Genomic DNA, 57671 nt, shown 5'->3' with positions numbered 1-57671 from the left:
TCGCCTATGCGCCGGGCGCCTTCGCTACGGCGCTCGGCGCCGAGTCCTGGGCCAGCGGCGCCAACAGCACCGCGATCGGCTACTACAGCACCGCGCTCGCCGCCGACAGCGTGGCGCTGGGTTCCAACTCGGTCGCGCGCCGCGCCAACACGGTGTCGGTCGGCGATGTGGGCAGCGAACGGCAGATCGCCAACGTCGCCGCCGGCAGCCAGGCCACCGACGCGGTCAATGTGGCGCAGCTGGACGCGGTGAAGCAGACCGCCGAGACCACCGCCAAGTTCTTCACCAGCAGCGGCAGCGGCACGGTCGGCGCCTACGCCGATGGCGAGGGCGCCGTCGCGGCAGGCGATGCGGCCAACGCCTACGGCAACGGCGCGGCCGCGTACGGCAGCGGCGCCGCCGCGATCGGCAGCGATGCAGTCGCGCTCGGCAACGGCAGCACCGCCGGCGGCGCCGGCAGCACCGCCATTGGCGGCCAGGGCCAGGCGTTCGACCAGTACAACCAGCCGATCACCGATGCCGACGGCAATGCGCAACTGATCGGCGCCAACGCCGGCGAGAACGCCACCGCCATCGGTGCCGGCGCACAGGCCACCGGCGCGCTGGCGACCGCCACAGGTTATGGCGCGCAGGCCACCGGCGACCACAGCACCGCCGGCGGCTACAAGGCGCGTGCGACCGGCAGCTACAGCCTGGCGCAGGGCGACAACGCCTGGGCCAGCGGCGACGACGCCACTGCCAGCGGCGCCTACGCCTGGGCCACCGCCGACGGCGCCTCGGCGTTCGGCGCCTCGGCCTGGGCGACCGGCACCAATGCCTCGGCATTCGGTACCGGTGCGTGGGCCAGCGGCAGCGGCGCCACCTCGATCGGCTTCAACAGCTGGGCACCGGGCCTCAGCGCCACCGCGGTGGGCCGCGGTGCGTTCGGCTACGGCAACTACAGCGTGGCGATGGGCTTCCAGGCGCTGGGCAACCAGGTCAACACCATCGCCCTGGGCACCAACAGCCTGGCCGATGCGGAAAGCGCAGTGGCGATCGGCGCGGGCAGCGAGGCGACCGCCTCCAACGCCGTGGCGCTGGGTGCGGGTTCGGTCGCAGACCGCGCCTACAGCGTGTCGGTGGGCAGCGCCGGCAACGAGCGCCAGATCACCAACGTCGCCGCCGGCACCGACGCCACCGACGCGGTCAACGTCGCCCAGCTCGATGCGGTCAAGCAGGCGGCGGAAACCACCAGCAAGTACTTCCAGGCCAGCAGTAGCGACGCCAGCGATGCTGGCGCCTATGTCGAAGGCGACAATGCGCTGGCCGCCGGCGAGGCGGCCAATGCGATCGGCGACGGCAGCACCGCGCTGGGCGGCGGCGCCAATGCGCTGGCCGCCGGCGCCACCGCGATCGGCTTCAACGCGGTGTCCAGCGGCAGCGATGCGGTCGCGCTCGGCAGCGACAGCCAGGCGCTGGGCCAGGACAGCATCGCCATCGGCAACGGTGCGCTGGCCAGCGAGATCGGCGCCACCGCCAGCGGTGCCGGCGCGCAGGCCAGCGGGACCTATTCCACCGCCACCGGCAGCGAAGCGGTGGCCTCGGACAACCAGGCCACCGCCACGGGCTTCCGCAGCAGCGCTTCCAACATCGGCGCCACTGCGCTCGGCGGCTACAGCGAAGCCAGCGGCTACCTGTCCTCGGCGCTGGGCTACGGCGCGCTCGCCAGCGGCGACTACGGCACCGCGGTCGGTGTCGGTGCGGCCGCCTCGGGCAGCGGCAGCGTGGCGCTGGGCGAGTCCAGCGTGGCGTCCGGCGAGGAAAGCGTCGCGGTCGGCGGCACCTCGTTCTTCGGGCTGATTCCGGCCGAGGCCTCAGGCGCCAACTCGTCGGCATTCGGCGCCGGCGCCGGCGCCACCGCCGACTTCAGCACCGCCATCGGCAGCCTGGCCTACGCCAGCGCCGAAGATTCCAGCGCCTTCGGCTACGGCGCCTATGCCTCCGCCAGCAACAGCGTGGCGCTGGGCGCAGGGTCCGAGGCCGATCGCGACAACACCGTGTCGGTGGGCAGCGTCGGCAGCGAGCGGCAGATCGCCAACGTCGCCGCCGGTACCGAAGACACCGATGCGGTCAACGTCGCGCAGCTGGATGCGGTCAAGCAGTCCGCCGATGCCACCGGCAAGCAGTTCAAGGCCAGCGGCGGCGCAGATCCGGCCGACGACGTCGGCAGCTATGTCGAGGGCAACTACGCCACCGCCGCCGGCGAGGCGTCCAACGCCTTCGGTACCGGCGCCTCGGCGTTCGGCAGCGGCGCGTTGGCCGGTGCGCAGTACGCCACCGCGTCCGGCTACAACGCCACCGCCACCGGCGAGTCCAGCACCGCGATCGGCGGCTCGCTGTACTACACCGACGACGCCGGCAACGTGCTGCTCGACGGCACCACCACCGCCAGCGAAGTCGGTGCCACCGCGCTCGGTGCGGGCGCGCAGGCCACCGCCGCGTTCAGCAGCGCCAGCGGCGCCGGCGCCACGGCCAGCGGCGTGCAGTCCACCGCCAACGGCTACAAGGCCGAAGCCACGACCGACTACAGCACCGCGGTCGGCGCGTTCAGCAGTGCCAGCGGCACACGCACCAGCGCGTTCGGCTACGGCGCCGAGGCGGCGGGCGACTACGCCTCGGCATTGGGCTGGGGCAGCACCGCGTCCGGCGCGTATGCCTCGGCGCTGGGCCACAGCGCCCGCGCCACCGGCGAGGATGCGACCGCGCTCGGCGCCTCGGCCTGGGCCACCGCGGCGCAGACCACCGCGGTGGGCCAGTTCGCCTGGGCCACGGCGCAGGGCGGCACCGCGATCGGCCAGGATGCCTACGCCTACAGCGGCATCAACGCCACCGCGCTGGGCACCAGCGCCTGGGCCAGCGGCAGCAATAGCGTCGCGCTCGGCGCCGGTTCGCGCGCCAGCGAAGCCAACGTGGTGTCGGTGGGCGGCGGCAACGGAGTCAGCGCGCCGGCCACGCGTCGCATCACCAACGTCGGCGCGGCGGTCAACGCCACCGATGCGGTGAACAAGACGCAGCTCGATGCGGTGGCGGCGGCCGCCGGCGAAACCAGCGCCGACTTCCAGAGCTCGGGCAGCGGCGTGGCCAGCGCCAGCGGCGTGAACAGCACCGCGGCCGGTGCCGGCGCCACGGCCAGCGGCCTGCGCAGCACCGCGCTGGGCGTGGACAGCCTCGCCAGCGGCGCCGGCGCGACCGCGTCGGGCGCCAGCAGTTCGGCCAGCGGCGCGCGCAGCACCGCCATCGGCCTGCAGACCAATGCGATCGGCGAGAACGGCGTGGCGCTGGGCTACAACAGCTTCGTCCGCAACAGCGGCAGCAACGGGGTGGCGATCGGCGCCAACGCCGGCGTGTCGGCCGACAATGCGGTCGCGCTCGGCGCCGGTTCGCGCGTCTACGAGGCCGACACGGTGTCGCTAGGCAGCGGCAACGGCCGCGGCGGCCCGGCCACGCGTCGCATCGTCAATCTGACCGCGGGCAGCATCGCCGCCGGCAGCACCGAGGCGATCAACGGCAGCCAGCTGTACCAGTCGCTAAGCAACATGGCCACGTTCCTCGGCGGCGGTGCCGGGCTCGGCGCGCAAGGCCTGTTCGTGGCGCCGACCTACGTGATCCAGGGCGCCAGCTACAGCAACGTCGGCGATGCGCTGGCGGCGCTGGATGGCAAGGTCAGCGAACTGGATGCGCGCAGCGGCGGCACTGCCAGTGTCTCCCGCAATGCGCGTGTCGCCAGCGTGGCCTCGGTGGCCGAGCCGGAGTCGAGCGTGGCCACCGCGCAGGCGGCGTCCGAGTCGGCGACGGTGTCCGGCACCGCGTCCACCGCGCAGGTCGGCGAGGCGGTCGTGGCCGATGCGGGGGCGAGCGCTACCGCGGTCGGCACCGCGGCGCGCGCCAACGACGTCACCGGCACCGCGATCGGCGGCAGCGCCTATGCGCATGGCCCCAACGACACCGCGATCGGCAGCAACGCCAAGGTCAACGCCGACGGCAGCACCGCGGTGGGCGCCAACAGCCACATCGCCGCGGTGGCGACCAATGCGGTGGCGATGGGCGAGGGCGCCAGCGTCACCGCCGCCTCGGGCACCGCGCTGGGCCAGGGCGCCAGCGCCACGGCGCAGGGAGCGGTCGCGCTGGGCCAGGGGTCGGTCGCCGACCGCGCCAACACGGTGTCGGTGGGCAGCGCCGGCAACGAGCGCCAGGTCGCCAACGTCGCCGCCGGCACCCAGGCCACCGATGCGGTCAACAAGGGCCAGCTCGACAGCGGCGTCGCCACCGCCAAGTCGTACACCGACACGCGCTTCAACACCATGGCCGACAGCTTCGACGTGCTGCGCGGCGACGTCGATGCGCGGTTGCGCGACCAGGACCGCCGCATCGACCGGCAGGGCGCGATGAGCGCGGCGATGCTCAATATGGCCACCAGCGCCGCGGGCATCCGCACCCAGAACCGGGTCGGTGCCGGCGTCGGTTTCCAGAACGGCGAGTCGGCGTTGTCGGTGGGCTACCAGCGTGCCTTCAGCGATCGCGCCACGCTGACCATCGGCGGCGCGTTCAGCGGCGACGACAGCTCGGTCGGCATCGGCGCCGGCTTCGGCTGGTGAGCCATCGCGGACGGCGGCGCGTGCCGCCGTCCGCCCACGCAATGGCCTGAGGGGGCAGACCTAAGGACCTTGGCTGGGCCGGCCAACGGATTCGGGAAAAAGGAGCTTTTTTACGGCCGCAACAGTCGCCTGATCCACGAAACTTTGAAGAGGACGTCAACGTGATCGACAAGCAAAATCTCCGTATCAATGCCATCGCCGCCGCCATGCTGGCGATGTCGCTTGGGGCCTCGAGCGCATTCGCGGCCGGTGCGTCGCTGCCGGTCAAGCAGCCGGCCAAGGCCGCGCCGGCCGACGCGCAGACTTCCAGCCGCATCGTGGTGCGCTACAACGCCGGCACCGCCGCCGCCAGCGACCGCAGCGCCAAGCTGTCGGCGGTGCAGTCGGCGGTGACCCGCGCCAGCCTGGGCGGCAGCAACGGCATCTCCCGTGCCGCGGCCGCCAGCGTGCGTGCCGAATACGTGCGCACCCTCGGCGTGGGCGCCGACCTGATCCGCCTGTCGGGCAAGTTGAGCAAGGCCGACGTGGACAAGGTGGTGGCGGAAATCGCCGCCGATCCGGCGGTCAAGTACGCGGTGAAGGATTTCAAGCTGCAGCGCTCCGAGCTGCCCAAGGCTGCGCTGGAGCAGCCGCAGCTGGTGCCCAACGACCCGCTGTACGCGCAGTACCAGTGGCATCTGAGCAGCGCCACCGGCGGCATCAACTCGCCGGCGGCGTGGGACGTGTCCAAGGGCGACGGCGTGGTCGTCGCGGTGCTGGATACCGGCATCCTGCCGAACCATCCGGACGTGGCGGTGAACCTGCTGCAGGGCTACGACTTCATCTCCGATGCGGAGACCTCGCGGCGTCCGACCGACGCGCGCGTGCCGGGCGCGCTGGACTACGGCGACTGGGTCGAGAACGACAACGAGTGCTATGCGGGCTCGCTGGCCGAGGACAGCTCCTGGCACGGCAGCCATGTCGCCGGCACGATCGCCGAGGCCACCAACAACGGCGTTGGCATGGCCGGCGTCGCGCCGAACGCCACGGTGCTGCCGGTGCGCGTGCTCGGCAAGTGCGGCGGCTACCTGTCCGACATCGCCGACGCGATCACCTGGGCCTCCGGTGGCACCGTCGCCGGCGTGCCGGCCAACGCCAATCCGGCCGAGGTCATCAACATGAGCCTGGGCGGCAGCGGCACCTGCGACGCCCTGTACCAGGATGCGATCAACGGCGCGGTGGCGCGCGGCACCACGGTGGTGGTGGCGGCCGGCAACAGCGCCGGCAATGCCGCCAACTTCCGTCCGGCCAGCTGCGCCAACGTGATCGCGGTCGGCGCGACGCGCATCACCGGCGGCATCGCCTCCTACTCCAACTATGGCGCGGCGGTGGACCTGTCCGGTCCGGGCGGCGGCGGCGGCGTGGACGGCAACCCGGGCGGCTACGTCTGGCAGAACGGCTACACCGGTGCGACCACGCCGACCTCGGGCAACTACACCTACATGGGCATGGGCGGCACCTCGATGGCCTCGCCGCACGTGGCGGCGGTGGCGGCCCTGGTGCAGAGCGCGGTGATCGCCGCCGGCAATGCGCCGTTGACCCCGGCCGCGCTGGAAACCCTGCTCAAGCAGACCGCGCGTCCGTTCCCGGTGTCGATCCCGACCAGCACACCGATCGGCACCGGCATCGTCGATGCCAAGGCCGCGCTGGACAAGGCGCTGGAAGTGCCGTGCGATCCGCAGACCGAGGAATGCGCACCGCCGGCGACCGCGCTGACCAACAAGGTGGCGGTGGCCGGCCTGACCGGTGCGGCGGGCAACGAGGTGCTGTACAGCTTCGAGGCCGAGGCCGGTGCGGTGCTGAGCTTCCTCACCTACGGTGGCAGCGGCAACGTGTCGCTGTACGTGAGCTTCGACAAGGAGCCTAGCACCACCAGCTACGACGCCAAGTCGGCGCGTCCGGGCAACAACGAGACGGTGCGCTTCACCGCGCCGCAGGCCGGCACCTACTACGTCAAGCTGGTCGGCACCTCGAGCTACAGCGGCGTCAGCCTGGTCGCGCGCCAGTAAGCGTGCATTGGACGGCGCCGGCGACGGCGCCGGAGTGACCCAGGAAACCCGGCTTCGGCCGGGTTTTCTGCGTTCGGGAGCTGAAAACATCGAGCGCGCCGATCGCTGTCGCTGCCTGCGCAGCCACCGCTGCGCAGGCGTGCGGCCGCTGGCCGCCGCGCTTGTGCGCTGCAGCGCCGACGCCGCGCTCGCCGTGCATACGACGCCGCAACGCGCGATGTTGCGCGCCGCGTATGTCATGCCAATGACGGCGTGCCGCGCTGCCGCGGCGTCGTAGACAGTGCGGCGGGCCGGCGCGGCGCAGGCAGGCGGCAAGTCGCGCCGAACTGCTAAAGTCGCCGCACGCTCTGGAGGGATTGTGTGAACGCGCTCGTCAAGGACACTGCTGCCGCTGTCGATATGCCCGAGGCGCGCATCGTCGATGCGTTGCTGGCCAAGGGCCGGCTCAAGGAGGGCGACCTGCTGCGCGCGCGCCAGTTGCAGCGCGAATCCGGCGGCGGCCTGCTGTCGCTGCTGGCGCGGCTGGGGCTGGTGTCCGAACGCGACCACGCCGAGGTCAGCGCCGAAGTGCTGGGCCTGCCGCTGCTCGACGCCAAGCAATTGCCGGCCACCGCGCCGGAGCACCTGCCCGAGGCGCAGCCGCTGTCGCTGCGCTTCCTCAAGCAATTCCACGTGTGCCCGCTGGGCGAGCACGACGGCGTGCTGGAACTGTGGATGTCCGACCCGCACGAGGCCTATGCCGCCGATGCGGTGCGCCTGGCCACCGGTTTCCAGGTGCTGCCGCGGGTCGGCCTGCGCTCGGAGATCGACGACCTGATCGAGCGCTGGTTCGGCCAGGGCCGCAGCGCGATGGGCGCGATCGTGGAGACCGCCGACGGCGACAGCACGGCCGCCGACGACATCGAGCACCTGCGCGACCTGGCCTCGGAAGCGCCGGTGATCCGGCTGGTGAACCTGGTGATTCAGCGCGCGGTGGAACTGCGCGCCTCGGACATCCACATCGAACCGTTCGAGAACCGGCTGAAGGTGCGCTACCGCGTCGACGGCGTGCTGATCGACGGCGAAAGCCCGCCGGCCAACCTGACCGCGGCGGTGATCAGCCGCGTCAAGATCATGGCCAAGCTCAACATCGCCGAACGCCGCCTGCCGCAGGACGGACGCATCATGCTGCGCGTGCAGGGCAAGGAACTGGACCTGCGCGTGAGCACCATGCCCACAGCGCACGGCGAGAGCGTGGTGATGCGTTTGCTCGATCGCGAGACGGTGGTGTTCGACTTCCACCGGCTCGGCTTCACCGACGCGTTCCTGCCGCAGTTCCGCAAGGTGCTGGAGCAGCCGCACGGCATCCTGCTGGTCACCGGCCCCACCGGCTCGGGCAAGACCACCACGCTGTACACCGCGTTGAGCCAGCTCAATACCTCCGACGTCAAGATCATCACCGTCGAGGACCCGGTCGAATACCAGATCGAGGGCATCAACCAGATCCAGGCCAAGCCGCAGATCGGGCTGGATTTCTCGCACGCGCTGCGCAGCATCGTGCGCCAGGACCCGGACATCATCATGATCGGCGAAATGCGCGACCTGGAAACCGCGCGCATCGCGATCCAGTCGGCGCTGACCGGCCACCTGGTGCTGTCCACGCTGCATACCAACAACGCCGCCGGCGGCATCACCCGCCTGCTCGACATGGGCGTGGAGGATTACCTGCTGACCTCCACCATCAACGGCATCCTGGCGCAGCGCCTGGTGCGGCGGCTGGAACCGACCCACGCCGAGCGCTATCCGGCTTCGCCGGAGGAGATCGAGAAGTTCGAACTGCGCCGGCTGCAGCCCGAGGGCGAGATCTTCCTGTTCCGCCCGCGGCCCTCGGCGATCGCGCCGACCGGCTACCTGGGCCGCACCACGATCATGGAATTCCTGGTGATGAACGACGCGCTGCGCCGCGCGGTGATGCGCCACGCCGGCATGGGCGAGATCGAACAACTGGCGCGCGAAGCCGGCATGCGCACGATGTACGAGGACGGCATCGGCAAGGCGCTCAGCGGCCAGACCACGATCGAGGAAGTGCTGCGCGTGACGGAGGAAACCTGATGCGCGCAGGCGCGTCAGCGCGCATTTGCATCGTGGCTCTGCCGCGGCCGCGCCGGCACGCGCGCAGCCCGCTTTCCGGTTCGCCGTTCCCCATTCCCGACTCCCAGCCCTAATGCCCCTGTACCGCTACAAAGCGCTCAACCCGCACGGCGAGATCCTGGAAGGCCAGATGGAGGCCGCCAGCGACGCCGAGGTGGCGCTGCGCCTGCAGGAACAGGGGCACATGCCGATGGAGGCCAAGCTCGCGGCGCAGGGCGGCGGCACCTCGCTGCGCGGCCTGTTCCGGCCCAAGCCGTTTGACGGCGCTGCGCTGGTGCAGTTCACCCAACAGCTGGCGACCCTGCTCGGCGCCGGCCAGCCGCTGGACCGCGCGCTGACGATCCTGCTCGAACTGCCCGAGGACGAGCGTTCCAAGCGCACCGTCGGCGACATCCGCGACGCAGTGCGCGGCGGCGCGCCGCTGTCCACCGCGCTGGAGCGGCAGCATGGGTTGTTTTCGCGCCTGTACATCAACATGGTTCGCGCCGGCGAGGCCGGCGGCAGCCTGCACGATACCTTGCAGCGCCTGGCCGAATACCTGGAGCGCAGCCGCGAACTGAAGGGGCGGGTGATCAATGCGCTGATCTATCCGGCGATCCTGGTCAGCGTGGTCGGCTGCGCGCTGCTGTTCCTGCTCGGCTACGTGGTGCCGCAGTTCGCGCTGATGTACGAGAGCCTGGACGTGCAACTGCCGTGGTTCACCCAGGCGGTGCTGAGCGTGGGCCTGTTCGTGCGCGACTGGTGGATCGTGTTGCTGGTGGTGCCCGGGCTGGCGCTGCTGGCGATTGACCGCAAGCGCCGCGATCCGGTGTTCCGCGCCAGCTTCGACGCCTGGTTGCTGAAGCAGCGCTTCATCGGCGTGCTGATCGCGCGGCTGGAAACCGCGCGGCTGACCCGCACCCTGGGCACGCTGCTGCGCAATGGCGTGCCGCTGCTGGCCGCGCTGGGCATTTCGCGCAACGTGCTGTCGAACCTGGCGCTGACCGCCGACGTCGGCGCCGCGGCCGACGACGTCAAGAACGGCCACGGCCTGTCGGCGTCGCTGTCCAAGGGCAAGCGCTTCCCGCGGCTGGCGCTGCAGATGATCCAGGTCGGCGAGGAATCCGGCGCGCTGGACACGATGCTGCTGAAGACCGCCGACACCTTCGAACAGGAAACCGCGCAGGCGATCGACCGCCTGCTCGCCGCGCTGGTGCCGTTGATCACCCTGGTCCTGGCCTCGGTGGTCGGGCTGGTGATCATTTCCGTCCTCGTCCCCCTGTACGACCTCACCAATGCGATTGGGTGAGGCCATGCGTTTGCGAACCACTGGTTCGCGCATGGCCGAACGCCCGGCCATGGATGGCCGGGCAGGTCTGTCAGGGCGCGGCGATGTCGCGCCAAGGACGGCAACGGACATGCTCGCAGCATCCTCGCGCTGCGCCATGGCGCATGTGGCGCCGAACGCCCGGCCACGGATAGGTCGGCCGGCGGCTCCTGCGGCCGTCGTGTCGCGCCATGAATGGCAACGTGAACCCATGGCGCCGCGCACGGTCCAAGCGATGGCGGCAACCATGACCAAGGCATCTGTGCGCCAGGTCATGCTCGAACTGCGGCATGCGTCGATCGCCGCCACGCCAATCCCGTTCCCGCGCATGAAGCGCAGCTGCACGCACCGCACACGATGGCGACCCTTGTCACCGCGTTCGGTTACATAAGGTTTTCCACCGCAAGGATCCGATGCAATGCGAAATATCCGTTCCCTGACCCGTTCTCCTTCCGCCGCGCGCCAGTCGGGCATGAGCCTGCTGGAAATCATCATCGTCATCGTGCTGATCGGCGCGGTGCTGACCCTGGTCGGCAGCCGCGTGCTCGGCGGCGCCGATCGCGGCAAGGCCAACCTGGCCAAGTCGCAGATCCAGACCATGGCCGGCAAGATCGACAACTACCAGCTCGACACCGGCAAACTGCCGTCCAAGCTCGACGACCTGGTCGCCGCGCCGGGCGGCGTCAGCGGCTGGCTCGGCCCGTATGCCAAGCCCGCGGAGTTGAACGACCCGTGGGGCCACCCGATCGAGTACAAGGTGCCGGGCGACGGCAAGCCATTCGACCTGATCAGCTTGGGCAAGGACGGCCAGCCCGGCGGCACCAGCTACGACGCCGACATCAAGTACGAGTGATCCCTGCACCGTGATCCTGGCCCCTGCCGGCGTTCCCCAGCGCGGTGCGCACGCGTGCGTACCGCTGGCGCGCGCGCGCATGCGCGGCGTGTCGCTGCTGGAGATGCTGCTGGTGGTGGGGCTGATCGCGATCGCCGCGATGCTGGCGGCCTCGGTGCTGACCGGCGGCATCGACGGCATGCGCTTGCGCTCGTCGGCCAAGGAGATCGCCGCGCAACTGCGTTACACGCGGGCGCAGGCGATCGCCAGCGGCCAGCCGCAGCGTTTCCTGATCGATCCGCAGGCGCACCGCTGGCAGGCGCCCAACGGCCGTCACGGCGAGATTCCGCCGTCGCTGGAGATCCGCTTCAGCGGCGCGCGCGAGGCGCAGCGGCGCGAAGACGAAGGTGCGATCCAGTTCTTCGAGGACGGCGCTGCCACCGGCGGGCGCATCGAATTGTTGACCCGCAAGGCCAGCTGGCGCATCGACGTGGCCTGGCTGACCGGCGAGGTCAAGGTCGGGCGTCCGCCGCAGCAGGGCATGCCATGAAGGCGCAACGCGGCTACACGCTGATCGAGGTGATCGTGGCGTTCGCGCTGCTGGCGCTGGCGCTGACCCTGCTGCTCGGTTCGCTGTCCGGCGCCGCGCGCCAGGTCCAGCGCGCCGACCAGCTCAGCCGCGCCACGCTGTATGCGCAATCGGTGCTGGCCGCGCAAGGCGTGGAGCAGCCGTTGCAGCCGGGCCGCGAACAGGGCAGCTACGAGCAGGGCCATTACCGCTGGACCCTGGACGTGGCGCCGTACGTCGATGCGCGGCGCCCGCCGGACACGACCCTGACGCCGGGCGCGCCGACGCTGCTGCAACTGAACCTGCAGGTGCGCTGGGGCGATGCGCCGGCGCAGGCGCTGCAGTGGAAGACGCTGCGCCTGGTCAGCGCGCAGGGCAACGGGGTGCCGCAGTGAACCGCGCACCGCGCCGCGCCGCCGCGCGCGGCTTCACCCTGATCGAAGTGCTGCTGGCCACGGTGCTGCTGGTCGGCGGGCTGACCCTGGCCTTCGCCACGCTGCGCTCGGCTACGGCGATCAGCGGCCGCGGCGAGACCATCGCCGGGCGAAGCGAGCGCATGCGCGCGGTCGAGGGTTTCCTGCGCCGGCGCCTGAGTGGCGCGCAGGCGCTGGCGCTGGACATCGACAGCCGCACCCTGCAGCCGGTGCGCTTCGTCGGCGAACCGCAGCGCATGCAGTTCGTCGCCGATCTTCCCGATTACCTGGGCCGCGGCGGCCCCTACGTGCACGACCTCAGCGTCAGCGGCGATAGCGGCCGGCAGCGCCTGGCGATCGCGCTGGTGCAGGTACAGGCCGGCAAGCAGATCGCCGAAGAGAAGCCGCGCGCGCCCGAGCCGCTGGCCGATGGCCTGCGCCAGGTGCGCTTCCGCTACCGCGGCATCGATCCGGAGCGCGGCACGATCGGCCCCTGGCAGGAGCGCTGGGAGAAGACCGACCAGTTGCCGCTGCTGGTGTCGATCGAACTGAGCAGCGACGACGGCATGGTGTGGCCGCCGCTGGTGGTGGCGTTGCGCCAGGCCGGCGGCGCGGAGGCGCGGCAATGAGCGCGGCACCTCGGCAGGCGCGCGGCGCGGCGTTGGTGCTGGTGCTGTGGCTGATCGCGCTGCTGACCGCGCTGATCGGCGCGTTCGCGCTGACCGCGCGCACCGAAGGACTGCAAGGCAAGGTGCTGGGCGACGGCGCGGCGGCGCAGGAACGCGCCCGCGCCGGATTGGAGTACGCGCTGACCCGGCTCGCCGGCACGCCGACGCAGCCGGGCTGGCGCGCGGACGGGCGCCGCTACCGCTGGCAGTACGAAGACGCCACGGTCGACCTGCGGATCACCGACGAGAGCGGCAAGGTCGATCTGAACCTGGCCGACGCGCCGCTGCTGGCGGCGCTGGTGCGCGCGGTCGGCGGCGATCCGCAGCGCGCCGACCGCATCGCCGCGGCGATCGTGGACTGGCGCGACGCGGACAACCTCAGCCAGCCCAACGGCGGCGCCGAGGACTCGGACTACGCCGCCGCCGGGCTGCCGTACGGCGCCAAGGACGCGCCGTTCGAGAGCCTGGCCGAACTGCAACTGGTGCTGGGCATGGACGCGGATCTGTACGCCAAGCTGCTGCCGAACCTGACCCTGTACAGCGGGATTTCGCGCCCGGCGCCGGATTTCGCGCCGGCGCCGGTGCTGACCGCGCTCGGCCTGGATGCGCAGCAGGTGCTGGCGCAACGCGAGCGCAACGACCCGGCGCAGGCCGCGGCGATCGGCGGGGGCGGCGGCACCTACAGCATCGAAAGCCGCGCGCAATTGGCCGCGGGGCGCGCGGCGGTGCTGCGTGCCGTGGTCCGCCCAGGCTCGTCGGCGCTACCGGGCTCCGCCTACACTGTGCTGCGATGGGAAGAAGGATCGACCGTTCGATGACTGCGTGGCGGGACACGATGGACAAGCTCGGCGTGCGCATGGCGCCCGGTGCCGGCGGCTTGCTGGCCTGGTGGCAGCGTTCGCTGATGGCGTGGCTGCCGCCGCGCTGGCAGCTGCAATTGGGCTGGTCGCAGGCGCGGCTGCTGCTGTGGCGCGAGGGCGAACAGCTGTACGTCGCGCGCCAGATCGATGCCGAACTGGGCACGCCGCTGGCGTTGCCGTGGCCGCTGCTGCCGAGCGACCTGGAGGCCGTGCTCGGCCCGCGCCTGGCCGCATTGCCGCGGGTCTGGCTGCTGCCGGCGCAGTCCGCGCTGCAGCGCACGCTGCGCCTTCCGGCCGCGGCCGCCGAACACCTGCGCGACGTGGTCCGCTTCGAGATCGACCGGCAGACGCCGTTCCAGGCCGACCAGGTGGTCTACGACGTGCGCCTGGGCGCGCGCCGCGACGATGCGCAACTGGACGTCGAACTGGTGGTGGCGCCGCGCCGCGTGCTGGACGAATTGCACGCCAGCGCCGGCGCGCTGCGCCCGACCCTGGCCGGAGTCGATGTCGCGGGCGCCGACGGCGCGCCGCTGGGCGTGAACCTGCTGCCGCCGGAGCAGCGCCATCGCCGCGCCGATCCGATGCGGCGCTGGAACGCGATCCTGGCCGCGACCGCGTTGCTGGCGCTGTTCGCCGCCGGCTGGCAGCTGCTGGACAACCGCCGCGACGCGCTCGAGCAATTGCGCGCGCAAGTGGACAGCGGCGCGCAGCGCGCGCGTGGCGTGTCCGCGCAGCGCCAGCAGTTGGTCGACCTGGTCGAAGGCGCGGCCTTCTTCGACCAACTGCGCGCCGAGCGCCCGACCGCGCTGGAAATCTGGAACGAACTGAGCAAGCGCCTGCCCGAGGGCACCTACCTGGAAAAATTCTCGGTCGAGGGCGACCAGTTGCAGCTGATCGGCCTCAGCAGCGAGGCGTCCTCGCTGGTCGGGCGGCTGGAGGGCTCGCCGCTGTGGCGCACGCCGTCGCTGACCGGCGTGCTGCAGGCCGATCCGGGCAGCCACCGCGACCGCTTCACCCTGACCGCCGAACTGGCCGGAACCAAGCGCAAGGAGGCCGCCAATGCCGGTGCAGGTCGATAAGCGCGACCGTTGGCTGGCGCTGGGCCTGCTGCTGGCGGCGCTGGCGCTGGCCTATCTGCTGCTGGTGCATCCGTGGTGGACGGTGCCGATGCGCGAGGTCGAGGCGCAGATCCAGGAATTGCGCCAGCGCGAACTGCGCGTGCGCATGCAGTTGCAGCAGGCGCCGCAGGTGGCGCAGCGGCTGCAGCAGGCGCAACGCGACCTTGCCGCGCGCCCGGGCTTCCTGCGCGAGACCTCGGCCGAGCTGGCTTCGGCCGGGCTGGTGCAGCGCCTGGAAAGCGCGGTGGCCACCGCCAGCCCTGGCAACCGCAGCTGCGCGATCAGCAACCGTTCGCCGCTGGCCGCCGACAACCGCCGCGACCGCTTCACCCGCGTCGCGGTGCAGGTGCGGCTGCGCTGCGGCACGCCGGAACTGGCGGCGGTGCTGCACGCGCTGGAAAGCGGCACCCCGGCGTTGTTCGTGGACAACCTCAACGTGATGGCGCAGCGCTACCAGCTGTCGCCGGGCGAGAGCGGCAACGGCCTGGACGTGGCCTTCGAGCTGGCCGGCTATCTGCGCCCGAACGCGATGCTGCCGCCGGCCGCCGCCGCGGGCATGCCGCCTGGCATGCCACCGTCGCCGCCTGCGGGGACACCGCCCGGCGCGCCGGCGATGGACGCCGGCACGCCCGCCGGCCCCGGGCCGAGCGAGCCGCCCGCGCAGGCACCGCCTGCCATGCGCGATGCGGCCATGCCGCAGCCGCCGCAACAAGTGGAGGGCGCGCATGCGAATTGAAGCGATCGGCCTGCGCACCGTGTGGCTGGCGACGTTGGCGCTGTGGGGGCTGCTGATCTGGGCGCTGGGTCTGGCCGGCCTGGGCCAGCGCATCGTGCCGCTGCCCGACGATCCGAGCATGACCCAGCGCCTGCCGAGCTTGCCGGCGGCGTCCGCCGAGCGCCTCGGCGATTATTCGCGCTACGCCGAGATCGCCGCGCGTCCGGTGTTCGCCGAAGACCGCCGGCCGCATCCGTTCTTCCTCAGCGCCGACAACGGCCAGGGCGCCGCGCCGAGCGTGCGCCTGACCGGCGTGCTGCTCACCGACAGCTTCAAGATGGCCACGCTGACCACAGAGCAGGGCGAATCGCTGCGCCTGCAGGAAGGCCGCGACCCGGTGAAGGGTTGGCGCTTGCTGTCGCTGGAACCGCGCCGCGCGGTGGTCAGTGGCGGTAGCGGCACCCAGACCCTGGAGTTGCAGGTGTTCGACGGCAAGGGCGGCCAGCCGCCGACCGCGCTCGGCCAGGGCGCGCGGCCGCCGGGCATGCAGTCGGGGTCGGGGCCGCTACCGCCGCTACCGCCACCTGCCGCGCCTGCGGTCAACGCCCCGGTCAATCCCGTCGCCGCCACGCCGCAGGCGGGCGCCAACGGCACGCCGGCAACGCCAGCGCCAAGCGCACCGGCGGCCGCGCCGGCGCCGTCATCGGAGCAGTTGCAAGCCATCCGCGAACGTATCGAAGCCCGCCGCCGGCAGTTGCAGCAGCAGCGCCAGAACGGCACCCCCCCCGGCCAGAACCCTTGAAGAGTGATCGCATGACGCCGCGCTTGTTTTCCCTGTTCCTCGCGATCGGCCTGGTGGCCGGCTGCGCCACCACGCCCTCGCCGGACGTCCGCCGCGGCGCCGCGATCAATCCCAACGTCGGCGCCGCCGGCAGCACCAGCGCCACGACCGACGGAACCACCGGCACGGCCGATCCCAACGACGTGCCGGACCGCGTCGCCCCGGTGATCCGCCGCGGCAGCGGCACCATGATCAATTCCGGCGCCGCCGCCGCGCCGGCGCCGTCGCTGGGCAACGCCAGCAGCGGCAGCGCCACCTTCAACTTCGAAGGCGAGTCGGTGCATGCGGTGGTCAAGGCGATCCTTGGCGACATGCTCGGGCAGAACTACGTGATCGCGCCGGGCGTGCAGGGCACGGTGACCCTGGCCACGCCCAAGCCGGTGTCGCCGGCGCAGGCGCTGAACCTGCTGGAGATGGTGCTGGGCTGGAACAACGCGCGCATGGTCTACAGCGGCGGCCGCTACAACATCGTGCCTGCCGACCAGGCCCTGGCCGGCACAGTGGCGCCGAGCACCGCCTCGCCGGCCAGCGCGCGCGGCTTCGAGGTGCGGGTGGTGCCGCTGAAGTTCATCTCCGCCAGCGAAATGAAGAAGGTGCTGGAGCCGTACGCGCGGCCGAACGCGATCGTCGGCATCGACGGCTCGCGCAACGTCATCACCCTCGGCGGCACCCGCGCGGAACTGGAGAACTACCTGCGCACCGTGCAGATCTTCGACGTGGACTGGCTGTCGGGCATGTCGGTGGGTGTGTTCCCGATCCAGACGGGCAAGGCCGAGCAGGTCGCCGCCGACCTGGAAAAGGTGTTCGGCGAAAACAGCAAGACGCCCAGCGCCGGCATGTTCCGCTTCATGCCGCTGGAGAACGCCAACGCGGTGCTGGTGATCACCCCGCAGGCGCGCTACCTGGACCAGATCCAGGAGTGGCTGGACCGGATCGACAGCGCCGGCGGCGGCAGCCGGCTGTTCTCCTACGAACTGAAATACATCAAGGCCAAGGATCTGGCCGACCGCCTGGCCGAAGTGTTCGGCGCCGGCGGCAACCGTGGCGATTCCAACGCCTCGCTGATGCCGGGGACGCAGCTGAGCCAGATGGGCGGTGGCGGCCTCAACGGCAGCAGCGACGGCGGCCTGGGCGGCAGCGGCAGCCTCAACGGCAGCAGCGACAGCCTGTCTTCGAGCAGCGGCGGTTCCTCGTCCGGCAGCAGCAGCGGCGGTCTGGGCAACGGCAGCCTGCAACTGTCGCCGCGCACCTCCGGCAACGGCAGCGTGACCCTGGAAGTGCAGGGCGACAAGGTCGGCGTGTCGGCGGTGGAGGAGACCAACACCTTGCTGGTGCGCTCCACGCCGCAGTCGTGGCGCTCGATCCGCGACGTGGTCGAGAAGCTCGACGTGATGCCGATGCAGGTGCACATCGAGGCGCAGGTGGCTGAGGTCAGCCTGACCGGCGACCTGCAGTACGGCGTGAACTGGTTCTTCGAGAATTCGGTCAACGCCTCCGCCGACGGCAACGTGGCCAACAGCACCGGGCTCGGCGTCGGCGGCGGCCTGCCCAGCGCCGCCGGGCGCAACATCTGGGGCGATATCGCCGGCAAGGTCGGCGGCAGCGGCCTGGGCTGGACCTTCCTCGGCAAGAACGCCGCGGCGGTGATCAGCGCGCTGGACAAGGTCACCAATCTCAAGCTGCTGCAGACCCCGTCGGTGTTCGTGCGCAACAACGCCGAGGCCACGCTCAACGTGGGCACGCGCATCCCGATCAACTCGACCTCGATCAACACCGGCATCGGCACCGACAGCACCTACTCGTCGGTGCAATACATCGATACCGGCGTGATCCTGAAGGTGCGTCCGCGGGTGACCAAGGACGGCATGGTGTTCCTGGACATCGTGCAGGAAGTCAGCACGCCCGGCGCGCGTCCGGCGGCGTGCACCTCGGGCACCTCCACCGTGGCCAACAGCGCGTCCTGCAACGTGGACATCAACACGCGCCGGGTCAAGACCGAGGCGGCGGTGCAGAGCGGCGACACCATCATGCTGGCCGGCCTGATCAACGACAGCACCACCGACGGCAGCGCCGGCGTGCCGCTGCTGAGCAAGCTGCCGGTGGTCGGCGCGCTGTTCGGGCAGAAGACGCAGCAGAAGAACCGCAACGAAGTGATCGTGCTGCTGACTCCGACCATCGTGCGCAACCCGCAGGAAGCGCGCAATCTCACCGACGAGTACGGGCAGAAGTTCAAGTCGATGCAGCCGTTGCCGGCCTCGGGCAAGAAGTAAGCGCTGGTGACCCTGCCCATCGTGCTGCTGCCGGTCGGCGTCGACGACGCCGCGCTGGACGCATGCCTGGGCGCGCTTGAGGCGCACACTCCGGCCGGCACCCGCGTGTGGCTGGCCGACGACGCGCAGGCCGGGCCGCGCGGGCAGCGCGTGGTCGAGGCCTGGCTGGCGCATACCCGCCTGCAGGCCGACTACACCCGGCGCCCGCGCATGCTCGGCGAGGTCGCGCACCTGGACGAAATGCTGCGCGCCTGCGCCGCCGCCGACGTGGTGGTGCTGGCCGCGGACGCGCAGCCGTTGCCCGGCTGGCTGCTGCAACTGAGCGCGTGCCTGGCGCGCGATGCGGCCATCGCCAGCGCCACGCCATGGAGCAATGCCGGTGAAGCCTGCGCCTGGCCGCGGCTGGGCGAGATCAATCCGCTGCCCGACGATTGCGAGCGCCTGGCACGTGCCTGCGCGGCGCTGCCGCCGGAGCATCCGGAACTGCCGTCGGCGGTGTGCCACGCGGTGGCCCTGCGCGGTGCGGCGCGGCAGCGCGCCGGCGGCCTGGACGCGAGCAGTTACGGTTCCTGGTACGCGGCGCTGATCGACCTGTCGCTGCGCATGGCCGGACTCGGCTGGCGCAACGTGCTGTGCGAGACCGCCTACGTGGCGCGCAGCGGCGAAGGCCGCGCCGCCGATGGCGACATGGACGCGCTGGCCACGCGCTGGCCGGCGTGGCACGCGCGCCTGGCCGGCTTCCTGATGCACGATCCGCTGCGCGCGCGCCGCGAGGACCTGCAGCGCCTGTACGCCGACCTGCCGCCGCCGGACCCGCAGCGCGCGCTGTTCGACGCCTAGCGCGCGATACCTGTAGGAGCGGCTTCAGCCGCGACAAGTTGCCGGCAATCTGTCGCGGCTGAAGCCGCTCCTACAGGCGCATATTCGCTTTGCTTCCGCCAAGGCGCAGGCCGGCCTCACTTGGGCGGCGCCTGCACTTCCACCGTCACTTCCTACGTGGCGCGCAGCGGCGAAGGCCGCGCCGCCGACGGCGACATGGACGCGCTGGCCACGCGCTGGCCGGCCTGGCACGCGCGCCTGGCCGGTTTCCTGATGCACGATCCGCTGCGTGCGCGCCGCGAGGACCTGCAGCGTCTGTACGCCGACCTGCCGCCGCCGGACCCGCAGCGCGCGCTGTTCGACGCCTAGCGCACGATACCTGTAGGAGCGGCTTCAGCCGCGACAAGTTGCCGGCAATCTGTCGCGGCTGAAGCCGCTCCTACAGGCGCATGTTCGCCGTGCTTCGGCCAAGGCGCAGGCCGGCCTCACTCGGGCGGCGCCTGCACTTCCACCGTCACTTCCAGCACGTCGTGGCGCCAGGACTCGATGTCGAATTCCACTGCGCGGCCGTCGGCGGCGTAGCTCACCCGCTGCAGCCGGAAGCACGGCGTGCCGGCGGTGGACTGCAGCAGCGCGGCCTGCTCGGCGACCAGCGTGGCCGGATACATCGACAGCCGGCTGCGCGCCTGGCGCAATCCGAGCCGTTGTCCCAGCACGGCGCTGAGTGAGCCGGCCAGGTCGTGATCGAGCAGGCTCGGCGCCCACGCGGCGAGAATCGCATTGGTCTCCAGCAGCACCGCGCGGCGGCCGATCCAGCGCCGGCGCTGCAGCACGAACACGTCGGCCTGCGTATCGTCCAGTTCCAGGTGCCGCGCCAGCGTCGCGCCGGCCGGCTGGCGGCGCGCGCCGAGCAGTTCGGTGCGCGGCGTGCCGCCTTGCGCGGCGACGTACTGCATGAAGCCGGCGATGCTGGTGGGATCGTGACGCACGCGCGCGGCGCTGACGAACCAGCCGCGCCGGTTCTCGCGGTAGATGTAGCCTTCCGATTCCAGTTGCTGCAGCGCCTCGCGCAAGGTGATGCGGGTGCAGCCGAACAGCGCGGCCAGTTCGCGCTCCACCGGCAGGCGCTGGTCCGCGGCCCATTCGCCGCCGACGATGCGCGCGAGCAGTGCATCGACGATGCGCTGGCCGAAGCCGGCGGCGGGATTCAACGGCGTGGGCATGGGGTCTCCGTGGCGGTGCTGCACTTTTCTTGCCCATGGTCGCAGGCAGCGAAACTCGTGGGAGCGACTGCAGTCTCAGCAGGCCTCGCTTGCAACGCCTGCCGCGGCGAATGGCACGAAGCCACCCGCAGTCGCTTGCACAACACTCCGCTCACTGCACATGCCCGGGATCGAGAATGCTCCAGCATAGCGATGCCGCGTGCGCTCGTGGCACCGCGGCGCGACCGGCACGCCGGGCTACCGCAGGCTGACGTGAATCGTCTGCGCCTCTTGCGTGCCGGTCACGACCATCGTTCCGGCCTGCTCGCCAACGCCGGCCTGCGTCGATCGCGGCGCAGACGGATGCCCCGGCTCATGACGACGGCTGCGCGGCGGCGGCGCGCCGCAGGTCCGCCCGCCACAGCCGCAGGCCGTAGATCGCCAGCACCACGAAGCCGGCGTATAGCGCCGCGGTGGGATACAGCCCCTTGTAGACGAAGACGCCGACGTAGAGGCAGTCGAGCACGATCCACAGGGTCCAGTTGGCGATGCGCTTGCGTGCCGCCCAGAAGCTGGCGACCAGGCTGAAGGCGGACAGTGCCGCGTCCAGCCACGGCAGGGCGGCATCGGTATGGCGATGCATCAGCCAGCCCAGCGACAGCGCGCCGGCGGCGCCGGCCAGCAGCGACAGCGCCGCTTCGCGCCGCGGCAGCGGGCCGACCTGGACCTTGCCGTGGTCCAGCCGGCCCTGGCTCCAGCGCCACCAGCCGTAGCCCTGCAGGAACACGTAGACGCCTTGCAGCAGCATGTCCGAATACAGCTTCCATTGGTAGAACAGCCACGCGTACAGCAGCACCGCGACAACGTTGACCGGCCAGCACCAGCGCACGCGGCGCGCGGTCAGCCACACGCCGAGTACATTGACTAGTACCGCGAGAAGTTCGAGGGGGGACATAGTTGGAAGGCCGGGATTAGGGATTGGAGATTAGGGATTGGAGATGTTCCGCGAGCGCGAAGCAATGCGCTCGTTTGTGGGAGCGGCTTCAACCGCGACAGGCTTCCCAGGGAACTCCTGTCGCGGCCAAGGCCACTCCTAAGACAGTGACGCTCCGTGTCCTGTGCTTGGCCTTTACGAATCCCCAATCCCGATTCCCCAATCCCGGCCCTCAAAAATCGAACTGCAGCGCCAGCCGTGCCGTGCGCGGCGCGCCCAGGAACAGATAGTCGTCGCCCATGTAGTCGCCGACGTCGCGCCAGTAGCGCTTGTCGGTCAGGTTGTCCACGCTCAGCCGCAGCGTGGTCGGCACCGTGCCCAGCCGCGTCGCGTAGCGCGCGCCCAGGTTGTAGACGGTATAGCCGCCGACGGCGACGCGGCCGCTGCGGTCGGCGTACTTGGCGCCGCTGTACTGCGCGCCGCCCAGCAGCGCCAGGCCGCTCGCCCCGGGCACGTCCCAGCTGGCCTGGGCGCTGGCGCGCAGCCTGGGCACGTTCAAGGCCTGGTGGTCTTCGTAGGCCGGTGTGCCGGTGTCCTCGGCGCGCGCGCGGATGCCGGCGACGCTGGCCTGCAGGTGCAGGCGCTCGCCGATCGTGCCGTCGGCCGACAGTTCGATGCCGCGGTTGTGCAGGCGGCCCTGCTGCAGGTACAGGAAACTGCCGTCGGCCTGCGGCTGCGCGTACTGGTAGGCCTGGCGGATGTCGAACACGGCCGCGCCCAGCGCCAGGCCGTCGCGCTCGTATTTCAGGCCGGCTTCGGTCTGATAGGCGCTGGTCGGGGCGAGGATCGCGTCGGCGTTGCTGGCGAACCACGACGCGGTGCCGCCCGGCGCCAGGCCCTTGGCGAAACTGGCATACAGCGACAGCGTGTCCTGCGGCTTGAACAGCAGCGCCGCCTGCGGCAGCAACTCCGAGCGGCGGGTGTGGCGGGTCAGCACGCCGTCGCGGTCCCAGGCGCGCTCGTCGTAGCGCACCTGGCGCGCGCCCAGCAGCAGCTGCCAGGCCTCGCCGATGCCGATGCGGTCGCTGGCCAGCAGCGATTGCTGGGTGCTGTCCAGGCGCCGGCGCTTGGGGCCGAGTTCGGCATCGGTCTGGGCCAGCAGCGGCGGATCGGCATCGATGTTGCCACTGCCGATCAATTCGTTGATCGAGCCATGCTGATCGATGGTGCGCTGCAGGTAGTCCACGCCGATGTTGAGCTGGTGCTGCAGTGCGCCGGTGGTGAAGCTGCCGGATACGGTCGCCTGCACCTGGTCGTTGCGGCGCGTGTCGTCGGGACTGCGGTAGTCGTAGAGGTCGTAGTCGCCTTCGCGGCTGAAGTAGTTTGGGATCGCGTCGCTGGCGCAGCTGGCCGCGCCGTAGCAGCCCCAGGCGAAGCTGGAATAGTCGTCGATCACCGCGCGGCTGTGCGCGGCCGCCAGTTGCGCGCGCCAAGTGTCGTTGAAGCGGTATTGGTAGCGCAGCTGGGCATTGAGCGAGTCGATGCCGACCGGCTTGGACCAGGGCTGGTAGCCCAGCAGCCGGTGCACCGACACGTCGCCGGGTACGCGCTCGCCGCCGAGCAATTGATAGCCGGGCACCGAGCGCTGTTGCCGCTCCTGGTATTCCACGTCGAGCTGCAGCGTCGATTGCGGATCGATGTTCCAGTCCGCGGCCAGCGACAGGAAATTGCGGTGGCCGTCGGCGTGCTCGACGTAGCTACGGATGTCTTCGTGTGCGGCGTTGACGCGCAGTCCGAACTGGCGGTTGCGGCCGAACCAGTCGCCGAGGTCCGCCGCGGCGTAGCGGCCGCCGTCGTCGTCGGCGCCGAGCGTCAGCATGCGCACCTGTTGCGGGCGCTTGGTCGTGTAGTCGATCACGCCGGCCGGCTCGGTGAGCCCGGACTGCAGCCCGGACAGGCCCTTGAGCACCTGCACCTGCTGCTTGTTCTCCAGCGCCACGTTCTGCTCGCCGGTGACGGTCAGGCCGTTGATGCGGTAGCTGTTGGCGGCGTTGAGCGAATAGCCGCGCACCACGAAATTCTCGTAGTAGCCGATCGGCGCATAGCTGTCGCCGACCGAGGCGTCGGCGCGCAGCACTTCGCTGAGCACGCGCACCTGGCGGTCGTCCAGCTGCGTGCGGTCGATCACCGCGATCGAGGCGGGCGTGTCCAGCAGCGCGGCGTCGCCGTAGCCGCCCAGCGCGGAGCGGTTGCGCGGTTGCTCGCCCTGCACGTTGACCGCGTCCAGCTCGACAGGTGTCTGCGTGTCCGCATCGACGGCGCGTGCCGGTGCGGCGGTGGCGGCCAGCGCCAACGCCAGGGCGAGCGGCGCGAGTGCGGGGAAGGCATGGGACATGGGAGAACCTCTAAGCGGAAGTCGGAACGGAAAAGACGGATGCCGCTGCGCGCGGGCAACGGCGGAGGCGAGGGCAGACGCGATGCCGGCAGAGCGACCTGACATGCGCGCGCAATGGGCGCGCCGGCGCGCGCGGCAGCGAACGCAAGACGCTCATCGCGCCGCGTCCGCGTGCCACTGCAACCGCCGCAGCAGGCGCTGGCCTTCCTCGCCGCCGAACCAGTCGGCATGGCCGAGCAGGTAGCGACGATAGGCGATCTCGGCATTCGCGTCGGAGCCGGTGATGCCGGCGAAATAGTCGATCTCGGCCAGCGCGAAGTCGGCATGCACGATCGGCAACAGCGCAGCCAGCAGGCGCAGCTGCGCCGCGTCCAGCGGCAGCAGCTGCGCGTAGCCGTGCAGCAACGCGTCGAGTTGATCGAGGTCGGCGGGCGCGCGGCCGCCGGCGTCCAGCTCCAGCCACGGCACCAGGTTGCGCTCGATCGCGGTGGCCAGATCGAACAGCGCGAAAGTACGGTCGGCCAGGCCGAAATCGAACACCGCGCTGACCGCGCTGGTCGCGCCGTGGCCTTGCCACAGCAGGTTGGAGGCGTGCCAGTCGCCATGCGTCCACAGCGGCGGCGCCGGTGTTTGCAGTAGCGGCCAGGCGCGCGCGTGCCACGGCAGCAGATGCCGGCGCAGGTCGCCGCGCCAGTCGCGCCGCTGCAGCCAGGCGGCCAGTGCCGGCCGCTCGCACAGGTCCTGCTGCAGCGCCTGCAGCGGATCGGCGCTGCCGAACAGGCGCAGGTTGGCGACCAACTGGGTGGTGCTGCGCGGCGCCGCCGTGTAGCCGGCCGCGGCCCGGTGCAGCAGGGCGAGTGCGCGCCCGGCGGCCTGCGCATGGGCGGTGTCGGCGAAGGGCAGCCACGAGGCCGTGTCGCGGTACAGGTCCTCGCCCGTGGCGGCGCGCTGCACTTCGTAGGTCCAGTCGCCGAGCGCGATCGCGCTGGCGCCATCGGGCGCGCGCAGCAGCACCGGCACCGGCATGCCGCGCGCGCGCAGGTGCTCGATGAAGCGGTGCTCCTCGCCCAGCGTGCGTGCATCGCGCAGGCTGCGGTGATGGCGCTTGACGAACAGCGTGCCCACGGCGCTGTCGACCTCGGCCGCGGCGGAGAATGGGCGCGGGCTGTGCCAGCGCAAGGCGCGGACCGTGTCGGGCAGGCCCATGTGCCGCAACAGCGCGTCCACCTCGTCGTTGCGCAGCGGCGGCCAGTCCGCCGCGGCCGGGGCCAGGCTCATGCCGTGCATCTGGTGCGCGCTCATCGGGCCTGTCCCGGCGGCGTGGACGCACCCATGGCGTCGCAATGGCGCGATGCTTCGCGTCTTTTGGAAGTTGGTCTAGACCAGGGATGCTGGGGTTTGCGGCGGCGGCCGACGGCGACATCGGTCGAAAAGCGGCGACGCTGCCGGGCCATCGGCATGCACGGCCGCCAGCGAACTGGGCGACCGATGCGTATCGATCCTGGCGGCAGCGCGCGGTAGTGGGCGCTAGCCGTCATCTACACCGCGCAAGGCATGGAACCGGAGATTCTACCGCGTCGGCGCGGCGCCACGCCGCAGAATCGCCGCGCGCGAACGCCGGCCAGCTGCGATGCCTTCTGCGCGCGCGGCTTTGCCCGGATAATCGGTGCATGAGCGAACAGCAGATGGCCGTGGTGGTGGTGACCTACGAGAGCGGCAGCACCATCGACGCCTGCCTGCAGCGGCTGCGCGCGGCGACGGACGTCGCCCAGATCCGCGTGGTCGACAACGCCTCGCGCGACGACACCCTGGCGATCGTGCAGCGCCACGCGCTGGAGGATCGGCGTGTGCGCTTCGTCGCCAACCCCGACAATCCCGGTTTCGCCAGCGCCTGCAACCAGGGCGCGGCGGCCAGCGATGCGCCGTGGCTGGCGTTCGTCAATCCGGACCTGATGGTGGAGGCCGACACGCTGGCGCTGCTGCGCGCGCAGGTCGCCGCGCTCGGCGACGCGCTGCTCGGGGTGGAGCAAGTCGACGAGCATGGCCGCGCCGACGCCGCGGTGCGCCGCCGCGATCCGGACTTCGCGGCGATGCTGCGGCATCCGCTGGCCGGTTCGCGGCTGGCGGTGACGGTGGATCCGGCGCAGCCGCTGCAGCGCGTGGACGCGATCTCCGGCGCGCTGATGCTGCTGCCGCGGGCGCTGTTCGACCGCATCGGCGGCTGGGACGCCGGCTACCGCCTGCATGCCGAGGACCTGGACCTGTGCCGCCGCGCGCGCCAGGCCGGGGCCACCGTGGCGGTGTTCAACCGCCTGCGCGTGCTGCACGTGCGCGGCGTTTCCAGCCGCAAGCGGCCCTGGTTCGTGGAATGGCACAAACACCGTGGGCTGTGGCGCTATTTCCGCAAGTTCGAGGCGCCGGCGCGCACCGCGCCGGTGCGTGCGGCGGTGTGGGCGGTGATCTGGCTGCACGCCTGGGTGACCTTCGCCAGGCTGTGCTGGCGCCGTCCTGGCTGAACGCAGCACCAGGCTGGTGCGTGCGCTGTCGCAGGCTGTATGCGTGATGAGCAGTTCATTTATCGCGTGATTTGAATCACATAGGAAAGGTGCTACGTTCCTGTCGCGATTCCGCTACGGAATCGTTTCCTGCTCCCTGTTCCAGGGGCCCCCTCCAGGAAACAATTGCGATGAACCAGTCGTACGGCGAGCGTCTGCGCTCGTGGTCGCGCCTATGCGCGGCTCCCTCTTCCGTGGCCGGCGCTGGCCGCGCCCGGCACCGACCTGCCCGGCGCGCACGCAGGCTGTCGACGCTGGCGCTGGGCCTGGCCGCATTGGCGGCCGGTCCGTGTTTCGCCGGTGCCTGGGTGCAGGACGACGGCGCCGCGCTGGCGATCCTCAAGGCCAGCCATAGCGACGGCGGCGCGGTCTACAACAGCCACGGCCAGGACCAGAACTTCCCCGATGCCGGACGCAGCCGCCAGGACCAACTGAATCTCTACGCCGAGTACGGCCTGAGCGCGGACCTGACCCTGGTCGGCAACTTCTATTTCGACAAGGTCGGCTATCGCAACGACAGCGGCTACGGCAACCAGCACACCACCGGCTGGGCCGACCAGGAAGTCGGCCTACGCTACCGCCTTGACCCGGACGGCCGCGACGGCCCCTGGCAGGGCGCGCTGCAGGTGCTGGCGCTGATCCCCGGCTACAGCCGCCAGGGCGCCGACGACCGCGACCATCCGGCGCTGGGGCAGGGCGACTACGGCGCCGAACTGCGCTACAGCGTCGGCCGCGGCTATCGGGCCGGCAACCTCGACGGCTACGTGGACCTCGGCGCGGCGGTACGCCTGCGCGGCGGCGACTCGGCCGACGAGGCGCGGGTGGACATCAGCAGCGGCCTGGCGCTGGCGCCGCGCTGGATGCTGATCGGCGAACTCAACGTGATCCAGGGCCTGGGCAACGGCAATGGTCCCAACCCGGTGTACGCGCCCGGCACTCCGATCCGCGGCAACAACTACGACCTGACCAAGCTGCAGGCCTCGCTGCTGCACACGCTGCCCGGCGGCACCCAGTTGCAGCTCGGCTACCAGCAGCCGGTGGCCGGACGCAACACCGGCGGCGCCGGCGGCCCGTTCGTCGCCGCCTGGTGGCGGTTCTGACGGTGGCGGCGGTGAATCCTCCGGCGCCGACCGGCATGGCCGCCGACGCGATCGGTCCGCTCGGCAGCGTGCCCGAGCCGCGCGGTTGGCAGAGTCCGATCGGCACTGCGCTGGTCGAAGCCGGGGTCATCGACGCGGCGCAGTTGCAGGAGGCGCTGGCGCTGCAGGCGCGCTGGCGTTCGCGCCTGGGCGACGTGGTGCTGGCCCAGCGCGGGGTCACCGCGCTGCGCTTCTACACGGTGCTGTCGGCGCATTTCGGGCTGAACTTCGTCAACCTGCTGCAGCAGCCGATCGACCCGGCGCTGTTCGAGCCGGCGCGTCTGGCCGACTACGCGCAGCGCCTGGTGCTGCCGTGGCGGATGGAAGAGGGCCGGCTGGTGCTGGCGGTGGCCGATCCCGGCCCGGAGACCTTCGCCTGGGCGCGCAACCAGTACGGCGCGGACGTGCGCTTCGTCGGCACTTCCAAGTTCGATGTCGTCTGGGGCCTGCAGCAGCAGGCCGATGCGCAGCTCACCCACGACGCGCTGAACCTGCTCGCCGAACACGCGCCGGAGCATTCGGCCAAGCAGGTGGTCACCCGCAAGCAGGTGGTGTCGCTGTGCACGGTGGCGGTGCTGTCGCTGCTGGCGCTGGCGATCTGGCCGGTGCCGAGCCTGATCGCGCTCAACAGCGTGGTCGGCATCGCCTTCGTGGCCACGTTCGCGCTGAAGTTCGCGCTGGCCTGGCTGGGCGCGCGGCGCCGCATCGAGATCAAGGTCACCGACGCGGAAGTGGCCGCGCTCAGCGACGAGGATCTGCCGGTGTATACGGTGCTGGTGCCGATGTACAAGGAGCCGGACGTGTTGCCGATCCTGGCCAACGCGCTGCGCCGGCTCGACTACCCGACCTCCAAGCTGGACGTGAAGCTGGTGCTGGAGGCCGACGACACCGAGACCATCGAGGCGGCCAAGGCGCTGGGCCTGGAGGCGTTCTTCGAGATCATCCGGGTGCCGCCGTCGCAGCCCAAGACCAAGCCGAAGGCGTGCAACTACGCGCTGCAGTTCGCGCGCGGGCAGATGCTTACCATCTACGACGCCGAGGACAAGCCGGAGCCGGATCAGCTCAAGCGCGCGGTCGCCGCGTTCCGCAAGTCGCCGGCCGACGTGGCCTGCATCCAGGCGCGGCTGAACTACTACAACGCCGACGAGAACTGGCTCACGCGCATGTTCACGCTGGAATACACGCTGTGGTTCGATTTCTACCTGCCGGCGCTGGAAACCCTGCGCATCCCGATCCCGCTGGGCGGCACCTCCAACCATTTCCGCCTGGACATCCTGCGCAAGGTACGCGCCTGGGACCCGTACAACGTCACCGAGGACGCGGACCTGGGCGTGCGCCTGACCCAGCAGGGCTACCGGGTCAGCGTGGTCAACTCGACCACGTTCGAGGAAGCCAACGTCAGCATTCCCAACTGGATCCGGCAGCGCTCGCGCTGGCTCAAGGGCTACATGCAGACCTGGCTGGTGCACATGCGCGATCCGGTGCAGCTGTACCGCTCGGTCGGTTTCCGCGGCTTCTGGGGCTTCCAGTTCTTCGTCGGCGGCACCTTCTTCACCGCGCTGATCGCCCCGCCGATGTGGCTGATCTACGGCATCTGGGCGCTGACCGACACGCATGCGTTCAATCCGTTCTTCCCGCCCGCGCTGCTGTACCTGAGCCTGCTCAACCTGCTGCTGGGCAACGGCTTCCTGATCTACATGACCTTGCTGGCGGCGTTCAAGCGCGACTACTTCCGGCTGGCGCCGTATGCGCTGACCGTGCCGCTGTACTGGCTGCTGCAGTCGGTCGCCGCCTACAAGGGCCTGTGGCAGCTCATCCACAATCCGTTCTACTGGGAAAAGACCACCCATGGCATCAGCAAGCACATGGCCGAAGAGCGCCGCGCCGCACTCGACGACTGACACGCCGCGGCGCCCGCGCGGCGTCGCGGTGTTCGTGGTCACCGCCGCGCTGCTGGCGCTGCTGTGCCAGCGCTTGCTCGCGCACGGCTACATGAGCGACGACGCGATGGCGCAGTACGCCAAGCTGCTGCTGTTGCGCGACGCGGCCGGTTTCCGCACCGAATACCTGGGCTTCCTGTACGCGCAGGCCTCGCTGTACCTGGGCCTGCTGATCGGCGGCGTGCCGGGGCTGTCCACGCCGTTGCTGCCGTACCTGGTGGACGTGCTGGCCGGCGCGGCGATGGTGACCCTGCTGTGGCGCGACCTCGCCGCGGGCCTGGGCCGCGCCTGGGCCTGGGGCCTGTGCGCGGCGCTGGTGCTGCAGCCGTTCTTCCTGTGGCCGACGCTGTCGGGCAACAACCAGGGCCTGGGCCTGCTGGTGTTCTACCTGACCTGCCGCGCGCTGCGCCATTTCCGCGACGATCCGGAAGCCTTCGCCTACCTGCGCCTGGCGCTGGGCCTGTGCCTGCTGTTCTTCGTCGACGAGCGCGCCTGCTTCTTGGCCGTGGCGATGGCGCCGTGGCTGGGCCTGATCGCGCCGCAGGGCATGCTGCGGCGTGCGCCGCTGTCGTTCTACCTGGTGTGCTATCTGCCGTTCCTGTTCGCGGTCGCGACCTGGATGTATCTGAACTATCTGTTCTTCGGCGATGCCTTGCTGTTCGTGCGCGACCAGCATTCGGCGTTCCGCGGCAGCTACGCGCAGGCCGCGCTGCAGCCGTGGCTGCAGCAGGCCATGGCGCGGCCGTGGTGGCCGCCGCTGTACCTGGCGCTGGCCGGGCTGGTCACCACGCCGCTGCTGTTGCTGGTGCGGCGCACGCGCCTGAGCAACACCTGGCGCTGGGTGCTGGTGGCGACGGTCACCGTGATCGGCGCCGGCACGCTGGCGGCATGGGCGCGCTTCAGCGCGCAGCCGCTGGATTTCCTGGCGCTGATGGTGGTACCGGCGGCGCTGCTGCTGGGCGACCTGCGCCGCGACCTGCGCTGGCCGGCGTTGGCGCTGCTGCTGTTGGGTGGCGTCGCCAGCGGCTGGGTCATCGCGCAGACCGCCGCCTCGACCACCCGCGACTGGGCGACGGCCTTGCGCGCGCCGGTGGCGCCGCGGCATCCGGACGAAGCGCGGCTGGGCGCCTGGCTGGCCGAGGCGCGGCTGCCGACCCTGCTCGACGATCGCGCCGGCTACGCGGTGATCGTGGCGCGCGGCGATGCGCAGGGCCTGATCCTGCCGTTCGACCCGCGCTTCAAGCGCGCGCTGGACGACCCGCGGCAGATGCCGGCGCAGGTGGTGGTGGCCGACCCGGCGAGCCAGGCCGGGGTCCTGGACAGCGTCAACCGGCGCCTGCCGCAGCTGTGGCGACAGGGCCTGCCGGGCTACAGTCTGGTCTACCGACAAGGGTCCTACCGGGTATGGCGTCGATCGCCTTGAGGTGGCTGCTGGGCATGTTGTTCGCGATGAGCGTATGCGGCTGCGGCGCGGCCACGCCCGCGGCCGCGCCGTGGATGGGCGCCAACGTCAAGGTGTCGGCGCAGGCGCCGTGGGGCAGCGACGCGGCGCAGCGCTCGCTGCAGCAGTTGGCCGATGCCGGCGCGCAGCGCGCGCTGCTGGTCGCCTTCGTCTGGCAGGCCACGCCGCAGTCCGACGATCCGGTGCTGGGCAGCGACAGCAGCGTGGAACAGGTGCGCGCCGGGCTGCGGCAGATGCGCGCGGCCGGCCTGCAGCCGGTGCTGAAGGTGCATTTGTGGATCCCCGGCCATTGGGCCGGCGACGCCGCGCCGGCGGATCGCGCGGCCTGGTTCGGCGCCTACCAGCGCGCGCTGCTGCAACTGGCGCAGGTCGCCACCGACGAGCGGGCGGAGGCCTTGATCGTCGGCACCGAATTGCGCGGCCTGCAGGACGCGCCGCAGTGGCCGGCGCTGGTGGCGGCAGTGCGCCAGGTCTATCGCGGTCCGCTCGGCTATGTGGCCGACGGCCTGGAGCAGGCCGAGCGGTTCGGCTACTGGGAACGCTTCGATTTCGTCGGCACCAGCCTGTATCCGGCGCTGTCGGCGGTGCCGGCGCAGCGCTTGACGCAGATGCGCGCCGCGGCGGCGCGGGTGCAGGCCTTGGGTACGCGCAGCGGACGCCCGGTGTGGGTGGCGGAACTGGGCCTGCGCTCGGCGCGCGGCAGCCTGGCCGCGCCCTGGGAGAGTCCCGAGCAACGCCGCGCCGCGGTGGATACCGCGCTGCAGGCGCAGGTGCTGCAGGACTGGCGCCGCGTACTGGGCGAGCAGCGCATCGCCGGCATCGCGCTGTGGTGCTGGTACACCGATCCGGATGCCGGCGGCGCGCACGACAGCGATTTCACCGTGCAGCACAAGCCGGCGCAGGCGGTGCTGGCGCGCAGCGCCGCGCACTGACGCTTCTGTAGGAGCGGCTTCAGCCGCGACAGACATCATCCGGTAAGACCCGGTCGCGGCTGAAGCCGCTCCTACAGGGGTGGAGGCGGGAGCCGGCGACACGCTGGGCGCATAATCGCGCGATGATCATCGATTCGCTGCTCGACACCGACCTCTACAAGTTCACGATGATGCAGGCGGTGCTGCATCAGCATCCCGGCGCGCAGGTGGAATACCGCTTCAAGTGCCGCACGCCGGGCATCGATCTGGCGCAGTTCCTGGGGCAGATCTCCGACGAGATCGACGCGCTGTGCACGCTGCGCTTTCGCGCCGAGGAGCTGGACTACCTGCGCGGCCTGCGCTTCATCAAGCCGGACTTCGCCGATTTCCTCGGGCTGTTCCATCTGGACCGCAAGTACCTGCAGCTGCAGGCCTCGGCCACGGTGCCGGGCGAGATCGAACTGCGCATCCGCGGGCCGTGGCTGCACACCATCCTGTTCGAGGTGCCGCTGCTGGCGATCGTCAACGAGGTCTGGTTCCGCAACAGCGGCGGCGACCATCATGCCGAGGGCCTGCGCCGGCTGCAGGCCAAGATCGCGCTGTTGCGCGACAGCAGCGGCTACGGCGGCTGCGCGATCGCCGACTACGGCACCCGCCGCCGCTATTCGCGGGCCTGGCACGGCGAGCTGTTGCCGGTGCTGCAGCAGACCCTGGGCGCGCAGTTCGTCGGCACCAGCAACGTGTATTTCGCGCATCGCTACGGGCTGACCCCGCTGGGCACGATGGCTCACGAATACCTGCAGGCGTTCCAGGCGCTGGGTCCGCGGCTGCGCGATTCGCAGGCCGCGGCGCTGGAGTCGTGGGCGCGCGAATACCGCGGCGACCTCGGCATCGCCCTGTCCGACGTGGTCGGGCTGGACGCCTTCCTGCGCGATTTCGATCCCTACTTCTGCAAGCTGTTCGACGGCATGCGCCACGATTCCGGCGACCCGTTCGAATGGGGCGAGCGCGTGCTGGCGCACCTGCAGCGGCAGCGGGTGGACCCGCGCGGCAAGGTCCTGGTGTTCAGCGACGGCCTGGACATCGACAAGGTGATGCGGCTGTACGCGCATTTCCAGGGCCGCTGCATGCTCGCCTTCGGCGTCGGCACCAATCTCACCAACGACCTGGGGCCGGCCCCGCTGCAGATCGTGATCAAGATGGTCCGCTGCAACGGCCAGCCGGTGGCCAAGCTCAGCGACTCGCCAGGCAAGAACCTGTGCGACGACCCGGCGTACCTGGCCTATCTGCGCCAGGTCTTTGACGTGGCCGCCGATCCCGCATAGTGGGACGTGTGCCTGCCTCGCTGCGGCCGGTTGCGACGAAAATGGCAGCGAGGATTCGGTTGTAGGGACTTTGCTGTGGCGCAGCAGTGGGCTACCATTGGCGCTGAAAGTGAGAACTGTGTCGCATTAGTGGCAGCGGCTGCCATCTTGGCATCGTGCTTGCTGGATACCCTTGCCAGGCGCTCGTCGCGTCATTTTTCCATCAGAGGCAGCACCGAATGAGCTCTCCCGAGCTGCAGACGCATTTCCGCACCCAGGCCTGTTCGCGGCAGTGGCGCGGCTTTCTGCGCGCCTTGGCCCAGGAGTTCGCGGCGGAGCTGTCGACGGAGGACCTGGGGTTGCTGATGGCGCGGATCGGGCGTCGCTTCGCCGGCGAGCATCCGATCGGGGCCTGCGCCACGCTGGACGAGCTGCAGGCCGGGGTCAACCGGGTCTGGGACCGCATGGAGTGGGGATATGCGCGCTTCGAGGAGCAGGCCGACCGGGTCGACCTGGCCCACGTCGGCTCGCCGTTGCAGATCGCCCTGGCCGGGGAGACGGCCGGAGCGGATGGATTCCTGGAAGGGGTGTACCACGCCTGGTTCGAGCAGGCCGGCATGTTGGCGGGTCTGGGGATCCGCGCGGTGCCGGCCGTCGAAGAGGATGTCCGCCGTTTCGTGCTGTGCCGGGTCGCCTGAGCGGGCCATCCGATTCCACCGGCTACAAAAAATCATCTTAGGGGGTGATCGATGTCCAAGAAAACCGACCATGCGGGCGCCGATGCGGCCGACGACATTTCCAGCCTGTTCGCCAAGCTCGGCAGCCAGGGCGCCAGCGCGTACCAGGATTTTTCCGGGGCGCGGCTGAGCGCGCCGGAGCCTGCCGCCGCCGAACCGCCGGCTGCCGCGGCGTTGCCGCCTGCCGCTGCACCGGCGCCGACGCTGTCGGTGGTGCGTGCGCCGGCCGAGCCCAGGCTGGCGGCAGCGCCGCCTGCCGTCCGGCCGCTCGCGGCCGAACCGGCGCGCGCGCCGCTGGCCAAGCCCGCGCTGCCGGAGCCTGCGCCGGCCAGCACGGCCACGCCGCTGACCCGGTTGTTCCAGCGCCTGCTCGACAGCGACAGCGCGCGCGCAGCGGCGCCCGATAGCCCGCTCAAGCGTTTCCAGAACCGCTGATCCGCGCGCGGCCGCTGCGCCGCGCATCGTCGTCCTGTCGCCGCGCGGAGGGGAAAACGCGCGCCGGCTTCGCCCCCTTTTCGTTAGGAATCGCTGATGAGCGCTGCGTCCGCATCGCGTACCGGTCAACCCATGCACACACTGGCCACCTGGTCGCTGTGGGCGCTGGGCGCCTTGTTGTTGGTGTTCGTGGTCGCCATTCCGATGGACGTGCCGCAGCAGATGCTGTTCTCGCTGGTGGTGTTCGCCGCGGCGATGCTGTTGCGCCGCAGCGGCAGCCGGCTCGCCGTGCTGGTGATGATGTCGCTGTCGCTGGCGATGTCCTCGCGCTACATCTGGTGGCGCATCACCCAGACCATGGGGGTGAGCAGCGTGGTCGATCTGAGCCTGGGCCTGGGCCTGCTGCTGGCCGAGGTGTACGCCTTCACGATCCTGGTGCTGGGCTACTTCCAGGTGCTGTGGCCGCTCAACCGGCGTCCGGTGCCGCTGCCCGCCGACCAGAGCCAATGGCCGACGGTGGACCTGTTCATTCCCACCTACAACGAGCCACTGTCGGTGGTGCGCTCCACCATCCTGGCCGCCAGCGTGATGGATTGGCCGGCGGACAAGCTCAACATCTATCTGCTCGACGACGGCCGCCGCGAGGAGTTCCGCGAGTTCTGCGTGCAGGCCGGCATCCACTACGTCACCCGCACCAACAACTTCCACGCCAAGGCCGGCAACATCAACGCCGCGTTGAAGAAGTCCAGCGGCGAGTACGTGGCGATCTTCGATTGCGACCACATCCCGACCCGCTCGTTCCTGCAGGTGGCGATGGGCTGGTTCCTGCGCGACCGCATGCTGGCGGTGGTGCAGATGCCGCATTACTTCTTCTCCGCCGATCCGTTCGAGCGCAATCTCGGCAACCACGGCAAGGTGCCCAACGAGGGCGAGCTGTTCTACGGCCTGCTGCAGGACGGCAACGACCAGTGGGACGCGACCTTCTTCTGCGGTTCGTGCGCGGTGATCAAGCGCAAGCCGCTGGAGGAAATCGGCGGGGTGGCGGTGGAAACCGTCACCGAGGATGCGCACACCGCGCTGAAGCTGCATCGGCGCGGCTACCGCAGCGCCTACATCACCGTGCCGCAGGCCGCCGGCCTGGCTACCGAGAGCCTGTCCGGCCACGTCGCCCAGCGCATCCGCTGGGCGCGCGGCATGGCGCAGATCGCGCGGCTGGACAACCCGCTGCTCGGCAAGGGCCTGCGCCTGTCGCAGCGGCTGTGCTACGCCAACGCGATGCTGCACTTCTTCTACGGGCTGCCGCGCATCATCTACCTGACCGCGCCGCTGGCCTTCCTGTTCTTCGGCGCGCACGTGATCCACGCGTCGGCGCTGATGATCCTGGCCTACGCGTTGCCGCACATCATGCAGGCCAACCTGACCAACCTGCGCACCCAGGGCAAGTTCCGCCATCTGCTGTGGAACGAGGTCTACGAGACCACGCTGGCCTGGTACATCCTGCGCCCGACCCTGGTGGCGCTGTTCAATCCCAAGCTCGGCAAGTTCAACGTCACCCCCAAGGGCGGGCTGGTCACGCGCAGCTATTTCGACCGGCAGATCGCCAAGCCCTACCTGTTCCTGCTGGTGCTGAACCTGGCCGGCCTGGCCGCCGGCGCGATGCGCCTGGTCTACACCGACGCCACCGGCGAAGCGCAGACGATCTGGTTCAACCTGGCCTGGACCGTCTACAACGTGCTGCTGCTCGGCGCCACCATCGCCACCGCCAGCGAGATGCGCCAGGTGCGCCGCTCGCACCGCGTGCCGCTGGACATCCCGGCCACGCTGTACCTGCCCGATGGCCAGGAACTGGCCTGCCGCACGGTCAACTTCTCCACCGGTGGCATGGCCCTGAACCTGGTCGAGACGGCGCCGGTGGAGCCGGATACGCTGGTCGACGTGGGCCTGTCGCACCGCAATGTCGAACGGCGCCTGCCGGCGATCGTGCGCCACGACCGCGACGGACACATCAGCGTGCAGTTCCGCGCCATGTCGATCGAACAGGAGCGCTGGCTGGTCGCCTGCACCTTCGCCCGCGCCGACATCTGGGTGTCGCAGTGGGGCCGTCACGACCGCGACAATTTCTGGAAATCGATGGGCCAGGTGTTCGCGGCGAGCATGCGCGGCTTCCAGCGCCTGGGCCAGCATGTCGGCGACAGCGTGCGCGGCGGCTTCCGTTCGCGTCCGGCCGGCGAGGAATCCGCGCCGTGAGCCGCATTCCCCCGTCTTTCCTTTCCTCTTTCTTCCGGTTGCCCTCGATGCGCCTACCTGCCTTGGCCGCGTGCTGTCTCACCATCCTGTCCGGCCTGGCGCTGGCGCAGGAACCGACGCTTCCCGCCACTCCGGCGCCGCCCGCCGCCGCCGCCGCGACGGCCACGGTGCCAGAACCGGCCGCGCCGGCGCCCGCCGCACCGACACTAGGCGTGCAGGAGCGGTCGGCGACGCTGAAGCAGCTCGGCATGGACTACGAAATCACCCTGCGCGGCATCCAGGGCAGCGCCGGCGTGGCGTTCAGCGCGCGCACCGACGAAGTGGTCGAGGCGGCGACGCTGCACCTGAGCTACAGCTACTCGCCGGCGCTGCTGCCGGAGCTGTCGCACCTGAAGGTCACCGTCAACGGCGTCACCGTGGCGACCCTGCCGGTGACCCGCGAGAACGCCGGCAAGCTGCAGCAGACCGACGTGCCGATCGATCCGCGCCTGGTCAGCGACTACAACCAGCTCAACCTGCAGCTGATCGGGCACTACACCCGCGAATGCGAGGATCCCGACCACACCAGCCTGTGGGCCAACATCGACCCGGCCACGCGGCTGTCGCTGAGCACCACGCCGCTGGTGCTGGCCAACGACCTGGCGCTGCTGCCGGTGCCGTTCTACGACAAGCGCGACACGCGCCGGCTGGAACTGCCGTTCGTGTTCCCGCAGCGTCCGGATCTGGCCACGCTGCGCAGCGCCGGCATCGTGTCCTCGTGGTTCGGCGCGCAGGCCGGCTACCGCGGCGCGGTGTTCAACGTCTCCATCGGCGACGTGCCGGCGACCGGCAACGCGGTGCTGTTCGCCACCCCGAACACGCTGCCGGCCGAACTGGCGACCGCCGAGAACGGTCTGGGCGAGATCGCCGGCCCGACCCTGGCGGTGGTTTCCAATCCGCGCGATCCGGCCGGCAAGCTGCTGCTGGTGCTCGGCCGCAACGACAACGACCTGCAGCAGGCCGCCACCGCGCTGGCGCTGGGCACGCCGTTCAACGGTGCCGTGGCCAGGATCGGCGAGCTCAAGCAGGCGCAGCCGCGCAAGCCCTACGATGCGCCGAACTGGATTTCCAGCGATGGCCCGGTGCGCTTCGCCGACCTGGTCGCGCAGACCTCGCAGCTCAACGTCAGCGGCTATCACCCGGACCTGATCCGGGTCGGCCTGCAGCTGCCGCCGGACCTGTTCGTGTGGCAGCGCGACGGCATCCCGGTCAACCTGCGCTACCGCTACACGGTGCCGGACGTGCGCAACAAGTCCGCGCTCAACGTCAGCATCAACGATGCCTTCGTCACCACGCTGCCGCTGAGCGGGCGTCCGTATGCCGAATCGCTGCCGCTGCAGTGGTGGCACGACCTCAAGGCCAAGGGCGCGATGCCGGTGGAGCAGAAACTGCTGCTGCCGACCGGCCCGTTCTCGGCCAACAGCCAGTTGCGCTTCCACTTCTTCTTCGACCGTCCGCAGGCCGGCGAATGCAAGAACACCTTCCCCGACGTGTCCGGCGCGATCGACGCCGATTCGAGCGTGGACCTGAGCTCGTTCCACCACTACATGGCGATGCCGAACCTGGCCGCGTTCGGCAATGCCGGCTATCCGTTCACGCGCCTGGCCGACCTGTCCGAATCCACCATCGTGGTGCCGGACGAAGCCAGCGACCAGGACGTATCCAACCTGCTGACCCTGCTCGGCAAGCTCGGCGCGTCCACCGGCTATCCGGCGCTGCGCGCGACCCTGATCCATGCCGGCGAAGTGGACCAGCACGCCGACAGCGACCTGCTGGTGTTCGGCTCCTCGCGCTCGCAGCCGCTGTTCCAGCGCTGGAGCGAGTACCTGCCGATCGGCGACGGCGCCACCGGCCGGCGCTTCTCGATGACCGACTGGGTGAAGGACAAGCTGCCCGGCTTCCTGTCCTTCGACGCGCGCCGCACCGACCTGCCGACCACCGCCGAAGTGGCGGTGAAGCCGGCCCCGGGCGACGTGGTGCTGATGGGCTTCGAGTCGCCGCTCAAGCCCGGGCGCAGCGTGGTCGCGCTGCTGGCCGAGGACCCGGCCAGCGTCGGCCAGCTGTTCGACGCCTGGTTCGAGCCGGCCACGCTGAAGGATTTCCAGGGCAGCGTGGTGTTGCTGCAGCAGGGCAAGATCCGCAGCCTGGCCGGCAACCAGTCCTATTACGTCGGCCACCTGCCGCTGCCGACCTGGGCGCGCTGGTACTTCTCGCAGCATCCGCTGCTGCTCGGCCTGGCGGTGGTGCTGCTGAGCCTGCTGCTGGCGCTGGCCGCACGCGTGGTGCTGCGCCGGCACTCGGCGCAACGGTTGCGGGAAGGGCAATGACCCCGCACGCGCGACAGCGCCGCCGCGTGCTCGGCGGCGCGCTCGCCGCGGGCGCTGCGGCGCTGCTGCCATCGCTGCCGGCCGCCGCCGCAGCGGCGGCCTGCGCGCCGTGGCGCGAGTGGACCGGCTTCGTCGCCAAGCACATCGACGCCAGCGGGCGGGTGATCGATTTCAGCAACGCCGACCAGCGCAGCACCTCCGAAGGCCAGTCCTATGCGCTGTTCTTCGCGCTGGTCGCCAACGATCAGGTGCTGTTCGACCGGCTGCTCGGCTGGACCCGGCACAACCTCAGCGGCGGCCGCCCGCAACAGGTGCTGCCGGCCTGGCTGTGGGGCCGCGCCGGCGACGGCAGCTGGCGCGTGCTCGACGACAACACCGCCAGCGACGCCGACCTGTGGATCGCCTACGCACTGCTGGAGGCCGGACGCCTGTGGAAGCGCCCCGGCTACACCCAGGCCGGCATGCAGATGCTGGCGCTGGTGCGGCGCCACGAACTGGCCGAATTGCCCGGCTTCGGCGGCATGCTGTTGCCGGCGATGCAGGGCTTCGCCAAGCCGCCGCGCTGGACGCTCAATCCCAGCTACATGCCGATCCAGCTGCTGCGCCGGTTCGCCGCCGCCGATCCGAAAGGGCCGTGGGCCGGACTGGCGCAGCGCAGCGCACGCCTGCTGCGCGACAGCGCGCCGGTCGGGTTCGCCCCGGACTGGATCGGCTGGGACGGCCGCGCGTTCGCGGTCGATCCGGGCAAGGGTGCGCTGGGTAGCTACGACGCGGTCCGCGTGTACCTGTGGGCGGGCATGCTCGATGCCGGCGAACCGCTGCGCAATGCCCTGCTCGAGGACCTGTCCGGTCCGCTGCAGCAGTTGCAGGCGCAGGGCCATTTCAGCGAGAAGGTGGACACGCGCCTGGGCGTCGGCAGCGGCACCGCGCCGCCCGGCTTCGCCGCCGCGCTGCTGCCGTACCTGAGCGCGCTGCGCCAACCGCTGCTGCTGAAGGCGCAGGCGCAACTGATTCCCGCGCCCGGCGATGCCGCCGCGGCGAAACTTCCCTATTACGATCGGGTGCTGGTCCTGTTCGGGCGCGGCTGGCTCGATAACCGCTATCGCTTTTCCGCAGACGGCCTGCTGCAGCCCGCCTGGAGAACCCAATGTTCCGCATGAAACTCAAGCCTCTCTACCTGGCCGGCATGATCGACCTGTGCCTGCTCGCCGGCAACGCGCACGCGCAGACCGGCAACGCCACCCAGCAACTGGTCAGCCAGGGCAACTACTGGCACGACCAGGGCCGCGACGATCTCGCCGCCGATACCTGGCGCAAGCTGCTGCGGGTCGACCCGAACCAGCCCGATGCGCTGCTCGGCCTGGCCCAGATCGACCTGGCGCAAGGCCGCCAGGGCGAGGCGCGCAAGCGCCTGCAGCAGTTGCAGAACACCCATCCGCAGGCGCCGCAGACGCAGCGCCTGAGCCAGGCGATCGGTGGCACTGGCGACAGCGTCAACCTGCGCAACGCGCGCCGCGCCGCCTCGGCCGGACGCTACGTGGAAGCGGTGCGCGAGTACCAGGCGCTGTTCGACGGCAAGGCGCCGCCGGATCACCTGGCGCTGGAGTACTACCAGGCCCTGGCCGGCACCCCGCAGGGCTGGGACGGCGCCCGCGACGGCCTGCGCCGGCTGGTCGCCGCGCAGCCCAACAACGGCGCCGCGGCGCTGGCGCTGGCGCAGGTGCTGACCTACCGCGAGCCGTCGCGACGCGAAGGCATCGCCCAGCTCGGCGCGATGAGCAAGCGTCCCGATGTCGGCGGCCCGGCACGCGCAGCCTGGCGCCAGGCGCTGCTGTGGCTCAATGCCGGCAACGCCGACGCGCCGCTGTACCAGGCGTTCCTGGCGGCCAATCCGAACGATGCCGAGGTCGCCGCCAAGGCCACCAAGCTGGGCGAGCAACGTGCCGCGCAGGCCGGCGATCCGGCCGGCGAACAACTCGGCGAGGCGTTCAAGGCGCTCAACGCCGGCAACCTGGCGGTGGCCGAGCAGCGCTTCACCCAGGTACTGCGCGCGCGTCCGCGCGATGCCGACGCGCTCGGCGGCCTGGGCTCGGTGCGCCTGCGCCAGCAACGCTTCGGCGAGGCGCAGGAACTGCTGCGTCCGGCCGCGGCCGGCAACGGCAAGTGGCGTTCGGCGCTGGACAGCGCGCGCTACTGGCTGCAACTGCAGCAGGCGCAGGCCGCGCGTGGCCGCGGCGACAGCGACGAAGCGCTGCGCCTGACCCAGCAGTCGCTCAAATTGCAGCCCAACGAAGCCACCGGCTACGTGCTGCTCGGCGACCTGCAGGCGGCCAGCGATGCGGCCGCGGCCGAGCGCAGTTATCGCCAGGCGCTGGCGCTGAGCGCCGACAATGCCGGCGCGTTGCAGGGCCTGATCGGCCTGTACAGCCGCCAGGGCCGCGCCGACGAGGCCAGCGCGCTGTTCGCCAAGCTCAGTCCGGCGCAGCGCGAGAAGGCCGGCGGCGAAACCACGCTGCGCTCCAACGTGCAGCGCGCCCGCGCCAAGCAGGCGCTGGAGGCCGGCGACACGGTCTCGGCGCAGAGCGAACTGGAAGCGGCGATGGTCGAGCGTCCCGGCGATCCGTGGGTGCGGCTGGACCTGGCGCGGCTGTACCAGCAGGCCGGGCGTCCGGACCAGGCGCGCAGCGTGATGGATGGCCTGCTCGCGGTGCATGGCGACATGCCCGAGGCGCTGTACGCCAATGCGTTGCTGGCGCAGGAACGCGGCGACTGGGCCAGCGCCTACGCCAGCCTGGAACGCGTCCCCGGCGCGGCGCGGACCGCGGAAATGAGCGCGCTGCGCAACACCGCCTGGGTCGAGCAGCAGGCCGCGCAGGCGCGGCTGCTGCAACAGCAGGGCCGCGCCGGCGAGGCGCAGCTGCTGCTGGCGCGCACCGAGGCCGCGCTCGGCGGCGCGCTGGAACAGCCGGCGCTGCTGGCATCGATGGCCGGCGCCTACGCCGACATCGGCAGCAACCAGCGCGCGCTGACCCTGGCGCAGCGCCTGGTCGCGCAGAACCCCAACACCGAGGCGCGGCTGCAGTACGCCAGCGTGCTGCTGCGCGCGCAGCAGGACGCGGAACTGGCGGCCACGCTGCGCCAGTTGCGCGACACCGACATGAACGCCGAACAGCAGCGCCGCTACCAGGCGCTGCGCAGCGGCTACACGCTGCGCCAGGTGGATGCGCTGCGCGAACTGGGCAACCTGGAAGCGGCCTACGACGCGCTGGCGCCGCTGCTGGCGCAGCAGAACCAGGATCCGAAGGCGGTGGCGGCGCTGGCGCGGCTGTATGCCGGTGCCGGCGACCAGCGCCAGGCGCTGGTGCTGTACCAGCAGCAGCTGCAGCAATCGCCCAACGACCTGGACACGCTGATCGCCGCGGCCAACACCGCCGCCGCGCTGCGCGACCTGGACAGCGCCGAGGACTATCTGCAGCGCGCGCTGGCGCAGGCGCCGGATTCGCCGGCGGTGTTGAGCGCCGCCGGCCGCGTGTACCGCAGCGCCGGCAAGAGCCGCAAGGCCGAGAGCTATTTCCGCGCCGCACTGGCGGCGCAGGCGCGCGAGGCCGGCCAGCACGACAACGGCCTGCCGGCGGCCAACGGGCCGGCGTCCTTCGCCGGCGCCGGGCGCCCGCTGAACCCGTTCGCCGGCATGAGCGGCCGCATGCCGCGCAGCCCGGCGGTGGTCTCCGACAGCCTCGGCGGCGGCTATCCGGCGCCGGCCTATGCCGCGGCCGGCCAGGCTCCGCTCCCGGCGATGCCGGCCGGTGCCGGCGCGGCTTACGCCAGCGGCGGCGACGACCTGCCGCCGCCGGCCACCGCCAGCGCGGCCGGCGGCGTGCAGTTGGCGGCACTGCCGGTGCCGGGCCAGCGCGCGCCGGCCGCGGCCAGCCTGGCCCCGTCCTACTATCCCGACGACCGCGTCGCCACCACCGGCAGCGCGCGCCAGGCGCAGGCGCTGGCGACCCCGGCGCGCACCGGCACGGTGCTCGACGAACTGCGCGAAGTGCAGTCGGAGAACAGCGACAGCCTGGCCGCCGGCGCCACCTACCGTGCGCGCGACGGCGAGGCCGGACTGGGCAAGTTGAACGATCTGGAAGTGCCGCTGCACGGCGAATTCGCGGTCGGCGAGGGCAAGCTCAGCGTCGATGTCACCCCGACCCTGCTCGACGCCGGCACGCTCGACACCGCCTATTCCACCGCCAGCCGTTTCGGCGCCGGCCCGACCGCGGCGATGGGCGATGCGCTGGCCGCCGATCGCACCCCGGTCAACGAGCTGATCGGCAGCGATTTGTACCAGTTGCTGCTCACCGAGGGCGACACCAACGCCACCCGCAACGCGCTGCGCACCTATGCAGTGAACACCGGCCTGTACAACGAGCTGTACAACGACACCGACGCCACCTTGACCAACGCGCAGCGCGAAGCCGCGGCGCTGCAGGCGCTGTACGCCGAGCCGCTGTCGGCGTTCCTGCTCGGCAACGTCGCCGCGGACGTGTCGATCAGCACTCTGGCCAGCAACATCCTCGGCGACGCCTCGCGCAGCGCCGATCTCAGCGCGGCCGACATCGCCCGCTTCCAGGCGCTGGCCGCCAACACCACCGCGGCCAGCCTGACCCCGGCCGGCTTCAGCCAGGCGTTGTACACGATGGCGGCCAACGGCGCGGCCTCGCGGCGCATGGGCCAGGACGCCAGCGGCGTCGGCGTGTCGGTGAAGTACAAGCACGGCGGCTTCGCGGCCGACCTCGGCAGCACCCCGGTCGGCTTCCCCGAGCAGCGCATCGTCGGCGGCGTCGGCTACCGCGGCCAGATCGGCGAGAACCTGACCTATTCGGGCCAGGCGTTCCGGCGCGCGGTCAGCGACAGCCTGCTGTCCTTCGCCGGCGTCGACGACGGCCGCGCCGGGCTCAGCTGGGGCGGGGTGACCAGCAACGGCGTGCGCCTGTCGGCCACGCTCGACAACGGCCTGCTCGGCGGCTACGCCAACCTGACCGCCGATCGCCTGGTCGGCCACAACGTCGCCGACAACGACCACCGCCAGGTGGACCTGGGCGTGTACGTGCACGCGCTGGAGACCGAGAACCAGTCGCTGACCGCCGGCCTCAACCTGACCGCGATGCAGTACGACAAGAACCTGAGCGGCTACACCTACGGCCAGGGCGGCTACTTCAGCCCGCAGGACTACGTCGATCTCGGCTTCCCGGTGCACTGGAGCGGGCGTTCGTCCGGGCGCAAGGTCAACTGGAGCGTGGACGCCAGCGTCGGCGTGCAGCATTTCCGCAGCGACGACAGCAACTACTTCCCGACCAGCGCGCAGATGCAGCAGGACGCCTACGACGCCGCATCGCTGGCCGCGCTGCTGGGCCTGGTGGACACCTACACCGCGCCGGTCTACGCCGGGCAGAGCAAGACCGGCGTGTCCTACAACGTCGCCGGCGCGGCCGAGTGGCAACTGGCCCCGCAGCTGTTCCTGGGCGGGCGGCTGATCTTCAACAACGCCCGCGACTACAACCAGTTCAGCACCAACCTCTACGTGCGCTTCGTGCTCGACCGGCTCGGCGCCGGCCTCGGCCGCCGCCCGCAGGTGCTGGCCTCGCCGTACGTGGGCGAGTAGGGCGGGAGCGCGCTTCCCGCATCGCGACCGAAGTCGCTCGCGCAGGGCTTGCGACCAGCGGTCGCACACCCTGCAGGGAGGGGCTGCGGCTCCGATGCCAGCGCCAGACAGCGGCCTTGCTTCGGCACCCGAAGCAAGGCCGCAGGGTTCGAAGCTGAGCATCTGCCAGCGCGATGCGCGGGGTCGATATCTCGCTGCGCCGCACCATTCAAGCGGTTGTGCAGCGACGGCGAGACGGCGGAACGCGGTGCCGCCGGCGGCGCACGCACCTGTGCGACGCCAGCGCGAGGCTGGCGATATGCCCTGCAAATTCAAGCTTTCACCCACGCAGGACGGAGGCCAAACGCCCCGCTGCGCTTGGCGATGCGCCGCATCAGGCTGACCATCGTCTTGTAGTCCGCACGATTTGTACACACCAGTTCGCACATCTTGTGTGACGATGGTCACCATTAGTTGGTGACCAATGGAGTGGTTGGTGAAGGTTCTTTGCGTTTTTGGTACGCGCCCCGAGGCGATCAAGATGGGGCCGCTGGTCCGCGCGTTGCGCGCCGCGCCGGACATCGAGCCCCTGGTCTGTATCACCGGACAGCATCGGGCGATGCTGGACCAGGTGATGGCGTTGTTCGCGATCCAGCCGGATCACGATCTCGATGTGATGGTGGCCGACCAGACCCTCAACGGCCTGTGTTCGCGGCTGCTCGCCAAACTCGATGCGCTGTACGCGCAATTGCAGCCGGACCGCGTGCTGGTGCACGGCGATACCAGCACCGCGATGAGCGCCGCGCTGGCCGCGTTCCATCGGCGCATCCCGGTCGGCCACGTCGAAGCGGGCCTGCGCACCGGCAATCTGCAGCAGCCGTGGCCGGAAGAAATGAACCGGCGGGTGATCGACGTGGTCGCCGACCATCTGTTCGCGCCCACTGCCAGCGCGCGCGACAACCTGCAGCGCGAGCACCTGTCCGGCCGCATCAGCGTCACCGGCAACACGGTGATCGATGCGCTGCAACTGACTGTCGATCGGCTCGATCGCGATGCCGCGCTGCGCGCGACGGTGGATGCGCAGTTCCCGTTCCTGGATCCGCGGCGCAAGTTGCTGCTGGTCACCGGGCATCGCCGCGAAAGCTTCGGCGACGGCTTCGCCAACATCTGCCGCGCGCTGGCCGAACTGGCGCAGCGCAAGGACCTGCAGATCGTCTACCCGGTGCATCTGAATCCGAACGTGCAGGGCCCGGTCCACGCGCAGTTGGGCGGGCTGGACAACGTGCACCTGATTGCGCCGCAGGACTACCTCGCCTTCGTGCGGCTGATGCAGCGCGCGCACGTGGTGCTGACCGATTCCGGCGGCGTGCAGGAAGAAGCGCCGGCGCTGGGCCGGCCGGTGCTGGTGATGCGCGAGGTCACCGAGCGCCCCGAAGCGGTCCAGGCCGGCGTGGTGACCCTGGTCGGCACCGATCCGGCGCGGATCGTGGCCGCGGTCGCCGCGGCCTGCGACCTGCCGGCGCGGCCCGCGCGGTTCCTGCCCCACGCCAGCCCCTACGGCGATGGCCGCGCAGCGGCGCGGATCGTGGCCGCGCTGCGCGGCCAGCCCTTCGACAGTTTCGTGCCCGGCCGTGCCGCGGCGGTGTCCCACCTCCCTCTTTTTTCAGAATCGATGCCATGACCCAGACCCGTCGTCCTACCGCACGCTTTCCCCTGGTCTTGCCGCTGGCCCTGGTCCTGGCGACCGCGCTGCCGCCTGCCGCTGCCGCCGACTCCGTCGCCGGCCAGTTCGGCGAGTGGGCCGGCGCCACTACGGTCACCCGCTCGATGACCCTGCGCGAACTCGGCTTCAAGCAGCCGCTGGTGCTCAGCGGCCAGGAAAGCCAGCGCGAGATCTACCTGCCGGTGCCGGCCGGCGTGGCGACCCGCGATGCGCAACTGCAGGTCGATGCGCGCTACGTGCGCGGGCACACCGGGCGCAGTTCCAGCCTGCTGTCGATCGACGGCGACCCGGTGTCGGCGCGTTCGATCACCGATGCCCAGGGCGATCTCAGTCAGCGCATCGGCATCGACGGCTTCGCCCGCGCCAACGGCTTCGTGCGCTTCGGCGTGGGCTGGTGGTCGGTGGTCTCCGAGTACGAGTGCGCCGACCAGAGCGCGCCGGCCAACGTGCTGCGGCTGTCGCCGGAGTCGCGCTTCAGCTACCGCTTCGACGGCCGCGCGATCGACACCGTGGCCAAGACCTGGGGCGCGTTGCCGGCCACCGTGCGGCTGCTGGTGGAGGGTCGCGCCACCAGCGTGCAGAGCTACGACACCGCCTGGCGCGTGGGCACGGCGCTGGAGAACGGCGGCAAGCGTGTCGACGTGGTCGCGCTGCCGGCAGTGGGCGCGAGCGTGGACCTGCGCGGGCTGGCGATCCCGGCCAGCCTGGCCGGCATCCCCGCCTATGCGGCCTTGTCCGATGGCAGCGCCAGCCACCGCATCGGCAGCCTGGCCGAAGTCGGCGCGCTGCTGTCGCTCGGCGATGGCGGTCCGCTCGCGGTCGACGTGGCGGTGCTGAGCGATCCGTTGCGCGCCGGCGTGCGCGCCGCGCTGGATGCGCTGGGTACCCAGGTCGCCAGCGCCGCGCCGGACGCGGCCGGCGCGTTCGCCGCGTGGCGCAAGGCCGACATGGCCGGGTTCGAACAGCCGGCCGGCACCGCGTCGGTGCAGGTGGCGCTGGTCGGCGGGCATCCGACCCTGCTGGTCGCCAGCGGCGCCGGCGCCAAGGTCGCCGGTCTGTTGACCCAGCAATGGCGCGCCTATGCACAGGGCAGTGCGCTGCTGGTCAGCACGGCGTTGCTGCCGCCGGCCGACAAGGACGTGGTGTTGCTCGGCCGCCTCGGCGACATGGCCGGGACCCTGGACATCGTCTCGCGCGGCGACCGCACCGCGAACTTCGACCTGGGCGCGCTGTCCAGCGAGGGGCGCCTGCCCAGCGAAGTGGTGATCGACGTCAGCGCGGCGCCGAACCCGGCCGGGCAGGGCGCGGTCGCCTCGATCTTCTTCAACGACTACCTGCTGGGCGCCAAGGTGCTGGCCGCCGACGGCAAGCCGCAGCGGCTGGTCGCCAAGGTGCCGAGCTACGCGCTGGCCGCGCGCAACCAGGTGCGGATCAGTTTCCTGCGCCAGCCGGCGCGTCCGTACTGCCACGATCCGGCCACCGGCTACCCGGTGTCGGTGCTGCCCAGCAGCCACATCCGTCTTGCCGAGCGCAGCCTCGCCGCCGATTTCGTCGGCGCGGCCTCGCAGCTGGCCGGCGCGCACGAGGTGTTCGTGCCCAGCGCCTGGCTGCAGGACGCACCGGCGTCGCTGGCCAAGGTGATCCATCTCGCCGGCGCGACCGGCGCCTCGCCGATGCAGGCCTCGCTCAAGGTCGGCGATGCCAAGACCGCGATCGCGCCGACCGGTCCCTATCTCAGCTTCGTGCTGGCGCCGCAGGGGCTGGCGCAGAGCGGGGCGGTGCGCGACGGCAAGCTGGTGGTGTCCGGCCCGGGCAAGCAGGTGCTGCTGGACCTGGCCGGGCTCGACCGCGCCGCCCTGGTCGAAGTGGTCGGCAGCGGCGCCAACACCGGAGTGATCTACCGCGAGCTGGGCACGCAGGGACCGCAGATCGCCGAACCGTTCCGGCTGATCCGCGGCAACCTGGCGCTGCTGGATGCCAGCGGCGTGGTGCAGGACTTCGACGGGCAGGACCCGACCGGCGCGCGCATGGCCGAGCAGAGCAATCCGGAGCCGCTGTGGCAGCAGCACATGGTGTGGCTGGTGGTGCTGGTGGGGGTGATCGCGTTCATGCTGCTGGCCGCGCGCGTGGTGCAGGTCCGTCGCCGCCGCCGCTCCGCGCAGAGCGGGAACTGATCGCACGTGGATAGCCTGTACTGGAACATCCACCTGGCCAACTACTACGCCTTCCTGGAGACGGCGGCGGTGGTGGTCGCGGTGGTGATCCTGATCTCCAGCCTCGACGACCTGTTCATCGATGCCTGGTACTGGGTGCGCGAAATCTGGCGCAGCGTGGTCGTCAAGCAACGCAGCGAATACCGGCCGTTGACCCAGCAGGATCTGCTGCAGCGCCCGGAACAGACCCTGGCGATCATGGTGCCGGCCTGGGCCGAGTTCGACGTGATCGGGCAGATGGTCGAGAACATGATCGACGTGCTCGATTACCACGACTACATGGTCTTCGTCGGCACCTATCCCAACGACGAGCAGACCATCGCCGAAGTGGAGCGCATGCGCCGCCGCTACAAGCGCATGCGCCGCATCGAGGTGCCGCACGACGGCCCGACCAGCAAGGCCGACTGCCTGAACTGGCTGGTGCTGGCGATCTTCGAGTACGAGAAGCAGAACGACATCGAGTTCGCCGGCGTGGTCCTGCACGACAGCGAAGACGTGCTGCACCCGATGGAGCTGCGCTTCTTCAACTACCTGCTGCCGCGCAAGGACATGATCCAGTTGCCGGTGACCTCGCTGGACCGCGAGTGGTACGAGCTGGTGGCCGGCGTGTACATGGACGAGTTCGCCGAATGGCACGCCAAGGACCTGGTGGTGCGCGAAAGCGTGTCCGGCATGGTGCCGTCGGCCGGCGTCGGCACCTGTTTCTCGCGCAAGGCGCTGCTGGCGCTGAGCGAGGCCAGCGACAACCAACCGTTCAACACCGACAGCCTGACCGAGGACTACGACGTCGGCGCACGCCTGGCGGCGATGGGCATGCACTCGATCTTCGCGCGCTTCCCGGTGCAGTTCCGCGTGCGCCGCCCGTCGTGGTTCGGCTGGGGCCCGGTGCGCGAGCGCACCCTGCACATGGCGCTGTGCGTGCGCGAATACTTCCCCGACAACTTCCGCGCCTCGTACCGGCAGAAGGCGCGCTGGGTGCTGGGCATCGGCCTGCAGAGCTGGGAAACGCTGGGCTGGCGCGGTTCGCTGGCGACCAAGTACCTGCTCGCGCGCGACCGCAAGGGCATCGTCACCTCGTTCGTCAGCGTCTTCGCCTATCTGATCTTCCTGCAGCTGCTGCTGTTCTGGCTGCTCAAGATCGCCGGCGCGTGGGACACCCAGTTCCCGACCATCTTCCAGCGCGGCACCTGGCAGATGAACGTGGCGCTGCTGACCACCGCCGCGCTGGCCACACGCGTGGCGCAGCGCTTCTACTTCGTCAACCGCCTGTACGGCTGGGAACACGCGCTGATGTCGATCCCGCGCATGGTGGTCGGCAACATGATCAACTTCATGGCCACCGCGCGCGCCTGGCGCCTGTTCCTGCTGTACCTGCTGTTCGGCAAGCGCATGGTGTGGGACAAGACCATGCACGATTTCCCCAGCGCCGCGCAGCTGGTGCATACGCGCAGGCGCCTGGGCGAACTGCTCACAACCTGGGAAGCGGTCGAGCCCGAGCGCCTGGTGCAGGCGCTGCGGCAGCAGGAGGGCGGGCGCCAGCAACCGCTGGGCCGGATCCTGGTGGCGCAGGGCTGGCTGGACGACGAAACCCTGGCCGAGGCCATCGCCTTCCAGGGCGATCTGCCGCGCGCGGCGATCGACGTGGCGTATCTGCAGGCCGGGCGGTTCCCGTTGTCGGTGCAGGCCTGCGTGCAATGGCGGCTGCTGCCGTTGCCGTCGGACACGCTTGGCGAAGTGGCGGTCGCGGTCTCCAATGCGCTGTCCGAAGAAGAGCAGACGCGGCTGCTGCACGACCTGGACGCGAGCGTGCTCAGGCAGGCGATCGCGCGCGAAAGCGAAATCAACGCCGGCCTGCGCCTGATCAGCGGCGAAAGCTACCGCGTCGACGCGGTGCCGCTGCTGGGCGATCTGCTGGTGGAACTGCGCCTGATCGCGCGCGACCAGTTCGAACGCGTGCTGGACGAATACCGGCCGCAACGCGACGGCCGCATCGGCGATCACCTGGTGAAGCAAGGCGTCGCCACCCAGGCGGCGATCGCCGCCGCCGTACGCGAGCAGCATCGCCGTGCGGCCAATCCCAGTACAGCATTGGCGGAGAGCTGAGCGTATGAGAATCAGCCTGCTCTCCAGCGTGATCGCGCTGAGCCTGCTCGGCCTGGGCAGCGCCACCGCGCACGCACAGCAACTGCCGCTGGCCGGCGCCGCCTACCGCATCGCCGAGGACGCCTACGCCTCCTACGCCCGCGGCGATTACCCGCAGGCCAGCCGCCAGGCCGCCGAAGCGGCGCGGCTGCGCCCGGACGTGCTGCGCCTGCGCCTGTTGCAGATCTACGCGCTGCAGAAGCTGGGCCGCGGCGACGAAGCGCGCGCGCAGGCGCGCCGTGCGCTCGCCGATGGGCTGCAGGATCCGGCATTGCCGCACTTGGCGGCAGGCGCGAACGCGGCACCCGCCACGGCGGCGGCCGCGCGCGCCGGCGGCGCACCCGCGCCACGCGCCACTGCGCATCCGAGCGCGGCCGAGCAGGCCTACCGGCGTGCGTTTGCGCTCGCTACCGAGGCTTACGACGCCTACAACAACGATCGCATGGCCGAGGCCGCGGACAAGGCCGAACAGGCCTTCCGCCAGCAGCCGCAGCAGGGCGCCTGGGCGGTGCTGTGGGTGGCCGCGCTGGAGGCCCGGCAGCAGTTCGAACAGGCCGAGGCCGCCGCCGCCGCGGCGATCCAGTTGGGCGCGCCGAATGTCGCCGACCTGCAGGCCAAGCGCGTGGCGCTGGGCCGCCAGCGCGCGGTCAAGCCGGCGCAGCAGGGCTACCAGGCATTGATCGAACAGGACTTCGCCACCGCCGCCGGGTACGCCCGGCAAGCGGTGGCGTATGCGCCGGACGTGGCCTCGCATCGCCTGCTGCTGATGACCGCGCAACTGCTGGACGGACAACTGCCCGCCGCCGAGGCCACCGCCGACGCGGCACTGGACAACGACAGCGAAGACACCGTGGCGCTGGTGATGCGCGCGTATCTGCGCCAGCGCCAGTTGCATAGCGAGCAGGCCAATGCCGATTTCGACGCGGCCCTGCGCCAGGACTGGCTGGATCCGCAGCAGCAGCGCAACGTGCGCCTGCTGGCGGTGGATGCGGCGATCGCCGCGGGCGATCGTGCACGTGCCGCGCGCCTGCTGCAGCCGTTGCAGGCCGATCCGCTGGCCGGCGCGGACGAGACTGCGCGCAAGCAGTTCGGCCAGGCCATCGCCCAGCGCGAGAAGGCGCTGCGCAGCGCGCGCCCGGCGCCGTCGCTGACCCTGGCGACGTACCCGGCGCCGTTCCAGCAATGCCGCGATACGCCCTACGGCACCCAGTGCGAACTGACGCCGGCCGACCTGCAGGGCACCGGCAGCGCCGCGCAGCGCGCCTACGCCGCCTACGGACGGCGCGATTACCAGGAGGCCATCCGCGAAGCGCAGCGAGCGCTGCAGGAGAACCCGGACAACGCCAGCCTGCAGAACCTGCTCACCACCGCACTGGCGGCCGGCGACCGCGCGCAACGCGCGCAGGCACGGCAGCGCCTGGACAGCGCCTTGGGCCAGCGCCCGGCCGATGCCGGACTGCTGATGCAGCGCGGCTACCTGCAGCAGCGCGACGGGCAACCGGCGCAGGCGCTCGACGATTTCCGCGCGGCCGAGGCCACCGGCAAGGCGCCGCCCAGCGTGGTGCTCGACCAGGCCTATGCCAGCGCCGCCAACGGCGACAACGCACAGGCGGTGGCGCTGCTGCGCAGCGCGATCGACCGCGCCGACCAGGGCGCGTTGCCGCTGGACAAGGCGCAGCGCTACAACACGCGCAGTTCGATCGCCAACCTCGGGCGCGAGTGGGGCATCACCGCCTCGGCTGGCTACCGCGGCGCGCGCCAGGCTGCGAGCAACCTGGGCGGCACGGCGATCAGCACCCCGGGCGATTCGGTGTTCAGCACCCTGGAGGCGTTCTGGCGGCCCGCGGCGCTCAACAACCGCCATGGCACGCTGGAAGCGTATGCGCGCGCGGCCAACACGCTGTACGACGAGGGCGGCACGTTCGAATCGGTGCGCGCCGTGGACCCGTGCACCGGCGAAGCCACAGAGGACGCGCGCGCCCGCGCCGAGCGCCTGAGCCGCTCGCGTTCGAGCGCCGGCTGGCCCTCCACCGTCGGATCGTTCGGCGTGCGCTACGCGTTCGGCCGCACCGGCCTGAGCGCCGGCATCGAGCGCCGCCAGTTCCTCGGCAGCGGCACCCGCAGCGGCGGCGTCTATCCGGACGCGGCCGCGATCCAGTGCCGCATCCAGCGCGATTCCAACCAGCCGCAGCAGATCAACACGCTGGCGCGCTATCGCCTGGACGGCCATGCCGGCGGCTGGATGTCGTACCTGACCTACGGCTTCTATCACGGCACCGGCGTGCGCACCGACGTGAACCAGTGGTGGACGCTGAGCGGCTATGCGCAGGCCGGCTACAGCTGGGACGACAACCGCGCGCGCTTCAGCGTGGATCGGCTCGACGCCGGCGGCGAGCCGGTCGAAACCCTGCTCGACTCCGATGGCCGCCTGCACCGCACGCAAGCCTTCGCCGCCGCGGAACTGCGTGCCGGCCGCAGCTACCGGTTCGGCGCCGAGCAGACCCGCTGGGTGCTCAATCCGTATCTGGTGGTGGCCGCGGACTGGCTCGACCAGCGCTCGCGGGTCAGCGGCATCGACTACCCGCTGATCGGCGAGCAGGCGTTCGCCCTGTCCGACACCGATCGCAGCTGGTCGCTGGGCGCCGGCCCCGGCCTCGGCGTGCGCTACTGGTTCCGCGAGGACCGCTACAACGCGGCGCGCTCCTCGCTGGACCTGAGCGTGCAGTACCGCTTCGCGTTCGGCGGCGGCGATTCCCAGCGCGCCAAGGGCCTGTTCGCCACCGCCACCTTCAACTACTGACACCTGCCGAAAGAACCGCCATGACCGATGCTGTCGCCCCGATTGTTCCCATGCGTACCCGCGCCCTGTGGCTGGGCCTGCTGTGCGCATTCGCCGCCGTGCCGGCGCTGGCCCAGGCTCCGGCTCCGGCCGCCGCCGCCGCGCAGGATTCCTCGATCGTGCTGGTCGGCAAGGACGGCTGGTTGTTCCCTGCCTGGGGCAGCCTGACCGAGGTCGATGGCGCGGCGATCGAACGCAACACCGCGTTGATCGCCGAAGCCCGTACCGCGCTGGCCGCGGCCGGCGTCGAACTGGACGTGCTGGTGTTGCCGGACAAGGCGCTGTTCTACGAGGACAAGCTGCCCGACGGCAAGCGCATGAGCGATGCGGTGCGCGGGCGCTATGCGCTGATCCACGATGGCCTGGGCAAGGCGCAGGTGCCGGCGGTGGATGCGCTGCAGGTGCTGCGCCAGGTCAAACAGGGCGGGCAGGAGGTGTTCTACCGCAGCGACCAGCACTGGACCCAGCCGGCGGCCGACGCGGTGGCGGTGGCGGTGGCCGCGCAGGTGCGCCAGCGGGTGCCGCGGCTGCACGGCCAGGACGGCACCGGCATGGCCCTGGGCAGCGAGATCACCGAGCGCCGCTTCGGCGATCTGGCCGAACTGTTCCTGACCGATGCGCAGCGCAAGGCGATCGGCCGCGACACCTTCACCGTGCGCCGCCAGTCCGAGCAGCAGACCCTGCTGGACGACGCGCCGTCGCCGCTGCATGTCACCGGGCACAGCATGGTGCAGCCGTATTTCGGCTTCCCGCAGAAACTGTCCAACCTGCTCGATCGCCCGGTCTCGGTGAACTGGAAGCCCGGCAACGTCGGTCCCTGGGCGATGCTGCTGGAATACCTGGAATCGCCCGAGTTCCAGAAGGCCAGGCCGCAGGTGCTGGTGTGGCAGATGTTCGAGCCGTCCTATGCGCAGGGCCCGGATGCGCGCGGGCAGTGGGACAACGCCTCGATCATGAGCGCGGCGCAGTGGCAGGCGCGCCTGCACAAGGCCGTGGGAAAGTAGCCGATGCCTGCACGTCCCGGCGCGCCTGCGCCCCTGCCTGCGGCGGCCCCAGCGCGTGCGCATGTGACCACCGCTGCGGTGGTGATGATGCTGCTGGTCGCCGGGCTGCTGTCCGGTGGCTGGATGCTGGGCCGCGCGCCGCTACCGGCGGCGGCGCTGGCGCCGGCGCGCTGGAGCGATGGCGAGGCCGGCCGTGCGATCGATGCGGCGTTGCAGTTGCCGCTGCAGGCGCGCGCCGACCTAGTCGGCGCGGCGTTGCGCTATCGGCTGCTCGGCGATGCGGGGCCGCAGGTCGCGCTGGGCTGCCCCGGCTGGTTGTTCTACCGCGATGGCCTGCGTCCGCCGGCGGCGGCCGGCGCGGAGGTGTTCGCGCAGCGCGTGCGGCTGATGCGGCATTGGTCGCGGCAGTTGCAGGCGCAGGGCGTGCAGTTGTTGGTGGTGGTGGTGCCGGACAAGTCGCGGATCGAGCAGGCGCACACCTGCGGCCTGGGCTATTCGGCGCCGATGCGCGCGCGGCTGGGGCAATGGCAACAGGCGCTGGCCGCGGCGGGCGTGGCCTCGACCGACCTGCTGCCGGTGCTGCAGGCCGGCGACGCGCCGGTGTTCTTCCGTACCGACGTGCACATGAACCGGATCGGCGCGCAGCGCGCGGCCGATGCGGTGGCCGCCTCCGCGCTGCCGCTGCTCGGCGGGCGCGGCGGGCAGGCCTTCGCGGTCGCTGCGCCCGGCGCGCCGACCCCGCGGATGGGCGACCTGATCGTGCTGGCCGGCCTGGAGCACGCACCGCCGGCATGGCGCCCGGCGCTGGATCGCGAACCGGAGCAGACCATCGCACCACTGCGCAGTGGCGGTCTGCTTGACGACACGCCACCGGTGGAGGTGCTGCTGCTGGGCAGCTCAAACGGGCGCCGCAGCCTGTTCGGCGAGCGCCTGGGCAATGCCCTGGGCCGCGAAGTGTGGAACCAGAGCCTGGACGGCGGCCAGTTCTCCGGCGCGCTGCTGGCGGCCTGGCCGCAGCGCGCGCAATGGCCGCCGAGCCTGAAGCTGGTGATCTGGGAATTTTCCGAAATGGCCCTGTCCTTGCCGCTGACCGATGGCGAGCAGGCGGCATTGGCCGGGATCGACTGAGCGCCGACCGACGATGCTGTTCAACTCCTTCCTGTTCCTGCTGCTGTTCCTGCCGATCGCGCTGGGCGTGCACTACCTGCTCGGTGCGCTGCAGCCGCGCCTGGCCGCGCTGTGGCTGTGCGTGGCCTCGATCGTGTTCTACGGCTGGTGGAACCCGCAGTTCGTGGTGCTGCTGCTCGGCTCGATCGCGTTCAATTACATGGTCAGCCTGAGCGTGCTGGCGCTGGCCAGGCGGCCACGCCTGCAATTGCTGGTCGTCGCGCTGGGCGTGGCCGCCGACCTGGCGCTGCTGGTGCACTACAAGTACATCGCGGCGATGGTCACCTTCGTGCACGGCCTGGGCGTGGACATCGGCCCGATGGATGCGTTGATCCTGCCGCTGGGCATTTCCTTCTTCACCTTCACCCAGATCGGCTACCTGCTCGACTGCCGCGCCGGCCTGGTCAACGACCGCAGCCCGCTCAGCTACGTGCTGTTCGTGACCTTCTTCCCGCACCTGATCGCCGGCCCCATCCTCCACCACAAGGAAATGATGCCGCAGTTCAGCAGGCGCGAGACCTACCGTTTCCACGCCGACAACCTGTCGGTCGGCGGCATGCTGTTCGTGATCGGCCTGGCCAAGAAGGTGCTGCTGGCCGACAGCATCGCGCCGTACGCCGACGCCGGTTTCGCCAGCACCGGCGAGCTGCAGTTGTGGGGCGCCTGGGCCACCGCGCTGAGCTACGCGCTGCAGCTGTACTTCGATTTCTCCGGCTACTCGGACATGGCGCTGGGGCTGGCGCGGATGTTCGGCATCCGTTTCCCGCTCAACTTCAACTCGCCGTACAAGGCGACCAGCGTGATCGAGTTCTGGTCGCGCTGGCACATGACCCTGACCCGCTACATCACCGCCTACCTGTACTACCCGGTGGCGATGGCGGTGACCCGCTGGCGCAGCCGCCACGGGCGCGCCAGCGGCCCGGCCGCGGTGGCGTCGGCGGGCGGCTTCGCGTCGTTGATCGTGCTGCCCACGGTGTGGGCGATGGGCCTGGCCGGGATCTGGCATGGCGCCGGCCTGCAGTTCCTGATCTTCGGCCTGCTGCATGCCGCCTACCTGGCGATCAACCATGCCTGGCGCATCTTCGTCGTCGGCCGCAAACCGGCGGCGCTGCGCACGCCCAGGCCACTGCAGCATGCGGGCTATCTGGTGCTGACCTTCGCCGCGGTGCTGGTGGCGCAGGCCTTCTTCCGCGCCGACGGGGTGGGCGATGCCTGGCGATTGGTGCAGGGCATGGCCGGGCTGCGCGGCGTGGAAAGCCTGTACGGCGTCGGCCTTGTCGCCGGCATGGACCTGGGCGATGCCTGGCGCCTGCTGATCGGCCACCACCTGCAGGCGCTCTACGTCGCGGCGTTGCTGGCGATCGTGTGGCTGGCGCCGAATGCGCACCAGATCATGGGCGTGTACTCGCCCGCGCTGGCCAAGCCGAGCCCGGCGCCGCGCGCGTGGATGCGCTGGCAGCGGAACCTGCCGTGGCTGCTGGCCATGCTGGCGCTGCTCGCGCTGTGCCTGTCGAGCCTGCACAAGGCATCGCGTTTCCTCTATTTCCAGTTCTGACAAGGTGAACCCCATGGATATGCAGACCCTCCAGACCCAGCTCGGCGACATCGTCGAGAGCGTGATCGGCACCCGCGTGCAGCCCGACGAATACATGGAATCGCTGTTCGATTCGATGTCCAAGGTGCAGTTGATGGTCGAGGTCAAGGACCGCCTCGGCGTGACCCTGCCGATCGACGAGATCGACACGCTGGTCGAATCGGTGCAGGTGCTGGCCGAGTACGTGGCCGCGCACCGGCGTTGAGCGCGGACCGCGCAAGGAGCCGCACGCATGCGCTTTGATTTCGACCGCTGCCGCTTCGTCGAGCGCGACCATGCCGCGCAGGCGCCCGCATTGCACGCTGCCGACGGCGTGCTGGACTGGGCCGGGTTGGAACTGGCCACGCAGGACTGGATCGCCCGCGCGCAGCGCGCCGGCGTGCGGCCGGGCCATGCGCTGGTGATCTGGGGCCACAAGCAGGCCGCGTTCGTGGTGGCCATGCTCGGCTGCCTGCAGCTGGGCGTGACCTATGTGCCGGTGGATACGATCAATCCGTCGGCGCGGCTG

General features: G+C 70.8%; 40 protein-coding genes and 1 pseudogene (2 of these 41 cut by a window edge). 37 read left to right on the top strand and 4 right to left on the bottom strand.

The window, feature by feature from the left end; genetic code table 11:
* The 16 genes and pseudogenes from HEP75_RS18120 to HEP75_RS18045 all read left to right on the top strand — a co-directional run.
* Positions 1-4634, top strand: the 3' portion of a protein-coding gene (locus HEP75_RS18120) for an ESPR-type extended signal peptide-containing protein (protein ID WP_221899277.1). It extends 3586 nt beyond the left edge of the window; only the last 4634 of its 8220 coding nucleotides appear in the window; its start codon lies beyond the left edge, outside the window; the stop codon is at positions 4632-4634.
* 161 nt (positions 4635-4795) lie between these two features.
* Entirely contained in the window at positions 4796-6682 is a 1887-nt protein-coding gene (locus HEP75_RS18115) for a S8 family peptidase (protein ID WP_185824437.1), read from the top strand.
* A gap of 34 nt (positions 6683-6716) precedes the next feature.
* Entirely contained in the window at positions 6717-6959 is a 243-nt protein-coding gene (locus HEP75_RS18110) for a hypothetical protein (protein WP_185824436.1), read from the top strand.
* Between the two features lie 122 nt (positions 6960-7081).
* On the top strand, positions 7082-8773 hold the full coding sequence (gspE, locus tag HEP75_RS18105) for a type II secretion system ATPase GspE (RefSeq protein ID WP_185823482.1): 1692 nt from the start codon (positions 7082-7084) through the stop codon (positions 8771-8773).
* Between the two features lie 112 nt (positions 8774-8885).
* Entirely contained in the window at positions 8886-10100 is a 1215-nt protein-coding gene (locus tag HEP75_RS18100) for a type II secretion system F family protein (protein ID WP_185813973.1), read from the top strand.
* Between the two features lie 436 nt (positions 10101-10536).
* Positions 10537-10971 (top strand): type II secretion system major pseudopilin GspG, encoded by a 435-nt coding sequence (gspG, locus tag HEP75_RS18095; protein ID WP_185813971.1) that lies wholly within the window; start codon positions 10537-10539, stop codon positions 10969-10971.
* Between the two features lie 79 nt (positions 10972-11050).
* Entirely contained in the window at positions 11051-11500 is a 450-nt protein-coding gene (locus HEP75_RS18090) for a GspH/FimT family pseudopilin (RefSeq protein ID WP_255424115.1), read from the top strand.
* A complete protein-coding gene (locus HEP75_RS18085) occupies positions 11497-11913 on the top strand; it encodes a prepilin-type N-terminal cleavage/methylation domain-containing protein (protein ID WP_185824435.1) in 417 nt (138 codons plus the stop codon). Before HEP75_RS18090 ends, HEP75_RS18085 begins: the two co-directional genes overlap by 4 nt.
* Positions 11910-12560, top strand: a complete 651-nt coding sequence (locus HEP75_RS18080; protein WP_185813968.1) for a type II secretion system protein J — start codon at positions 11910-11912, stop codon at positions 12558-12560. Before HEP75_RS18085 ends, HEP75_RS18080 begins: the two co-directional genes overlap by 4 nt.
* A complete protein-coding gene (locus tag HEP75_RS18075) occupies positions 12557-13417 on the top strand; it encodes a type II secretion system protein GspK (RefSeq protein WP_185824434.1) in 861 nt (286 codons plus the stop codon). Before HEP75_RS18080 ends, HEP75_RS18075 begins: the two co-directional genes overlap by 4 nt.
* The gene (locus HEP75_RS18070) at positions 13414-14538 is read left to right on the top strand and encodes a PilN domain-containing protein (protein WP_185824433.1); all 1125 of its coding nucleotides are present in this window, start codon (positions 13414-13416) and stop codon (positions 14536-14538) included. Before HEP75_RS18075 ends, HEP75_RS18070 begins: the two co-directional genes overlap by 4 nt.
* Positions 14519-15313 carry a type II secretion system protein GspM gene (gene gspM, locus HEP75_RS18065; protein WP_185824432.1) on the top strand — a complete coding sequence of 265 codons (795 nt, stop codon included), beginning with the start codon at positions 14519-14521 and terminating at the stop codon, positions 15311-15313. Before HEP75_RS18070 ends, gspM begins: the two co-directional genes overlap by 20 nt.
* On the top strand, positions 15303-16094 hold the full coding sequence (xpsN, locus tag HEP75_RS18060; protein ID WP_185824431.1) for a type II secretion system protein XpsN: 792 nt from the start codon (positions 15303-15305) through the stop codon (positions 16092-16094). Before gspM ends, xpsN begins: the two co-directional genes overlap by 11 nt.
* Positions 16095-16105: 11 nt before the next feature.
* Positions 16106-18403: a type II secretion system secretin GspD gene (gene gspD / locus HEP75_RS18055; protein WP_185824430.1), complete on the top strand. Its 2298-nt coding sequence runs from the start codon at positions 16106-16108 to the stop codon at positions 18401-18403.
* Positions 18404-18409: 6 nt separating this feature from the next.
* On the top strand, positions 18410-19243 hold the full coding sequence (locus HEP75_RS18050; RefSeq protein ID WP_185824429.1) for a glycosyltransferase: 834 nt from the start codon (positions 18410-18412) through the stop codon (positions 19241-19243).
* 147 nt (positions 19244-19390) lie between these two features.
* A pseudogene (locus tag HEP75_RS18045) lies at positions 19391-19591 on the top strand (glycosyltransferase); the annotation flags it as partial.
* A 116-nt stretch (positions 19592-19707) separates the two neighbouring features.
* Here HEP75_RS18045 and HEP75_RS18040 read toward each other — a convergent pair.
* The 4 genes from HEP75_RS18040 to HEP75_RS18025 all read right to left on the bottom strand — a co-directional run bounded on the left by HEP75_RS18040 (position 19708) and on the right by HEP75_RS18025 (position 25055).
* Positions 19708-20445 (bottom strand): UTRA domain-containing protein, encoded by a 738-nt coding sequence (locus HEP75_RS18040; protein WP_185824428.1) that lies wholly within the window; start codon positions 20443-20445, stop codon positions 19708-19710.
* A 352-nt stretch (positions 20446-20797) separates the two neighbouring features.
* Entirely contained in the window at positions 20798-21379 is a 582-nt protein-coding gene (gene pnuC / locus HEP75_RS18035; protein ID WP_185824427.1) for a nicotinamide riboside transporter PnuC, read from the bottom strand.
* A 211-nt stretch (positions 21380-21590) separates the two neighbouring features.
* The gene (locus tag HEP75_RS18030) at positions 21591-23753 is read right to left on the bottom strand and encodes a TonB-dependent receptor (RefSeq protein ID WP_185824426.1); all 2163 of its coding nucleotides are present in this window, start codon (positions 23751-23753) and stop codon (positions 21591-21593) included.
* A 153-nt stretch (positions 23754-23906) separates the two neighbouring features.
* Positions 23907-25055 carry a phosphotransferase gene (locus tag HEP75_RS18025; protein ID WP_185824425.1) on the bottom strand — a complete coding sequence of 383 codons (1149 nt, stop codon included), beginning with the start codon at positions 25053-25055 and terminating at the stop codon, positions 23907-23909.
* 368 nt (positions 25056-25423) lie between these two features.
* Between HEP75_RS18025 and HEP75_RS18020 the strand changes: the two genes are divergently transcribed.
* The 21 genes from HEP75_RS18020 to HEP75_RS17920 all read left to right on the top strand — a co-directional run.
* Positions 25424-26269 carry a glycosyltransferase family 2 protein gene (locus HEP75_RS18020; RefSeq protein WP_185824424.1) on the top strand — a complete coding sequence of 282 codons (846 nt, stop codon included), beginning with the start codon at positions 25424-25426 and terminating at the stop codon, positions 26267-26269.
* Between the two features lie 170 nt (positions 26270-26439).
* Positions 26440-27408, top strand: coding sequence for a hypothetical protein (locus HEP75_RS18015; protein ID WP_185821020.1), 969 nt, complete (start codon positions 26440-26442; stop codon positions 27406-27408).
* 35 nt (positions 27409-27443) lie between these two features.
* Complete coding sequence (locus HEP75_RS18010) at positions 27444-29348, top strand: glycosyltransferase family 2 protein (protein WP_185826646.1); 1905 nt, start codon at positions 27444-27446, stop codon at positions 29346-29348.
* The gene (locus tag HEP75_RS18005; RefSeq protein WP_185813955.1) at positions 29296-30810 is read left to right on the top strand and encodes a hypothetical protein; all 1515 of its coding nucleotides are present in this window, start codon (positions 29296-29298) and stop codon (positions 30808-30810) included. The genes HEP75_RS18010 and HEP75_RS18005 overlap by 53 nt, the downstream gene beginning before the upstream one ends.
* 14 nt (positions 30811-30824) lie before the next feature.
* The gene (locus HEP75_RS18000) at positions 30825-31781 is read left to right on the top strand and encodes a glycosidase-like protein (RefSeq protein WP_185826647.1); all 957 of its coding nucleotides are present in this window, start codon (positions 30825-30827) and stop codon (positions 31779-31781) included.
* 122 nt (positions 31782-31903) lie between these two features.
* The gene (pncB, locus tag HEP75_RS17995) at positions 31904-33085 is read left to right on the top strand and encodes a nicotinate phosphoribosyltransferase (RefSeq protein ID WP_185824423.1); all 1182 of its coding nucleotides are present in this window, start codon (positions 31904-31906) and stop codon (positions 33083-33085) included.
* Between the two features lie 218 nt (positions 33086-33303).
* On the top strand, positions 33304-33762 hold the full coding sequence (locus tag HEP75_RS17990) for a cellulose biosynthesis protein BcsD (RefSeq protein ID WP_185821017.1): 459 nt from the start codon (positions 33304-33306) through the stop codon (positions 33760-33762).
* Positions 33763-33813: 51 nt separating this feature from the next.
* On the top strand, positions 33814-34236 hold the full coding sequence (locus HEP75_RS17985; protein ID WP_185824422.1) for a hypothetical protein: 423 nt from the start codon (positions 33814-33816) through the stop codon (positions 34234-34236).
* A gap of 96 nt (positions 34237-34332) precedes the next feature.
* Entirely contained in the window at positions 34333-36483 is a 2151-nt protein-coding gene (gene bcsA, locus HEP75_RS17980; RefSeq protein ID WP_185824421.1) for a UDP-forming cellulose synthase catalytic subunit, read from the top strand.
* Positions 36484-36530: 47 nt separating this feature from the next.
* Positions 36531-38849 carry a cellulose biosynthesis cyclic di-GMP-binding regulatory protein BcsB gene (gene bcsB, locus HEP75_RS17975; RefSeq protein ID WP_185824420.1) on the top strand — a complete coding sequence of 773 codons (2319 nt, stop codon included), beginning with the start codon at positions 36531-36533 and terminating at the stop codon, positions 38847-38849.
* Complete coding sequence (bcsZ, locus tag HEP75_RS17970; RefSeq protein WP_185824419.1) at positions 38846-40009, top strand: cellulose synthase complex periplasmic endoglucanase BcsZ; 1164 nt, start codon at positions 38846-38848, stop codon at positions 40007-40009. The genes bcsB and bcsZ overlap by 4 nt, the downstream gene beginning before the upstream one ends.
* On the top strand, positions 39997-44502 hold the full coding sequence (locus HEP75_RS17965) for a cellulose synthase subunit BcsC-related outer membrane protein (protein ID WP_185824418.1): 4506 nt from the start codon (positions 39997-39999) through the stop codon (positions 44500-44502). Before bcsZ ends, HEP75_RS17965 begins: the two co-directional genes overlap by 13 nt.
* A 475-nt stretch (positions 44503-44977) precedes the next feature.
* Positions 44978-46162, top strand: coding sequence for a UDP-N-acetylglucosamine 2-epimerase (non-hydrolyzing) (wecB, locus tag HEP75_RS17960; protein ID WP_185824417.1), 1185 nt, complete (start codon positions 44978-44980; stop codon positions 46160-46162).
* A complete protein-coding gene (locus HEP75_RS17955) occupies positions 46159-48378 on the top strand; it encodes a hypothetical protein (RefSeq protein WP_185824416.1) in 2220 nt (739 codons plus the stop codon). Before wecB ends, HEP75_RS17955 begins: the two co-directional genes overlap by 4 nt.
* 6 nt (positions 48379-48384) lie before the next feature.
* Positions 48385-50520, top strand: a complete 2136-nt coding sequence (locus HEP75_RS17950; protein WP_185824415.1) for a glycosyl transferase family protein — start codon at positions 48385-48387, stop codon at positions 50518-50520.
* A gap of 4 nt (positions 50521-50524) precedes the next feature.
* Positions 50525-53359 (top strand): hypothetical protein, encoded by a 2835-nt coding sequence (locus HEP75_RS17945; protein ID WP_185824414.1) that lies wholly within the window; start codon positions 50525-50527, stop codon positions 53357-53359.
* A gap of 50 nt (positions 53360-53409) precedes the next feature.
* Entirely contained in the window at positions 53410-54402 is a 993-nt protein-coding gene (locus HEP75_RS17940; RefSeq protein ID WP_185824413.1) for a twin-arginine translocation pathway signal, read from the top strand.
* Between the two features lie 3 nt (positions 54403-54405).
* Positions 54406-55530, top strand: coding sequence for a cell division protein FtsQ (locus HEP75_RS17935; protein WP_255423896.1), 1125 nt, complete (start codon positions 54406-54408; stop codon positions 55528-55530).
* Positions 55531-55543: 13 nt separating this feature from the next.
* A complete protein-coding gene (locus HEP75_RS17930) occupies positions 55544-57124 on the top strand; it encodes an MBOAT family protein (protein WP_185824412.1) in 1581 nt (526 codons plus the stop codon).
* A 13-nt stretch (positions 57125-57137) separates the two neighbouring features.
* Positions 57138-57368: a phosphopantetheine-binding protein gene (locus tag HEP75_RS17925; protein ID WP_185813941.1), complete on the top strand. Its 231-nt coding sequence runs from the start codon at positions 57138-57140 to the stop codon at positions 57366-57368.
* A gap of 27 nt (positions 57369-57395) precedes the next feature.
* Positions 57396-57671, top strand: partial view of an AMP-binding protein gene (locus HEP75_RS17920; RefSeq protein ID WP_185824411.1) — the beginning only. The gene runs 1200 nt beyond the window's last position; the window shows 276 of its 1476 coding nt (coding positions 1-276); the start codon lies at positions 57396-57398; the stop codon falls past the right edge of the window.

Source organism: Xanthomonas sp. SI, assembly GCF_014236855.1.
Taxonomy (GTDB): Bacteria; Pseudomonadota; Gammaproteobacteria; order Xanthomonadales; family Xanthomonadaceae; genus Xanthomonas_A.
This window is presented reverse-complemented; position numbering and strand designations above follow the sequence as displayed.

Bases quoted from the DNA above. Each gene is read 5' to 3' on its own strand.
- bcsB (WP_185824420.1), top strand. From the start codon at position 36,531: ATGCGCCTACCTGCCTTGGCCGCGTGCTGTCTCACCATCCTGTCCGGC.
- HEP75_RS18100 (WP_185813973.1), top strand. From the start codon at position 8,886: ATGCCCCTGTACCGCTACAAAGCGCTCAACCCGCACGGCGAGATCCTG.
- HEP75_RS18010 (WP_185826646.1), top strand. From the start codon at position 27,444: ATGGCCGCCGACGCGATCGGTCCGCTCGGCAGCGTGCCCGAGCCGCGC.
- HEP75_RS18075 (WP_185824434.1), top strand. From the start codon at position 12,557: ATGAGCGCGGCACCTCGGCAGGCGCGCGGCGCGGCGTTGGTGCTGGTG.
- gspM (WP_185824432.1), top strand. From the start codon at position 14,519: ATGCCGGTGCAGGTCGATAAGCGCGACCGTTGGCTGGCGCTGGGCCTG.
- HEP75_RS18020 (WP_185824424.1), top strand. From the start codon at position 25,424: ATGAGCGAACAGCAGATGGCCGTGGTGGTGGTGACCTACGAGAGCGGC.
- gspG (WP_185813971.1), top strand. From the start codon at position 10,537: ATGCGAAATATCCGTTCCCTGACCCGTTCTCCTTCCGCCGCGCGCCAG.
- HEP75_RS18070 (WP_185824433.1), top strand. From the start codon at position 13,414: ATGACTGCGTGGCGGGACACGATGGACAAGCTCGGCGTGCGCATGGCG.
- HEP75_RS18025 (WP_185824425.1), bottom strand. From the start codon at position 25,055: ATGAGCGCGCACCAGATGCACGGCATGAGCCTGGCCCCGGCCGCGGCG.
- HEP75_RS18040 (WP_185824428.1), bottom strand. From the start codon at position 20,445: ATGCCCACGCCGTTGAATCCCGCCGCCGGCTTCGGCCAGCGCATCGTC.
- gspD (WP_185824430.1), top strand. From the start codon at position 16,106: ATGACGCCGCGCTTGTTTTCCCTGTTCCTCGCGATCGGCCTGGTGGCC.
- gspE (WP_185823482.1), top strand. From the start codon at position 7,082: ATGCCCGAGGCGCGCATCGTCGATGCGTTGCTGGCCAAGGGCCGGCTC.
- HEP75_RS17990 (WP_185821017.1), top strand. From the start codon at position 33,304: ATGAGCTCTCCCGAGCTGCAGACGCATTTCCGCACCCAGGCCTGTTCG.
- xpsN (WP_185824431.1), top strand. From the start codon at position 15,303: ATGCGAATTGAAGCGATCGGCCTGCGCACCGTGTGGCTGGCGACGTTG.
- HEP75_RS17945 (WP_185824414.1), top strand. From the start codon at position 50,525: ATGAGAATCAGCCTGCTCTCCAGCGTGATCGCGCTGAGCCTGCTCGGC.
- HEP75_RS17940 (WP_185824413.1), top strand. From the start codon at position 53,410: ATGCGTACCCGCGCCCTGTGGCTGGGCCTGCTGTGCGCATTCGCCGCC.
- HEP75_RS17930 (WP_185824412.1), top strand. From the start codon at position 55,544: ATGCTGTTCAACTCCTTCCTGTTCCTGCTGCTGTTCCTGCCGATCGCG.
- HEP75_RS18085 (WP_185824435.1), top strand. From the start codon at position 11,497: ATGAAGGCGCAACGCGGCTACACGCTGATCGAGGTGATCGTGGCGTTC.
- HEP75_RS17925 (WP_185813941.1), top strand. From the start codon at position 57,138: ATGGATATGCAGACCCTCCAGACCCAGCTCGGCGACATCGTCGAGAGC.
- HEP75_RS18090 (WP_255424115.1), top strand. From the start codon at position 11,051: ATGCGCGGCGTGTCGCTGCTGGAGATGCTGCTGGTGGTGGGGCTGATC.
- HEP75_RS18000 (WP_185826647.1), top strand. From the start codon at position 30,825: ATGTTGTTCGCGATGAGCGTATGCGGCTGCGGCGCGGCCACGCCCGCG.
- bcsA (WP_185824421.1), top strand. From the start codon at position 34,333: ATGAGCGCTGCGTCCGCATCGCGTACCGGTCAACCCATGCACACACTG.
- HEP75_RS18015 (WP_185821020.1), top strand. From the start codon at position 26,440: ATGAACCAGTCGTACGGCGAGCGTCTGCGCTCGTGGTCGCGCCTATGC.
- HEP75_RS17955 (WP_185824416.1), top strand. From the start codon at position 46,159: ATGACCCAGACCCGTCGTCCTACCGCACGCTTTCCCCTGGTCTTGCCG.
- HEP75_RS18030 (WP_185824426.1), bottom strand. From the start codon at position 23,753: ATGTCCCATGCCTTCCCCGCACTCGCGCCGCTCGCCCTGGCGTTGGCG.
- HEP75_RS17985 (WP_185824422.1), top strand. From the start codon at position 33,814: ATGTCCAAGAAAACCGACCATGCGGGCGCCGATGCGGCCGACGACATT.
- bcsZ (WP_185824419.1), top strand. From the start codon at position 38,846: ATGACCCCGCACGCGCGACAGCGCCGCCGCGTGCTCGGCGGCGCGCTC.
- pncB (WP_185824423.1), top strand. From the start codon at position 31,904: ATGATCATCGATTCGCTGCTCGACACCGACCTCTACAAGTTCACGATG.
- HEP75_RS18005 (WP_185813955.1), top strand. From the start codon at position 29,296: ATGGCATCAGCAAGCACATGGCCGAAGAGCGCCGCGCCGCACTCGACG.
- pnuC (WP_185824427.1), bottom strand. From the start codon at position 21,379: ATGTCCCCCCTCGAACTTCTCGCGGTACTAGTCAATGTACTCGGCGTG.
- HEP75_RS17965 (WP_185824418.1), top strand. From the start codon at position 39,997: ATGTTCCGCATGAAACTCAAGCCTCTCTACCTGGCCGGCATGATCGAC.
- HEP75_RS17935 (WP_255423896.1), top strand. From the start codon at position 54,406: ATGCCTGCACGTCCCGGCGCGCCTGCGCCCCTGCCTGCGGCGGCCCCA.